This is a genomic window from Pseudoalteromonas sp. P1-11, from assembly GCF_001399995.1.
GTDB classification, from domain to species: Bacteria; Pseudomonadota; Gammaproteobacteria; order Enterobacterales; family Alteromonadaceae; genus Pseudoalteromonas; species Pseudoalteromonas atlantica.
This window is the reverse complement of sequence record NZ_LJSP01000004.1, coordinates 460,021-517,691: the sequence shown is the minus strand read 5'-3', so window position 1 is coordinate 517,691 and position 57,671 is coordinate 460,021. Positions and strand designations below refer to the sequence as shown.

Annotated in this window: 50 protein-coding genes (2 of these 50 only partly in view); 28 read left to right on the top strand and 22 right to left on the bottom strand. The window is 41.1% G+C overall.

Going from position 1 to position 57,671, the window contains the following annotated elements; all coding sequences use genetic code 11:
- The 5 genes from AN390_RS10525 to AN390_RS10505 all read left to right on the top strand — a co-directional run.
- On the top strand, positions 1-357 hold the end of the coding sequence (locus tag AN390_RS10525) for an ABC transporter substrate-binding protein (protein WP_055254364.1). 381 nt of this gene lie to the left of the window's left edge; only the last 357 of its 738 coding nucleotides appear in the window; its start codon lies beyond the left edge, outside the window; the stop codon is at positions 355-357.
- Positions 354-1,106, top strand: coding sequence for an ABC transporter substrate-binding protein (locus AN390_RS10520; protein WP_095206755.1), 753 nt, complete (start codon positions 354-356; stop codon positions 1,104-1,106). Before AN390_RS10525 ends, AN390_RS10520 begins: the two co-directional genes overlap by 4 nt.
- Positions 1,107-1,266: 160 nt before the next feature.
- Positions 1,267-2,001, top strand: coding sequence for an ABC transporter substrate-binding protein (locus AN390_RS10515; RefSeq protein WP_055254362.1), 735 nt, complete (start codon positions 1,267-1,269; stop codon positions 1,999-2,001).
- A 186-nt stretch (positions 2,002-2,187) separates the two neighbouring features.
- Entirely contained in the window at positions 2,188-3,789 is a 1,602-nt protein-coding gene (locus AN390_RS10510; RefSeq protein WP_095206754.1) for an ABC-F family ATPase, read from the top strand.
- Positions 3,790-4,330: 541 nt separating this feature from the next.
- Complete coding sequence (locus AN390_RS10505; protein ID WP_095206753.1) at positions 4,331-4,786, top strand: REP-associated tyrosine transposase; 456 nt, start codon at positions 4,331-4,333, stop codon at positions 4,784-4,786.
- A gap of 408 nt (positions 4,787-5,194) precedes the next feature.
- Here AN390_RS10505 and katG read toward each other — a convergent pair whose 3' ends face one another.
- A complete protein-coding gene (gene katG, locus AN390_RS10500) occupies positions 5,195-7,375 on the bottom strand; it encodes a catalase/peroxidase HPI (RefSeq protein WP_055254358.1) in 2,181 nt (726 codons plus the stop codon).
- Positions 7,376-8,033: 658 nt separating this feature from the next.
- On the opposite strand from katG, the gene AN390_RS10495 reads away from it, so the two are divergent.
- A complete protein-coding gene (locus AN390_RS10495; RefSeq protein ID WP_024032988.1) occupies positions 8,034-8,912 on the top strand; it encodes a TPR end-of-group domain-containing protein in 879 nt (292 codons plus the stop codon).
- Between the two features lie 538 nt (positions 8,913-9,450).
- Here the strand turns inward: AN390_RS10495 and AN390_RS10490 are convergent.
- The 5 genes from AN390_RS10490 to AN390_RS10470 all read right to left on the bottom strand — a co-directional run bounded on the left by AN390_RS10490 (position 9,451) and on the right by AN390_RS10470 (position 13,686).
- On the bottom strand, positions 9,451-9,771 hold the full coding sequence (locus AN390_RS10490) for a hypothetical protein (protein ID WP_004589283.1): 321 nt from the start codon (positions 9,769-9,771) through the stop codon (positions 9,451-9,453).
- A gap of 16 nt (positions 9,772-9,787) precedes the next feature.
- Positions 9,788-10,519: a nuclear transport factor 2 family protein gene (locus tag AN390_RS10485; protein WP_029773547.1), complete on the bottom strand. Its 732-nt coding sequence runs from the start codon at positions 10,517-10,519 to the stop codon at positions 9,788-9,790.
- A 92-nt stretch (positions 10,520-10,611) separates the two neighbouring features.
- Positions 10,612-11,355 (bottom strand): ferredoxin--NADP reductase, encoded by a 744-nt coding sequence (locus AN390_RS10480; protein ID WP_055254356.1) that lies wholly within the window; start codon positions 11,353-11,355, stop codon positions 10,612-10,614.
- 396 nt (positions 11,356-11,751) lie between these two features.
- Positions 11,752-12,453 (bottom strand): purine-nucleoside phosphorylase, encoded by a 702-nt coding sequence (gene deoD, locus AN390_RS10475; RefSeq protein ID WP_055254354.1) that lies wholly within the window; start codon positions 12,451-12,453, stop codon positions 11,752-11,754.
- 15 nt (positions 12,454-12,468) lie between these two features.
- On the bottom strand, positions 12,469-13,686 hold the full coding sequence (locus AN390_RS10470; RefSeq protein WP_055254353.1) for a phosphopentomutase: 1,218 nt from the start codon (positions 13,684-13,686) through the stop codon (positions 12,469-12,471).
- A 194-nt stretch (positions 13,687-13,880) separates the two neighbouring features.
- Here AN390_RS10470 and udk point away from each other — a divergent pair, with 194 nt between their 5' ends.
- From udk to AN390_RS10455, 3 genes are all read left to right on the top strand, one after another.
- Entirely contained in the window at positions 13,881-14,510 is a 630-nt protein-coding gene (gene udk, locus AN390_RS10465; RefSeq protein WP_004587190.1) for a uridine kinase, read from the top strand.
- A 17-nt stretch (positions 14,511-14,527) separates the two neighbouring features.
- On the top strand, positions 14,528-15,751 hold the full coding sequence (locus AN390_RS10460) for a NupC/NupG family nucleoside CNT transporter (RefSeq protein ID WP_004587189.1): 1,224 nt from the start codon (positions 14,528-14,530) through the stop codon (positions 15,749-15,751).
- A gap of 354 nt (positions 15,752-16,105) precedes the next feature.
- Positions 16,106-16,807 carry an ABC transporter substrate-binding protein gene (locus AN390_RS10455; RefSeq protein WP_055254351.1) on the top strand — a complete coding sequence of 234 codons (702 nt, stop codon included), beginning with the start codon at positions 16,106-16,108 and terminating at the stop codon, positions 16,805-16,807.
- Between the two features lie 96 nt (positions 16,808-16,903).
- Here the strand turns inward: AN390_RS10455 and AN390_RS19635 are convergent, their stop codons facing one another.
- A complete protein-coding gene (locus AN390_RS19635; protein ID WP_095206752.1) occupies positions 16,904-17,584 on the bottom strand; it encodes an ABC transporter substrate-binding protein in 681 nt (226 codons plus the stop codon).
- 196 nt (positions 17,585-17,780) lie between these two features.
- A complete protein-coding gene (locus AN390_RS10445; protein WP_004587186.1) occupies positions 17,781-17,990 on the bottom strand; it encodes a cold-shock protein in 210 nt (69 codons plus the stop codon).
- Positions 17,991-18,547: 557 nt separating this feature from the next.
- Between AN390_RS10445 and AN390_RS10440 the strand changes: the two genes are divergently transcribed.
- The 3 genes from AN390_RS10440 to AN390_RS10430 all read left to right on the top strand — a co-directional run bounded on the left by AN390_RS10440 (position 18,548) and on the right by AN390_RS10430 (position 23,492).
- The gene (locus AN390_RS10440) at positions 18,548-20,344 is read left to right on the top strand and encodes a glycoside hydrolase family 3 protein (RefSeq protein ID WP_055254349.1); all 1,797 of its coding nucleotides are present in this window, start codon (positions 18,548-18,550) and stop codon (positions 20,342-20,344) included.
- A 19-nt stretch (positions 20,345-20,363) separates the two neighbouring features.
- Positions 20,364-21,098: a 5-oxoprolinase subunit PxpA gene (locus AN390_RS10435; RefSeq protein WP_055254347.1), complete on the top strand. Its 735-nt coding sequence runs from the start codon at positions 20,364-20,366 to the stop codon at positions 21,096-21,098.
- A 357-nt stretch (positions 21,099-21,455) separates the two neighbouring features.
- Positions 21,456-23,492 (top strand): S9 family peptidase, encoded by a 2,037-nt coding sequence (locus AN390_RS10430; RefSeq protein ID WP_055254346.1) that lies wholly within the window; start codon positions 21,456-21,458, stop codon positions 23,490-23,492.
- 487 nt (positions 23,493-23,979) lie between these two features.
- Here AN390_RS10430 and AN390_RS10425 read toward each other — a convergent pair whose 3' ends face one another.
- The gene (locus tag AN390_RS10425; RefSeq protein WP_004587182.1) at positions 23,980-25,581 is read right to left on the bottom strand and encodes an isocitrate lyase; all 1,602 of its coding nucleotides are present in this window, start codon (positions 25,579-25,581) and stop codon (positions 23,980-23,982) included.
- A 236-nt stretch (positions 25,582-25,817) separates the two neighbouring features.
- On the opposite strand from AN390_RS10425, the gene AN390_RS10420 reads away from it, so the two are divergent.
- Positions 25,818-28,010, top strand: coding sequence for a malate synthase G (locus AN390_RS10420; protein ID WP_055254344.1), 2,193 nt, complete (start codon positions 25,818-25,820; stop codon positions 28,008-28,010).
- A 266-nt stretch (positions 28,011-28,276) separates the two neighbouring features.
- On the opposite strand, the gene AN390_RS10415 is transcribed toward AN390_RS10420, so the two are convergent.
- The 4 genes from AN390_RS10415 to AN390_RS10400 all read right to left on the bottom strand — a co-directional run bounded on the left by AN390_RS10415 (position 28,277) and on the right by AN390_RS10400 (position 32,982).
- Positions 28,277-29,002, bottom strand: a complete 726-nt coding sequence (locus tag AN390_RS10415; RefSeq protein WP_024032996.1) for a YebC/PmpR family DNA-binding transcriptional regulator — start codon at positions 29,000-29,002, stop codon at positions 28,277-28,279.
- Positions 29,003-29,180: 178 nt separating this feature from the next.
- Positions 29,181-29,798 (bottom strand): HAD family hydrolase, encoded by a 618-nt coding sequence (locus AN390_RS10410; protein ID WP_004588262.1) that lies wholly within the window; start codon positions 29,796-29,798, stop codon positions 29,181-29,183.
- Between the two features lie 257 nt (positions 29,799-30,055).
- Positions 30,056-30,547: a DUF6702 family protein gene (locus AN390_RS10405; protein ID WP_004588263.1), complete on the bottom strand. Its 492-nt coding sequence runs from the start codon at positions 30,545-30,547 to the stop codon at positions 30,056-30,058.
- Entirely contained in the window at positions 30,547-32,982 is a 2,436-nt protein-coding gene (locus AN390_RS10400; RefSeq protein WP_024032997.1) for a M1 family metallopeptidase, read from the bottom strand. Before AN390_RS10400 ends, AN390_RS10405 begins: the two co-directional genes overlap by 1 nt.
- A gap of 382 nt (positions 32,983-33,364) precedes the next feature.
- On the opposite strand from AN390_RS10400, the gene AN390_RS10395 reads away from it, so the two are divergent.
- The 5 genes from AN390_RS10395 to AN390_RS10375 all read left to right on the top strand — a co-directional run bounded on the left by AN390_RS10395 (position 33,365) and on the right by AN390_RS10375 (position 39,614).
- On the top strand, positions 33,365-33,601 hold the full coding sequence (locus AN390_RS10395) for a hypothetical protein (RefSeq protein WP_004588265.1): 237 nt from the start codon (positions 33,365-33,367) through the stop codon (positions 33,599-33,601).
- Between the two features lie 135 nt (positions 33,602-33,736).
- On the top strand, positions 33,737-33,973 hold the full coding sequence (locus tag AN390_RS10390; protein ID WP_004588266.1) for a hypothetical protein: 237 nt from the start codon (positions 33,737-33,739) through the stop codon (positions 33,971-33,973).
- A 77-nt stretch (positions 33,974-34,050) separates the two neighbouring features.
- Entirely contained in the window at positions 34,051-35,298 is a 1,248-nt protein-coding gene (locus AN390_RS10385; RefSeq protein WP_055254342.1) for an exonuclease SbcCD subunit D C-terminal domain-containing protein, read from the top strand.
- Positions 35,295-38,945, top strand: coding sequence for an AAA family ATPase (locus AN390_RS10380; RefSeq protein ID WP_055254340.1), 3,651 nt, complete (start codon positions 35,295-35,297; stop codon positions 38,943-38,945). Before AN390_RS10385 ends, AN390_RS10380 begins: the two co-directional genes overlap by 4 nt.
- Before the next feature lie 12 nt (positions 38,946-38,957).
- Positions 38,958-39,614 carry a class I SAM-dependent methyltransferase gene (locus AN390_RS10375; RefSeq protein ID WP_055254338.1) on the top strand — a complete coding sequence of 219 codons (657 nt, stop codon included), beginning with the start codon at positions 38,958-38,960 and terminating at the stop codon, positions 39,612-39,614.
- A 181-nt stretch (positions 39,615-39,795) separates the two neighbouring features.
- Here AN390_RS10375 and AN390_RS10370 read toward each other — a convergent pair whose 3' ends face one another.
- From AN390_RS10370 to AN390_RS10355, 4 genes are read right to left on the bottom strand one after another with little or no spacing between them, the layout of a single operon-like run.
- Positions 39,796-41,262 carry a P-loop NTPase fold protein gene (locus tag AN390_RS10370; protein WP_055254336.1) on the bottom strand — a complete coding sequence of 489 codons (1,467 nt, stop codon included), beginning with the start codon at positions 41,260-41,262 and terminating at the stop codon, positions 39,796-39,798.
- Positions 41,263-41,298: 36 nt separating this feature from the next.
- Entirely contained in the window at positions 41,299-41,691 is a 393-nt protein-coding gene (locus AN390_RS10365) for an ACT domain-containing protein (protein ID WP_055254334.1), read from the bottom strand.
- 17 nt (positions 41,692-41,708) lie between these two features.
- Positions 41,709-42,251 carry a DUF6942 family protein gene (locus AN390_RS10360; RefSeq protein WP_055254332.1) on the bottom strand — a complete coding sequence of 181 codons (543 nt, stop codon included), beginning with the start codon at positions 42,249-42,251 and terminating at the stop codon, positions 41,709-41,711.
- A 1-nt stretch (position 42,252) separates the two neighbouring features.
- On the bottom strand, positions 42,253-42,708 hold the full coding sequence (locus AN390_RS10355) for a YaiI/YqxD family protein (RefSeq protein WP_004588273.1): 456 nt from the start codon (positions 42,706-42,708) through the stop codon (positions 42,253-42,255).
- Between the two features lie 120 nt (positions 42,709-42,828).
- On the opposite strand from AN390_RS10355, the gene AN390_RS10350 reads away from it, so the two are divergent.
- Positions 42,829-43,350, top strand: a complete 522-nt coding sequence (locus AN390_RS10350) for a lipocalin family protein (protein WP_055254330.1) — start codon at positions 42,829-42,831, stop codon at positions 43,348-43,350.
- Between the two features lie 237 nt (positions 43,351-43,587).
- Here the strand turns inward: AN390_RS10350 and AN390_RS10345 are convergent, their stop codons facing one another.
- The 3 genes from AN390_RS10345 to AN390_RS10335 are packed head-to-tail and all read right to left on the bottom strand — an operon-like array spanning position 43,588 to position 45,856.
- Complete coding sequence (locus tag AN390_RS10345; protein ID WP_055254328.1) at positions 43,588-43,929, bottom strand: DUF3325 domain-containing protein; 342 nt, start codon at positions 43,927-43,929, stop codon at positions 43,588-43,590.
- Positions 43,926-45,521 (bottom strand): PepSY domain-containing protein, encoded by a 1,596-nt coding sequence (locus tag AN390_RS10340; protein WP_055254326.1) that lies wholly within the window; start codon positions 45,519-45,521, stop codon positions 43,926-43,928. Before AN390_RS10340 ends, AN390_RS10345 begins: the two co-directional genes overlap by 4 nt.
- Entirely contained in the window at positions 45,518-45,856 is a 339-nt protein-coding gene (locus AN390_RS10335) for a hypothetical protein (protein ID WP_055254324.1), read from the bottom strand. The genes AN390_RS10340 and AN390_RS10335 overlap by 4 nt, the downstream gene beginning before the upstream one ends.
- Positions 45,857-46,078: 222 nt before the next feature.
- On the opposite strand from AN390_RS10335, the gene AN390_RS10330 reads away from it, so the two are divergent.
- The 4 genes from AN390_RS10330 to AN390_RS10315 all read left to right on the top strand — a co-directional run bounded on the left by AN390_RS10330 (position 46,079) and on the right by AN390_RS10315 (position 50,458).
- Positions 46,079-46,435, top strand: a complete 357-nt coding sequence (locus AN390_RS10330) for a VOC family protein (protein ID WP_055254322.1) — start codon at positions 46,079-46,081, stop codon at positions 46,433-46,435.
- A gap of 150 nt (positions 46,436-46,585) precedes the next feature.
- The gene (locus AN390_RS10325; protein WP_024033006.1) at positions 46,586-47,176 is read left to right on the top strand and encodes a uracil-DNA glycosylase family protein; all 591 of its coding nucleotides are present in this window, start codon (positions 46,586-46,588) and stop codon (positions 47,174-47,176) included.
- Entirely contained in the window at positions 47,173-47,910 is a 738-nt protein-coding gene (locus AN390_RS10320; RefSeq protein ID WP_055254320.1) for a phytanoyl-CoA dioxygenase family protein, read from the top strand. Before AN390_RS10325 ends, AN390_RS10320 begins: the two co-directional genes overlap by 4 nt.
- Before the next feature lie 163 nt (positions 47,911-48,073).
- Positions 48,074-50,458 (top strand): TonB-dependent receptor, encoded by a 2,385-nt coding sequence (locus tag AN390_RS10315; RefSeq protein ID WP_055254318.1) that lies wholly within the window; start codon positions 48,074-48,076, stop codon positions 50,456-50,458.
- Here the strand turns inward: AN390_RS10315 and AN390_RS10310 are convergent.
- On the bottom strand, positions 50,442-51,371 hold the full coding sequence (locus AN390_RS10310) for a LysR family transcriptional regulator (protein ID WP_055254316.1): 930 nt from the start codon (positions 51,369-51,371) through the stop codon (positions 50,442-50,444). The genes AN390_RS10315 and AN390_RS10310 overlap by 17 nt on opposite strands.
- Before the next feature lie 90 nt (positions 51,372-51,461).
- Between AN390_RS10310 and AN390_RS10305 the strand changes: the two genes are divergently transcribed.
- From AN390_RS10305 to AN390_RS10295, 3 genes are all read left to right on the top strand, one after another.
- Complete coding sequence (locus AN390_RS10305; protein ID WP_055254313.1) at positions 51,462-52,268, top strand: class II aldolase/adducin family protein; 807 nt, start codon at positions 51,462-51,464, stop codon at positions 52,266-52,268.
- A 129-nt stretch (positions 52,269-52,397) separates the two neighbouring features.
- The gene (locus AN390_RS10300; RefSeq protein WP_055254311.1) at positions 52,398-54,383 is read left to right on the top strand and encodes an AMP-binding protein; all 1,986 of its coding nucleotides are present in this window, start codon (positions 52,398-52,400) and stop codon (positions 54,381-54,383) included.
- Position 54,384: 1 nt separating this feature from the next.
- A complete protein-coding gene (locus AN390_RS10295) occupies positions 54,385-55,257 on the top strand; it encodes a bile acid:sodium symporter family protein (RefSeq protein WP_055254309.1) in 873 nt (290 codons plus the stop codon).
- Positions 55,258-55,312: 55 nt separating this feature from the next.
- Here AN390_RS10295 and AN390_RS10290 read toward each other — a convergent pair whose 3' ends face one another.
- Entirely contained in the window at positions 55,313-56,221 is a 909-nt protein-coding gene (locus tag AN390_RS10290) for a LysR family transcriptional regulator (RefSeq protein WP_024033013.1), read from the bottom strand.
- A gap of 115 nt (positions 56,222-56,336) precedes the next feature.
- On the opposite strand from AN390_RS10290, the gene AN390_RS10285 reads away from it, so the two are divergent.
- Positions 56,337-57,557, top strand: coding sequence for an acyl-CoA dehydrogenase family protein (locus AN390_RS10285; RefSeq protein ID WP_029772866.1), 1,221 nt, complete (start codon positions 56,337-56,339; stop codon positions 57,555-57,557).
- A 9-nt stretch (positions 57,558-57,566) separates the two neighbouring features.
- Positions 57,567-57,671 carry the 5' portion of an SDR family oxidoreductase gene (locus tag AN390_RS10280; RefSeq protein ID WP_055254307.1) on the top strand. 717 nt of this gene lie beyond the right edge of the window, so the window shows 105 of its 822 coding nt (coding positions 1-105); the start codon lies at positions 57,567-57,569; its stop codon lies off the right edge, out of view.

The following is a 57,671-nucleotide window of genomic DNA, read 5'->3' as shown; positions in this document are numbered from 1 at the left end:
GCTGATATTTTTAACCAAGGTTTAACCATAGGCGCTAACTTTGGTAGTTATTATGGCGAAGAGTTTGAGCAGTATAAAAAAAGCCATAAAAAACAAATAGAATACACCAGCGCAACCAGTAAGCGCTTTGAAATGCTTAATAAACAGCGTATAGATTACGCAATAGAAGACGAGCTAGTAGGCAATTATTTAAGTAAGCGTGGTAACAGCTTAATGAAAGCGCCAACTATACCCGCTATTAATAAAGACCAAATACACTTAATGCTGAGCAAAAGAACAGTTACGCCTGATGAGGTTAAAATTATTAACGCGCATATAGCTAAAAATAAAGCGGCCCTTAAGGCGCTGTTTGAATGAATTTTTTAAGCTGTACGCGTGTGTTTTTATTGATGTGGGTAACGTGTTTGGGGTTATTTAGCGCTAAAACCCAAGCATGCGATAAAACCATTAATGTAGGCACCAACGAGCGCTACTGGCCGCCGTATGTGGTACTAAAAAACAATACGTTAACGGGTGTTGAAATAGATATAATTAAAACCATTTTTAAAGACTCCCCTTTTTGTATAAATTTTACGTTATTACCTAACTCCTTACGCGCCTTAGAAGAGCTAAAACACGGCCGTGTAGATTTAATGTTTGCAGCAAGTAAAACCCCTGAGCGCCAAGCTTATGCCCATTTTAGTTTGCCTTATCGCGAAGAAGTAATGTTGTTGTATAAACATGCTGGCTCAGCAAGTATTAGTTCGTTAGAGCAGTTATTTAAAAAGGGCTTAACAGCCGGCGTTAATCGCGGCAGCTTTTTAGGGCACACGTTTAAAGCGTTAAGCGATAAATATAACAAGCAAATAGTACTTACCAGCGATGCCGATAAACGCTTTGCTTTATTAAATAAAAAGCGGGTAGATTTTGTAGTAGACGATTCGTTAGTGGCGCACCATTTTGCTAAAAAATACACGGCTATTTTACCCGTTGAGCAAGTAGCGCCTATTAACGTAAATAATGTGCATTTTATGATGAGCAAAAAAACGATTACTTTAGAAGAAGTTAACACTATTAATGCGCATATTGTAAAAAATAAAGCGGCGCTTAAGGCGTTATTTAAGTAATAATACCAACCCACATTAATACTTAATCATTTTCAGGGGCTAAATGTGTCGCTATCTGCGTTAAAAAATTCTCATTTAGAACAACTAAGTAGCGAATTTACGTTTATCCATCCTCAAAATAGATCACTTAATTATGCGGATTGGTATAAAAGGACGTTTTATGAAGATGTTTCTGTTAGCGTTTATATTTTTGGTGGCGCAATTTAATGTACTGGCATGCACTAAAACGCTAAAAATGGGCACCAACGAAACCAACTGGGCGCCCTATTTAATTAAACAAGGCAATGCCTTTGTAGGCGCAGAGGTAGATACGGTTAACGCTGTTTTTAAAAATTCGCCTTTTTGTATTGAATGGGTTTATTTTCCGAGCTTATCGCGGGTTCAGCAAGAGCTAAAAACAGGCCATATTGATATTACCTTTGCGGCAAGTTATACAAAAGAGCGCGCCGAGTACTCTTATTTTACTGATGTATATCGCGATGAAGTTATGCTGCTTTATAAGCATGAAAACGCTAAAGATGTAATTAATTTGGCGGCGCTTTTTGAACGTGGCTTTATTGTTGGCGTTAACAGAGGCAGCTTTTTTGGCGCTGAGTTTGAAAAAATAAGAAAACATTACCCCAACCAAATAGTACTTACCGCAGATGCAAATACGCGCTTTGGTATGCTTAACAAAAAGCGAGTTGACTACGTGATTGACGACTCTGTTGTCGCAAAATATTTTGCTCAGCGCTACAGCACAATTTTGCCGGTAAAAACGGCGCCAGCTATTAATGTTAATGGCGTACATTTTATGATGAGTAAACAGTCGGTCACGCTTGATGAAGTAGCTGTAATTAATCGCCTTATTAAAAATAATAAAGCGGCCATAGAGCGCATTTATAAACCCTATTAACCCGCGGCTTTACACTTATATAGATTCATAACCCAACGTGCTGCCATTTTAGGTATGTATCTTTTACCTTTCATTACCATAGGGGGATCTGTATAATTCGCCAGCTAATTTACCCTATTGCTTGGTCTTGTTTGTGGCGTTTTGCTGCAGTTGGCCCCTGTCAGTACTCATTCTAGGACTAACTTTTTGATCTCCACCGCAAATATTACGATGCAGTTTGGCGCAGAGCCGTTGTTTGAAAACATTTCAGCTAAATTTGGTAACGGTAACCGTTACGGTTTAATTGGTGCTAACGGCTGTGGTAAGTCGACCTTCATGAAAATTTTAAGCGGTGCGCTTGTGCCAAGTGCGGGTAATGTGTCGATTACGCCAGGGCTTAAAGTAGGTAACCTAAGCCAAGACCAGTTTGCGTTTGAACAATACAGCGTTGTAGATGCCGTAATTATGGGCGACGTAGAGCTTTGGAAAGTAAAGCAAGAGCGCGACCGTATTTACTCATTACCCGAAATGAGCGAAGAAGACGGCATGAAAGTAGCCAACCTTGAAAGCGTTTTTGCCGAAATGGACGGTTACACAGCCGAAAGCCGCGCTGAAGAAATACTATTAGAAGCGGGTATAGATAAAGAGTTTCATTATGGGTTAATGGCAAACGTTGCCCCAGGTTGGAAATTACGTGTGCTTTTAGCGCAGGCGCTGTTTGCAAATCCAGACATACTGCTACTTGATGAGCCAACCAATAACTTGGATATTCATACCATTACGTGGCTTGCTAATGAGCTTAATAAACGTAAATGCACCATGATTATTATTTCGCATGACCGTCACTTTTTAAACTCGGTATGTACTCACATGGCCGACATTGATTACGGCGAGCTGCGTATTTACCCAGGTAACTACGAAAAGTTTTTAGAAGCGGCAGGCTTACAGCGCGAGCAATTATTAGCCGAAAACGCTAAAAAAAGCGCTGAGATTGACGAGCTTCAAGACTTTGTTAACCGTTTTGGTGCTAACGCCTCTAAAGCTAAACAAGCCAGTTCGCGTGCTAAAAAAATGGATAAAATTAAGCTTGATGAAGTAAAAGCGTCAAGCCGTATGAGCCCATCATTAAGTTTTGACGAAGGCAAAAAAATGTACCGCCAAGCGCTTGAAGTTAATAAACTTGGCCACGGTTTTGATGGCGAAACATTATTTAGCGGCGGCGACTTTTTACTAGAAGCAGGCGCTAAGCTTGCGGTTATTGGCGAAAACGGTGTGGGTAAAACCACCTTTTTACGCTGTTTAGTAGACGAGCTTAAAAGTAATGAAGGCGAAATTAAGTGGTCAGAAAACGCAAGCTTTGGCTACTGCCCGCAAGACAGCACAAAAGATTTTGATAACGATTTAACGTTATTTGATTGGATGTCGCAATGGCGTACAGCCAAGCATAACGATTTAATGGTACGCGGCATGTTAGGGCGTTTGTTGTTTACCGCTGACGATTCAAACAAAAAAGCGCGTAACTGTTCAGGTGGTGAAAAAAACCGTTTGTTGTTTGGTAAGTTAATGATGCAAGACGTAAACGTACTTGTAATGGACGAGCCAACCAACCACATGGATATGGAAGCCATTGAAGCGCTAAACAATGCACTTAAAGACTTTGCGGGTACGCTTATTTTTGTAAGCCACGACCGCGAGTTTGTATCGTCTTTAGCAACACGTATTATTGATATTAAAGACAAGCAGGTCATTGATTTTCAAGGTACGTTTGACGAATACCTAGCAAGCATAGAAGAGAAAAAAATCGCTTAAGTTGTAGCAGCGATTTTATATCGCGTCTGTTTTAGGTATAAGTTTTTAGGTTTAAGCTTTTAGGTTTCAAAAACTAAAAATAAAGCCTAAATCATTTTAAAAAGGTGCTGTTTAGCGCCTTTTTTTGTGGGTGTATGAATATGCGGGCGCGCATTGTTTTAGCCATAATAAGCTAACCCCTGCTCTGTAGACGCACAGCTTGCTGGCGTTTTAAAAGCAACGCTTTTACCTAAGTGTAACCACCTTTTCCAAAGCCATGAGAAGCTACGTTTCTAACGTGAGCAAGCTCAACGTCTACAAGTCAAACTAACGCCGGAGCTAACCTCTACCTTGTAGACGCACAGCTTGCTGGCGTTTAAAAGCAACGCTTTTACCCTGATGTTAAACCCCTTCGCTAAAGCCATGAGAAGATGAGAAGCTACGCTTCTAACGTGAGCAAGCTCAACGTCTACAAGTCAGATTAACTACTGTTTTAAAAACTTGCCTTGTGTAATAAACAGGTTTTCCTATATTTATTAAAATATATTAAGAAATGGCTCTCATGGTTTCTTCAACAAAACTATTAAAAGGTCGCTGCTCGTCTGCAAATAAATATTATTCAGTCACCATATGCTGCGTGCAAAGAGCCGATTTATTTGAAAACTTTGAGAATGCCTGTATAGCCGCTCGCGCGATCTTTTATATGCAAAAAAATGTTAATACTATTTGCTATACCGTAATGCCAGATCACCTTCATTGGCTTTTTCAGGTTAAGGCGCTCTCACTATCTGAGGTAGTTAGGCAGTTTAAAAGCTTAACAACCGTGAAGATTAATGCGCTTAGTGGTGATAAAGGTCCAATTTGGCAACAAAATTATTTTGATCATCAAATCCGCAATGAAAGAGATTTAATAATTCAGGCTCGTTATATTGTTGCAAACCCATTAAGAGCTGGGATTGTGCAAAAGATTGAACAATACCCTTTTTGGGATTGTATATATTTGAACGGCGGGGGTTGAGGGTATTATTTTTATTTTTCGTGAACAAGCATCGTGTACCAACGCCGGAGCTTAGCCCTAGTCTGTAGACGCGCAGCTTGCTGGCGTTTTAAAAGCAGCGCTTTTACCTAAGTATGAGAAGCTACGCTTCTAACGTGAGCAAGCTCAACGTCTACAAGTCAAATTAACGCCGGAGCTAAACCTTACTCTGTAGACGCACAGCTTGCTGGCGTTTAAAAGCAGCGCTTTTACCTAAGTGTAAGCCCCTTTGCTAAAACCATGAGAAGCTACGCTTCTAACGTGAGCAAGCTCTACGTCTACAAGACAACTAACGCCGAAGCTAAGCTCTGTGCCTACAGGCCACGAACTAAAATTTAGACAATAAAAAAGGGGAGCTATGTTGCTCCCCTTTGTGCCTATAATTTTGATTTATTTAAGATCAAATCTGTCGGCGTTCATTACTTTTACCCATGCATTTACGAAGTCATGTACAAAACGTTCATTGTTGTCGTCTTGTGCGTAAAATTCGCTTAGTGCACGTAATATAGAGTTTGAACCAAACACTAAATCTATACGTGTTGCGGTCCATTTTATGGTGCCTGTTTTACGTTCAACAATGTTGTAAACACCTGGCTCAGACGGTTTCCAGTTATTGGCCATGTCGGTTAAGTTTACAAAAAAGTCGGTAGAAAGCGCACCTACGTTGTCGGTGAATACGCCGTGTTTGCTGCCTGCGTAGTTTGTGCCTAACACGCGCATTCCGCCAAACAGTACGGTCATTTCTGGTGCTGTTAGGCCCATTAACTGGCTACGCTCTAAAAGTAGCTCTTCTGGCGATACGCTAAAGTCGCCTTTAAGGTAGTTTCTAAAGCCGTCGTGTACTGGCTCTAACGGTTCGAACGACTCGGCATCGGTCATTTCGTCGGTTGCATCGCCGCGCCCTGGCGCAAACGGTACTGTTACATCAACACCAGCTTGTTTTGCAGCTTGCTCTACAGCTGCTGTGCCACCTAGTACTATTAAATCGGCAATACTGATAGGCTTAGCTAAACCTGCTTTAAATTTTTCAAGGGCACTAAGTACGCTTGCTAGGCGCTCTGGCTCATTACCTTGCCAATCTTTTTGCGGAGCTAAGCGAATACGCGCGCCATTTGCACCACCACGGCGGTCTGAGCCACGGTACGTACGTGCGCTATCCCATGCTGTAGTAATTAAATCAGTTGCGCTTACGCCACAATCAAGAATTTGGGCTTTTAGCTCGCTAATTTCGTCATCAGACAGGGTGTAGTCAACCGCTGGAATTGGGTCTTGCCAAATTAGGTCTTCGCTTGGTACATCTTTACCTAAGTAACACGCTTTAGGACCTAAGTCGCGGTGCGTAAGTTTAAACCACGCGCGGGCAAACACATCAGAAAAATACTCAAAGTCGTTGTTAAAACGTTCAATAATTTTACGGTAGATTGGGTCTACCTTCATGGCCATATCGGCGTCGGTCATCATTGGGTTTAAACGAATTGATGGGTCTTCTACATCTACCGGCTTGTCTTCTTCTTTAATATTTACAGGCTCCCATTGGTGCGCGCCTGCTGGGCTTTTAGTTAGTTCCCACTCGTAGTTTAATAGTAAGTGGCAGTAGCCGTTATCCCATTTTGTTGGGTGGGTAGTCCACGCGCCTTCTAGGCCCGACGTTACGGTATTGCGACCAAAGCCGCCTTCTTTAGTGCTGTTCCAGCCTAGGCCTTGCTCGTGTACGTCGGCCGCTTCTGGCTCTGGGCCTAAGTGCTCAGCTTTACCGTTACCGTGGGTTTTACCTACCGTGTGACCGCCTACAGTAAGCGCTGCGGTTTCTTCGTCGTTCATTGCCATGCGAGCAAATGTTTCACGTACGTGCTGCGCGGTTTTTTGCGGATCGGGTATACCATTCACGCCTTCTGGGTTTACGTAAATTAAGCCCATTTGTACCGCAGCCAATGGGTTTTCCATGGTGTCGGGTTTTTCTACGTTGTCGTAACGCTCATCACTCGGTGCTAGCCATTCTTTTTCTGCGCCCCAGTAAATGTCTTTTTCTGGATGCCAAATGTCTTCACGGCCGCCCGCAAAGCCATAAATTTTTAGGCCCATTGATTCGTATGCCATGTTACCGGCTAAAATAAATAGGTCGGCCCACGATAGTTTGTTACCGTATTTTTTCTTGATTGGCCACAATAGGCGGCGTGCTTTATCTAGGCTTGCGTTGTCTGGCCACGAATTTAGCGGCGAAAAACGCTGATTGCCGGTGCTTGCGCCACCACGACCGTCTGATAATCGGTACGTACCCGCAGAGTGCCATGCCATGCGGATCATTAAGCCGCCGTAATGGCCCCAATCGGCAGGCCACCAATCTTGGCTATCGGTCATAAAGGATTTTAGGTCTGCTTTTACTGCGTCTAAATCGAGAGATTTGAATGCTTCGGCGTAGTCAAAGTCTGTGCCGTAGGGGCTTGATTTTGTGTCGTGCTGATGAAGAATGTCTAAATTTAGAGTATTTGGCCACCAATCTGTGTTTACTTTAGAAATAACTGAGTTACTACCGTGCATTACGGGACATTGACCCGATTTAGTGCTGCTCATTTTCAGCTCCTTACTTTAAATGAAGAGTTTAACTATTTTACTCAAGCCCCAGCGCTTACATTTAAAGTAACACGCTAAGGTGTATTAATTTTGTGCATAATTTTTATTTACTGCTCAAACAATATAGACACCTAATATTACATTCGCCAGCGTATTAACTTGAATTAAATCGATTGAAACCATTGGTTTAATGAATACAGTTTAAACACCACAATTAGTGTGATCGGATTAAATAGATAACGCGTAATGGTATGTGAAGGGTTTGAAAGTGGCTTTTAATTAAGCGCACATTGGAATACCCCCCTTCACCATGAAATTAAAGTTGTTTATAAAGGTGCATTACTAAGCCCAATGCACCTTTACTTTATAACTTATTGAAATCTATTTTGAATAATTAAGTAAATGTTCAGATTAACTTGATTATTATGACCACTCACTCCTGTTATTTCCCTGCGACAATTTATTGTTGTTTTAAGCAGTTTTGCCAGCCCACATTGGGCTGGCTTTTTTTTGCCTAAAATTTAGAATCCTTTGAGGCTATGTGAACAGTTGTATGATTTTGTTAACTTGTTTAATGTTCAAAGCCAACACGCCCTAGTGCCAATAAGCCTTGCATGTTAAAGTGCGATTAGTCACTAATAATTAACTAGGCGTACCCATGCGTTTTTATATAACTATTCTATTTGTTTGTTTTGTTTCGCTTTTAAATACTGTTAATGCCCAAGAATCTGCTGCACCAACAGAAGAGCAACAGCAACAAGCGTTAGCGCAATTAAATGAGCCCATGTATAAACCGCTTTTAGAACGCTATATTCTTGATGAGTTAAAAGCCGTTCGCCAAGACCAACAACAATTACGCGAAGATGTAACAAAACAAGTTACACACGCCCAGTTAGATACCGCCGACAGAGCGCTTATTTACACCACCGACACTATTAATAACGTGTTTTTTATTATTACTGCTACGGCCTCTATTTTGGTTTTAGTAGGCTGGAACTCGCTGCGCGATGTTAAAAATAAAGTAGAAGACATAGTAAATACGCGTGTCAGTGTGATCACTGACGAGTACGAAGATCGCTTAAAAATTCTTGAAGAAAAACTGCGTGTACGCTCAGAAGAAATACTCAGTAACCAAGAGCGTATATCGGTCACTAACGAGGTGCACTCGTTATGGATGCGCGCAAACCTAGAAAGCGACTTTGCAAACAAAATAGAAATATTTGACGAAATTTTAAAACGTAAGCCAGAAGATGTAGAAGCCATTGCCTACAAAGCCGATGCATTATTAGAGTTAAACGAAACCGCCAAAGCTATTGAGTTATGTAACCAAGCCATTGATATAGATAGCGACTACGGCTATGCCTACTGGCAGCGTGCGTGTGCGTATGCACTTACACACAAACATGCCGATGCATTAGCCGATATAAAAATGGCCCTTGAATACTCGCCAAACTTACGTAATGAGCTACTACACGAAAGTGCATTTGCTAGCCTACACGACAACGACAGCTTTAATACCATAGTAGCGGGTAGCTAGAGTTTTGTAGGCGCGTTTTTGGCGTAAAGTGCGAAGCCCACAATAGAGTAGCAGCGGCTTTATGCCGCGAAAAAATTCAATATAAAACGCGAGGTAAACTCGCTGCTACACGATAAACCCTATTCTGTAGACACGTCTTAAAAGTGATTATCTCACCACCGAGAAGTGAAGGAGTAGAGCAGGAGAAAAACTGAAGAAATAAATCACCACCAATACCTGTGTTTTCTCTGTGTAGCGCGAAGCGCCTCTGTGCCCTCTGTGGTGAAATTAATGAGTAGCAGCGGCTTTATGCCGCGAAAAAGTTTAATATAAAACGCGAGGTAAACTCGCTGCTACACGATAAACTCTATTCTGTAGACACGTCTTAAAAATGATTATCTCACCACAAAGAAGTAACTCACCAATGCCTGTTTTCTCTGTTTAGCGTGAAATGCCCTCTGTAGGGCAATTAATGAGAAAATACGCATCTCCCTGAGCAAACTAGGCGTCTAAAGGCAAAATTAGCTACAGGGTAAAACTTGTATTCAGGCATTTATAATTATCGTTTAAAGTATAAATCGATGGCTTTAGTGAGGAGTTCGTCGAGTTGCTCTTCGAAGGTATCTATATCAATTTCAAAATGGTTTAAATAGGCCTTGGCTTGCACTCGCGATAGGTTGCGGTTTTTTACGCTGTATTGACGCTCATCTTTTTGTTTGTCAAAACGTGGTAAAAACAAAAATTGCCCGTAATAAGGTGATTTAATATGCTTATTAGCATAACGACAAAAGTCTTCTATGTGATCTGCGCCCTGCGGCCCTAAACACCCTGGCTCAACGCGATACATTAAGCGAATTTTTTTGTCGTCTGCTAACTGCATAGTATGCCTTTTATAATTATCTAAAAAATAATACGCGGATTATTTTTCCGTCTTTTATTTGGTAGCTCGATACTAACTCAGAGCGTTTATCTACCACGTTTTCGTCTGTTGAACAGGTTTCTGATAGCTCGTGGTCTATTACTATGTCGCCGTGCACAATACGCTTTATTGGCGAGCTATTAATGCACTTTAATTTTTTAAACATTAAGCCATAACGGGCTATTAGTTTTTCTTTTCCTTTAAATAATAGCTCATTAGGAAAAATATAAAACTCTACATCTTCATCGTACATACGAATAAATTGTTCAATATTACGTGCGTTATAGGCTTCTACTAATTGCTCTACAACAGCAAGCGACTCGCGAGATTGTTTAGCTTTAGCTTGCTGCTTAGCGGTTAATGCCTCTTTGGCTTGCGTTACCGCTTTTTCTGCCTCGGCCACAGCTGCTGCTTTTTCTACTTTGTTTTTTGGTTTTTCTACCGGTTTTGGGGTTTCGCTACCCAGTACTTTTGAGTCGTCAGGTTTAGTAGTATCTACTGTTGGCGTTTTAAGCTCAGGGGCTTGGTACTCAAGCGTGTTTAACTTTTCATCTTTTGCTTTTGTTGGTGAATTACTGGCTTGAGTAGAGCTTGACGCTTGCTCGGTACTTTTTTGCTCTTCTTGAGTCTCTTCGGTTTGCTCTGCTGCATAACTGATCAGGGCAACAGTGGCTATAAGCGAGGCAAAAATAATAGATAACGATTTCATAACTTTCCTAATATGAACATATAACGCTGTTAATGCTGCAACATAACAAATTTGAGCGTTTTCGGGTAGCAATTAAATGATTGTTATACACTTTACCAATACTGCTCAACCGTTATGTGCCCTGGGTCTCTGCGACGATTTCGTTTAAAGTTTTTGTCTAAAAGTAACTGTGTGGTGTCTTTTACCATTTGTGGGTTACCGCAAATCATAAATTGCGAATTACTCGGGCTTGGGGTTCTAGAGGCTTTACTAAATAGCTCGCCGTTTTGAATTGCTGTAGTTATACGCCCTTTTATGCCTTGTTGTGGCTCCTCACGGCTTACAACCGGAATGTAGTTAAGTTGTGTAGGGTGTGCGTTTATTAGGGTGTGTATTAGATTTTGATAGCTTAAATCGGCATTAAAACGTACGCCGTGCACTAAATTAATCTGTGTGTATTTTTGCCATACCTCTTGTTGCTGCAAAATAGATAAAAACGGCCCTATTGCAGTGCCTGTACTTAGCATCCATAACTGCTCGCTTGGCGGTATTTCGTCTAAGGTAAAAAAGCCCGTGGCACGTTGCTCTATTAATACAGTGTCGCCTGGTTTTAATTGCGCCAACCTAGGCGATAATAAGCCGCCCTCTACATTGATAAGGTAAAATTCTAAATCGGGGTTATTAGGCGCGTTTACATAAGAGTATGCCCGAGCAATACGTTTATCGCCCTCCATAATCGAGAGCTTAGTAAACTGCCCTGCTTTAAATGGCTCTACGCTTGCGTTTACTACCAGGCTGAAAAGTGTATCGCTCCACCATGTTACTTTTTTTACGGTTGCATCTACCCAGTTAGACATAGTCAACTCCATAGCTTAACGGTTAAACAACAAAAACAATAAATGGTTGTAATTTATACACTAGCATTAACTTAGTAAGAGTGACACTGGGTGTAGCTACTTTTTAAACGTAGTACTTTTACTTTGGGTAACATTGGTTTGTTTAAAAAGATGAGTAGCAGCGGCTTTATGCCGCGAAAAAAATTAATACCAAACGCGAGGTTAACCCCAGCTACGCGGTTAGCTCGTGCTGCGCAGCTTGCTGGCGCTTTAAAAGCAGCGCTTTTATAGGTATTAAAAAAAGCCGCATAAAATGCGGCTTTGGGGGTTTAGTCTCACTTCACTTTGGGCGTGTCTCCAAAACTTAGTGAATACGTTACCAAGGAACTGTTTGCTAATTTAATAAAATTGCGTTTATTAAATAGACTCTAAAGCAATTTTAACCATTTCGTTAAATGTGCTTTGGCGCTCATCTGCAGGTGTTGCTTCACCGGTGATCACGTGATCACTTACGGTAAATAGTGCTATTGCGTTAGCACCATACTCTGCAGCTACACCATATAAACCTGCTGTTTCCATATCTACAGCTAGTACACCTAGTTTATCTAGGTCTTTGTAGAATGTGTCGTCAGCTTGGTAGAAGGTATCGGTAGTAAATACGTTACCTACTTTTGCTTTAATGCCTAGGTCTTTAGCGGCGTTAACACCGTTTAAAAGTAGGTCAAAGTTAGCAATTGCTGAAAAATCGTAACCACGAACGCGTGCACGGTTTACGTTTGAGTCGGTGCTTGCGCCTTGTGCAAAAATTACGTCGCGAATTTTAATATCTGTACCAATACCACCACAGGTACCAATACGAATAATATTTTTAACGCCAAAGCTTACAATTAACTCACGCGCATAAATAGACATAGATGGTATGCCCATGCCCGAACCCATAATACTTACAGGTTTACCTTTGTATGTGCCTGTAAAGCCGTACATGTTACGTACGCCTGTTACTTGTACTGCATCATCTAAAAAGTTTTCAGCAATGTATTGTGCACGAAGCGGATCGCCCGGCATTAATACTGTTTCAGCGAAGTCACCAACGTTTGCACTAATATGCGGAGTACTCATTAATTGTTTTCCTTTTTATTTAGGCGCGTTTAGCTTATTTAAAAAGCCGTCACCGTATTCAAGTGCAGGTAAGTTAAACCACTGTGCAAGGGTTTGGCCTATATCTGCAAAGCTATTGCGCTCGCCAAGCGGGGTATTTTGCATGCCCGGTTGATAAGCTATAACTGGTACATATTCGCGGGTGTGCTCTGAACCTGGAAAGGTTGGGTCACAGCCGTGATCTGCAGTGATCATTAACACGTCATCTGCATTTAATTGGTTTAGTATAGTTGGTAAGTAATCGTCAAATTCTTTTAACGCTTTTGCATAACCAACTGGGTTGCGACGGTGGCCAAACTTTTCGTCAAAATCAACTAAATTGGTAAAAATTAAGCTGTTATCTGGCGCACTTGCTAATACTTCGCTGCTTTTTTCAAGCAAATTCATCAGCCCTGGGGCTTTGTGTTTTTGGGTAATGCCTTGGTGTGCATATATATCTGCAATTTTACCAATGCTTATTACTTCACCGCCGTGTTTAGATAGTACATCTAATAGGGTCGGTGCTGGCGGCAATACTGAATAATCGCGACGATTACCAGTACGGGCAAAATCTGCGTTGCTTGTGCCTAAAAATGGCCTAGCAATAACACGGCCTATATTTAGTTTATCAAGTAATTCGCGGGCAATTTCACACACTTCGTAAAGGCGCTCAAGGCCAAAAGACTCTTCGTGTGCGGCAATTTGAAACACGCTATCTGCAGAGGTGTAACAAATTGGTTTGCCTGATTTTACATGCTCTTCGCCTAACTGCTCTAATATGGTAGTGCCTGATGCATGACAGTTGCCTAAAATGCCAGGTATACCGGTAGCGGCTATAAATTCGTCTACAAATTCTTGTGGAAAACTTGGCTGTGTTTTAGGGAAGTAGCCCCAATCAAATAACACAGGTACGCCGGCCATTTCCCAGTGCCCTGATGGCGTATCTTTACCGCTTGAAAGCTCTTTTGCATAACCCCATGCACCTTGCGATGCTTGACGATCAGAAACTAAACACGTTTCACCGCCCGCTGCCTCACAGGCATCGATTAAACCTAATTTAGATAAATTAGGTAACGATAACGCTTTACCCGTTTCGTCGTGGTATGCTTTTAATAAGTGGGCGAGTGTATTTGCTCCAACATCACCAAATTTGTCTGCATCGGGTGCTGCGCCTATACCTAGGCTGTCTGCCATTAAGATGATTGCTCTTGCCATGTTGACCTCACTTTGCTTCTAGGTGGTTACTTTATCCGCTGATCGAATTTTCCGTACAGGACATAAGTCCTGTTTCATAAAAGCTAAACATTATAAATTTGCGTTCTTAAGCAAAGCAAAAGAGATTATTCGTGTCTTTTTTGCTATTGTGATCAACCAAACAACTTTTCCTTTCTGTGTGGGTGAGAACTTTAGTGACACGAACTATTATAGCTATTGCTGGCGCATCAGCGTCGGGCAAATCTCTTTTTAGCCAAACTATTTACAATGAGTTGGTTAATGAGCTTGAACCAGGCGCTATCGCCATTATTGAAGAAGATGCTTATTACAAGGATCAGTCGCATTTGCCTATGGAACACCGTACGCAAACTAACTACGACCATCCTGATGCATTTGAACATGAGTTAATGCTTGAACATTTAACTCAACTTCGTAGTGGTAACTCTGTCGAAGTACCTACTTATGATTATGCACAACACACACGAAGCGATGAAACTCGTCGCGTTGCTGCAGCTAAAATTTTAATAGTAGAAGGTATTTTATTATTAAGTGATAAAGCACTTAATAAAGAATTTGATATTAAGGTATTTATAGATACGCCCCTTGATATTTGCTTAATGCGTCGTATGCAACGAGACATGGAAAAAAGAGGCAGAACATTACAATCTGTTGTTGAGCAATATCAAGCAACTGTTAGACCGATGTTTTATCAATTTATTGAGCCTTCAAAGCATAACGCTGATTTGGTTGTGACTCGAGGCGGAATGAACCGCGTTGCGATTGATATTATTAAAAGTAAAATTAAGTATTTACTACAAGAATAATAACGGGAAACATCTGTATGACAACATTTATGAGCTTAGTAGGCATGTTTGTACTACTAAGTATTGCTTTTGCGGCTTCGACTAATCGTAAAGCAATAAACTTACGCACCGTAGCGATAGCCTTTGCTATGCAAGTAGTTATTGGTGGGTTTGTACTGTTTTTTGAAGCAGGTAAAAATGTGTTAGCAAGTATGTCTAGTGCCGTCTCTTCGGTAATTAGCTTTGCAAACGACGGGATTGGGTTTTTATTTGGCCCACTTGCATCGCAAGATACACTCGGTTTTATTTTTGCTATTCAAGTTTTACCGGTCATTGTGTTTTTCTCAGCACTTGTTGCTGTGCTTTATCACATTGGCATTATGGATTGGATAATTAAAATTCTGGGCGGCGGTTTACAAAAACTATTGAAAACCTCGCGCACAGAATCGCTCTCAGCAACGGCTAATATATTTGTAGGCCAAACTGAAGCACCCTTAATTGTTAAGCCGTTTATAGCAACCATGACTAAGTCTGAGTTGTTTGCAGTAATGGTAGGTGGCTTAGCCACGGTAGCAGGCTCTGTAATGGCAGGTTACGTAATTATTGGTGTAGAGCTTAAGTATTTAATTGCCGCCAGCTTTATGGCTGCACCAGGTGGGTTTTTAATGGCCAAAATGATTGTGCCAGAGACCGAAACACCTAAAGATACGCTTGCTGATTTAGACACCGATGAAGACAAGCCAGTTAATGTTATTGATGCAGCAGCATCAGGCGCAGCCAACGGCATGCATTTAGCGCTAAATGTGGGCGCAATGCTATTAGCTTTCGTAGCATTAATAGCATTATTAAACGGTTTACTAGGCGGTATTGGTGGGTGGTTTGATTACCCTACTTTAACGCTACAAGAAATTTTAGGTTATGTATTTGCTCCTGTTGCATGGTTACTTGGCGTACCGTGGGATGAGGCAATCATAGCTGGTAGTTTTATTGGTCAAAAGTTAGTAGTAAATGAGTTTGTTGCTTACTTAGACTTTATAAATTATCGCGATACGTTAAGTGCGCACACTCAAGCAATTGTAACATTTGCGTTATGTGGGTTTGCTAATCTATCGTCGATAGCTATTTTACTAGGTGGATTAGGCGGTATGGCGCCTAGTCGGCGAAAGGATATCGCACGCTTAGGGCTCAGAGCAGTGTTAGCAGGATCTATGGCTAACCTTATGAGCGCAGCAATTGCTGGGTTTTTCCTCTCGCTAGCTTAGAAACTTAATGAGATGAACACCGGTGTTGCAAAACAAGAAGATAGTACTTTAAGGGGTTAAAGCACTATCTGACTTGAACGATACTTCACCAAGGGCCGCAAGGCCCTTTTATCGTTTTAAGGCCCTTATAAATATATTCTTCCTGTTAAAAACAACTTTCTCTTTCTTACCTTTAAGTACATATACGCGCATGGCTTTTTATATTTTTGCGATAAATTTGCATTATTGAAAAGTGGTAAATTATAAATTTTAGGCCACACTTAGGTTTATCCTAATGTAACCTACTGTTTTATTGATGTTCTACCTTTAAGCACACTCATAAAATAGCCGCTGTTGATAAGTCGATTTATATAAATGCGTAAACTTTTATTAGTATTGTTGTTTGTTTTTTTTAATAGCTACGCAAGCTCAGACCCTCTTTTAGTTGTCACGGAACTCTCGCCGCCCGATCAAATACTTGTTGATGGAAAAGTGACAGGCAAAGGCACTGAGTTTATAAGGGCTATTTTTGCAAAGGCGAACCTAACGCCCGATATACAAATGTACCCATGGGCGCGAGCATTTAGACTTGCCAGCACTATCCAAAACACCTTTATTTACACCATAGCGCGCACAAAAGGGCGAGAAAACAACTTTCATTGGATAGGCCCAGTTTCACATTTTGAGCTTGCTTTTGTTGCGCTTAAAGAGCGTGACGACATAATTATTAACAATACTGAGGAAGCAAAAAAATACAAAATAGCGATGCAACGTAACGACTTTTCTACTGATATATTAACCAACTTGGGTTTTGAAGTTGTGCTAACCACCGATATACAAAAATCGTATGCGTTACTGGTTGCCAAAAAAGTAGACTTAATTGTTGATGACCCCGAACTAATACATCAAATAAGTCAGTATTTGCCCACCCCTGACGCTGAATTTAAAGCCATATATAATGTAGAAGAACTCAAGGTAGATGCCTATTTGGCAGCAAATAAAAACACCGATATGCGCTATATAAACGCGCTACAAAAAGCCTTTTACACACTTAAAAATACCCAAGGGCTACCCTAGCACCGAAGCTAAACCTTGCTTATTTAAGCGCAATTTTAACGCTTAGTTACGTTAATTAGTGCCTAAGTAATAAAGTCTAAAATAGGGGCTTAGTGATTAATTATTGCTATATGGCGCTATGAACGAATCGAGACTGCGCTCTTGTTTTAGCACTTTAAAGGCACGTTGAAAGCGATCTACTATGTGCTGCGGCACCGCTTTATTAAACGCTAAATAATTATCTTTAAGGTCGTTACTTACAGGTAGCTCAGTAAGTTGCTCTACATCAAGTAAGCTCACGTTATAAGGCTTTAATTGGTTATAAATAACGTGTTCGGAGCCTAAAATAAGATCTATTTTATTGTTTATAAAAAGCTGAATATATTGTTGCTCTTCACCAAACGTCATTAAGTTTTGCCCATTTACAAACCCTATTTTTTTGACCAATGATTGATATATATCTCCCCTTACCATGCCTAACGAATAAAGAGTGGTGTCGTTAAGGGTATTTACAGTGACATCAGGACGGCTTTTTAACTTATAAAAATAAGTTCGTGCAGTAGTTAACGGGCCAAGCCAATTAAATAAAGGAATTCGGTTAGTATGTTGCGCCATTGAAAAAATGGCTGAATAAGGCTTTTTATGCACAAGCATTGCGGCACGCTTCCAAGGCATGACTTTAAAGTCGCACTCTACTTCTGCTTTAATACACAGTGCGTTGACTATATCGTAGTTAGCGCCAACAAGTTGGCCGTGCTCGTTTATAAAATTATAAGGTGCAAACTGATCTGTATAAATAACTAACTTAAAATGGTTTGCATAAGTAAACGTGCTAAAGAAGAAACAAGCAATAAAAGGAAAGAGTTTTAGAATAACCGCACCACTACATTAATTTATATTATTAAATGATAGATGGCGCTATTTTACAGTCAAATTTTAGACACAAAAAAAGCGCCTTAAGCGCTTTTTTTTATTTTTACTTTAAAAGTAAAAATTATAACGGAGTGATGTTATCCGCTTGAGGACCTTTTTGACCTTGTGAAAGAGTGAACTCTACACGTTGGCCTTCAGCTAAAGTTTTGAAACCTTCGCTTTTGATTGCTGAGAAATGTGCGAAAACGTCTGGGCCGTTTTCTTGCTCGATGAAACCAAAACCTTTAGACTCGTTGAACCACTTAACTGTACCTGATACGATGTTAGACATTGTAATATCCTGATATAAAAATAAAAAATATGCTCATAAGAGCGGGTGTAGCAAAAAATGAGATGGTACTTAAAAACTTCAGGACGGTACTACAAGTATTACTTATACAACAACGAAATGGAGATTTATAAATTACATGCTTTCTTTCTAGCTGCGGCCTACTATATAGAGTTAACTATTTATGTCAAGCCTTTATAGTAATGCAGGCAATAAATAGTGTTTGTGCTTAGCCTTTAATAACTCCCGTGGCTAGCCTATAGCTTAACCCCTGCGCGGCTTTAATAGTTAACTGGCCAATTAAAACAATGAACTATTTAATCTTTAGTTTTTAAAACGGCGGCAGTGAGTACAGCTAATTTAACACCTACTCACCATTTAGATAAAACGTATTCAGCCATGATACACGCCTTACAATTTACCCTGTGTATACAAACAGCTGCACTTTGCAGTTGTACACAAAAATAGATAAGCTACTGCCACTTATCTATTTAGCGTTGGAGTGTGTTTTGCTAAATAAATGCTTTATTTCGTCTGTTGTTTTTTTATCTGGGTGTTTAATGCCATTACAATCTTCTTTTGCTAAGCCTACACTGTCTCTTGAACAACAATTGGGGCAAAAACTAATACTCGATTTACGCTATTTTTGTCAGCAAGGGTCAAGCAAACAATGCAGAACACCGGTTACTACCCTACCTGATGAACTAGCAGCGGCCATTGCTAAGCATAATATTGGTGGTGTAATTTTATTTTCTGAAAACACCCAATCTATTGAGCAAACCATTACCCTTAATAGCCAATTACAAACTGCGGCGAGTAAATCAAGCTCAAAGCTGCCGTTATTTATTTCGATAGACCAAGAAGGCGGCCGAGTAGCGCGTTTACCTCGCGATGTTGCCACTTCATTTACTGGTAATATGTCTATTGGTGCAACCTATAAAAAGTATGACACTCAATACGCAACCCAAACTGCCACTGTTATAGCTAAAGAGCTAAATTCGTTAGGTATTAATGTTAACTATGCCCCTACGGTAGATGTAAACATGAACCCCGATAACCCGGTAATTAATGTTCGCTCGTTTGGCGAAAACCCAGCGCTTGTCAGTAAATTAGGCGCAGCACAAGTGGCAGGATTTGAGAGCAACGGCGTTATTACATCGTTAAAGCATTTCCCAGGGCACGGCGATACCAACGTAGACAGCCACACAGGGTTACCACAAGTAAATCACTCCAAAGAAGACATATACCAACAAGACTTAGCTCCCTTTAAACACATAATTGCCACGCAAAACCCAGGCATGATTATGACGGCGCATATTCAATACCCACAACTCGATAATAGTACGTTTGTAAGTGTTGATGGCAAAAGCATGATAAAACCCGCCACTATGTCGCGTACTATAATTACTGACATTTTAAGAGGGGAGTTAAATTATCAAGGTGTGGTGGTAACCGACGCTTTAGATATGGCTGGCATTAGTCATTTTTTCACCCCAACCCAAGCGGTAATCAATACCTTTGCAGCAGGCGTTGACCTAGCGCTTATGCCAATAGAGATCAGAACACCGGCTGATTTAAACGCACTCGACAAACTTATGGATGAATTAGTCGCATCGGTTAATAATAAACAACTCAGTAAAGACGAAGTGGCTCAATCGGCTGCGCGTATAACCGCTTTAAAAAATAAATTTAAATTAACCACACAGCTAGACCCATTAAGCACTTTGGCTAAAGCAAAAGATATTATTGGCTCTCAAGCACATCGCAAAATAGAAGCTGAGCTTGCCGTAAATGCTATTACTGAGGTTAAAAATAACAATAATGCATTGCCTCTTAATTTAAGCAAAGGGCAACACATCCATATTATTATGCCCGATACCCGAAAATGCATGGCCATGCAGCAAGCGCTTAGCGCTATAAGTAATGCGGCGCTTAAATATAGTTGCAGTAGTTTACAAGGGTTTGACCCTGTAAAGGCGCATAGCTTAATTAAAAATGCAGATGTGGTTATTGCAGGCAACGCTACGCCTAATCAAAGCGCTGTAGAGATTGGAGGAATGGATGATTTGAAAGACGACCCTCGCTTTGCACTCAATACCGCTGAGCAACCTAAAGCGCTGTCATCATTACTGGATATAGCTGCATCAGTGAATAAAAAAACAATATTTATAAGTTTACGTGCCCCCTACGACATAGCGCAGTTTGGCAGCAGAGCTAATGCAGTTCTTGCTTCTTATGCGTATAATATAGATTCAGATAAAAACAATGCTGTTGCGGGGCCTGCGTTTACAGCGCTTGCTAAGGTATTGTTAGGCAGTGCACACGCTCATGGCGTACTGCCAGTTACCATAAAATAATAATAACAAGGGATAAAAAATGAAACTTAATTGCGATTTAGGCGAAAGCTTTGGCGCATGGAAAATGGGATTAGATGATGAGGTAATGCCTCATATTGATATGGCAAATATTGCGTGTGGTTTTCATGGTGGAGACCCAGATGTAATAGCCGATACGTTGTATTTAGCAAAGCAGCACAATGTACAAATAGGTGCGCACCCAAGTTACCCCGACCAACAAGGTTTTGGCAGGCGCTCTATGGCCCTTAGCGCGCAAGAACTGACCAATTGCTTACATTACCAAATTGCTGCCCTTGATGGCATGGCTAAAGTACAAGGCTTAACACTTAGCTATGTTAAGCCACATGGTGCTTTATATAACGACATGATGAAAAACGATCATATTTTACAAACAGTTATTACTGCCATAGCGCACTACCCTGCACCATTAAAGCTTATGCTACTAGCCACAAAAGACTCTGCAAAACACACCTTTGCTGCCAATAGTTTAGGTGTAGATCTTATTTTAGAAGCCTTTGCTGATAGGCAATATACAGACGAAGGGCATTTAGTATCTCGCCACCTTGATGGCAGCGTTCACGACAAGCCAGCACTTTTAGCACAAGTAAAACAGCTATTAACCGACGGCTGTGTAACCACTCGCTCAGGAAACACCCTGAACTTAAATGCCAACAGTTTGTGCGTGCATGGCGATAACGCAGCCGGTATAGCTCTTATTAAAGAAATTCAATCACTGTGTGCATCAGCAACCTAACCTTGCTTTTAACTCGTTATTAAGCCTCAAGCTATAAAACGCATGTTTACTTTAAAAACTACTTAGCTGTAAAGGGGCTTTACAGCTTTAACCTCCATTTAGTCCAATCATGTACAACCTAATATCGCTTTAAAAGAGCGCAACAACACAGCACAGTAACAAAGCATAAGTAACACAGCGCTGAAATACATGGCGCTGCATATAAAAAATTTAACGCAGTAAGCCCGCTATTTATTACTCTAAAATAACCATGTTTTACTTAAACCGGTATTAAATTATAGTTTCACCGCATCGCGCTTTTCATCCCTTCCCTACTGACATATAACTACATATACAAAAACCAAACAGGGAATACAAATGAAAACGCTTTTAGCACTTAGTTTAAGTAGCAGTTTATTACTTGGTAGTAGCCAGTTAGCTTTTGCAAAGGACAACATATTACAGCTACAAGATGTGTTTAATCTTGAATACGCCAATCAAATTGATATAACAGACGATGGTAAAACGGTGTACTTTGTACGTAACCGTATGGATATAAAAACGGACCGCAAAGTCAGTAACATTTGGTCAGTTGATTATAAAACTAAACAACTGCAACCGCTTACCTCGGGCGTTCATATGGATCACTCCCCGGTACTATCGCCAGATGGACAACGCCTTGCGTTTATATCTAACCGCGATGGCAGCAGCCAAATTTATATGAAATGGCTTAAAACAGGTGCTGTAACAAAAATTAGTAACCTAACCAGCAGCCCACGCGCAATTACCTGGCATCCCGACTCTCAGCAGCTTATTTTTAGTATGTTTGTACCAAGTAGCAGTGCACCACCTATTAACTTACCTGGTAAGCCTAAAGGCGCTACATGGGCAGAGCCAGCAAAATTTATAGACGATGTATACTACCGCGCCGACGGAGGCGGTTATAGCCAAAAAGGATTTAGTCAATTATTTGCAATAGATGCAAATGGCGGCAATGCAAAGCAGCTCACACATGATGAGTTTAATAACGCCGGCGAAGTAAGCTTTAGTAAAAACGGCAATAGCCTTTATTTTTCGGCCAATCGGCATGAGCAAAATCAACTAAAGCCCACTAATAGTGAAATATACCAGCTTGATTTAAGCACCTTAAAAATTGCTGCCATTACCAATAGAAACGGCCCTGACCAACAACCTAAAGTATCTCCCGATGGGCGTTACTTGGCCTTTACAGGATATGATGATAAACGCACCAATTACGAAAACACGCAGCTTTATATTCGTGATTTAAAAACGGGCGATACAAAAAGCCTAACCCCTAATTTTGATAGAAGTGTGGGGCAAATTAAATGGAGTGCCAATTCAAAAGGGGTTTACTTTAGCTACGCAGACGAAGGCCAAACCGCCCTTGCCTACCAACCACGCAGTGGTAAGCGTAAAGTGCTCACCGAGCAAATAGGTAGCGTTGCGTTTGGTCGTCCTTATTCGGGCGGCGATTTTGATGTAAGCGAAGATGGCGAAATTGCTTTTACACTTGCCGATACTCAGCGCCCTGCAGATATAGCCACTATAAAACGAGGCAAAGCTCGTCGCCTCACTACACTCAATGCCGATGCGTTAGACGATAAAGAACTTGCCAACGTAGAAGAAATTTGGCTTAAATCGAGCCACGACCAGCTGCCAATTCAAGGTTGGATTGCATACCCACCTGGGTTTGATAAATCAAAAAAATACCCACTTGTATTAGAAATTCATGGCGGCCCTGTGGCCAATTATGGCCCTCACTTTAGTACCGAGGTGCAATTATTTGCAGCCCAAGGGAACGTGGTTTTATACATGAACCCTCGAGGCAGTGACTCATACGGTAAAACGTTTGCCCAAACAATTCATCATAATTACCCAAGTAACGATTTTGACGATTTAATGACCGGCGTTGATGCACTAATAGCGAAAGGCTTTATTGATGAGTCTAAACTATTTGTAACAGGTGGCTCTGGCGGTGGTGTATTAACCGCATGGATTGTAGGGCACACCGACAGGTTTGCAGCAGCGGTGGTGGCTAAACCCGTTATTAATTGGATCAGCTTTGTACTAACTGCCGACTTTTATCCATTTTTTGCCGCTTACTGGTTCCCAGGAAAACCTTGGGATCATATTGAGCACTATATGAAACGCTCACCTATTAGCTATGTAGGTAACGTAACAACGCCCACTATGCTTTTAACAGGGGAGGCAGATTACCGTACCCCTATTTCTGAAACCGAGCAGTTTTATCAAGCCCTTAAGTTGCAAGGTGTTGATACCGCCATGGTGCGTATTCCTAATGCATCACACGGTATTACAGCGCGCCCTTCTAATTTAATGACTAAGGTGGCTTACATTCAATGGTGGTTTGATAAACACTCAAACAAAAAATAAGCTCCGTGTTTAGGTTTAAAAATAGCCACACCTAAGTGGCTTTTTTTGTAATTACCCACGCTTAGGTTAATTAATGCCAAACTGTAAACCCCCTTTACAGTTTTGTTCTTATCCATATCGGACTTAGGCGTTTTTCAGTTAGTAAAATTTCGGTTTATTGTAAATTTAATCGCTTGAGTTGGTAAAAAATCGGTTTGAGCCACTGTTTATAAGCACTCAGTTAGTAAAAAATTGTTTTATAAAGGCACCAGGTTAGTAAAATTTCGGTTTATTATTTTACTTATACTTAGTAAAACAGCTAAAAACAGCCTTTTAATAGGGGGATTTTGCACTTTAAAGCGGCTTTACAGTAAAAAAGCAGCCATATAGCTGTACTTAATATCTACCTAGTTAAATTGTGATCCAAACTAAATTCAACCGAGTCCGATTTATATTAATACAATAAAAAAAGGGCCTTACGGCCCTTGAGTAACACTATCTAGAAAAGTTAAAACTGGTTCATGGTGTTGTCTTCACCACCGGCTTTAAGTGCGTTTTCACCAGAGAAGTACTCTTTGTGCGTATCGCCAATATTAGACCCGGCTAAATCTTGGTGCTTAACTGAGGCTTGTTCGCGGCGAATTTCTTGGCGTTGTACATCACGTACATAAGCAAGCATGCCCATATCACCAAAGTAACCTTCTGATAAAATATCGGTGCTTAGTGCAGCCGTATGGTATGTAGGCAGTGTAATTAAGTGATGGAAAATACCCGCTTCACGTGCACCATCGCGCTGGAAGTTTTGCACTAATACATCCGCTTCAGCAGCAAGCTCTGTATCGTCCATTTCTGGCGCCATTAGGCCTTTATTATCACCAAGGCTTGGGTAAGCGCTCAAATCGCGACCCGCTTCTTGCCACTCTTGGTACACTTGCTCGCGGAACTTAAGCGTCCAGTTGAATGACGGCGAATTGTTATAAACAAGCTTAGCATCAGGTACTTGCTCTTTAACGCGATTTACTAGCTCTGCAATTTGCTTAACATGCGGTTTTTCGGTTTCAATCCACAATAAATCAGCGCCCGATTGTAAGCTTGTTACACAATCTAGTACTACGCGGTCTTTTTCAGTGCCTTCGCGGAACTGGTATAATCCGTTTTCTAAACGCGTTGGCTTACATAATTGGCCATTAATTTTCATTGCCGTATCGCCTTCGTTTAAATCATCTACACCGTTAATAGGTGTGGTTTCTAAAAACGCGTTGTACTGGCTAGCTAAGTCTCCTGGCGTTTGAGACACAGGCACTTTTTGCGTAAGGCTTGCACCTAATGAGTCGGTACGCGCAACAATAATACCGTTATCAATACCGAGTTCTAAAAACGCGTAACGTACAGCGTTAATTTTTGCTAAAAAATCTTCGTGCGGTACAGTTACTTTACCTGCTTGGTGGCCACATTGTTTAGCGTCAGACACTTGGTTTTCTATTTGAATGGCACACGCACCTGCTTCAATCATCTTTTTAGCAAGTAGGTAGGTTGCTTCTTCGTTACCAAAACCAGCATCAATATCGGCAATAATAGGCACTACATGCGTCTCAAAATTATCAATTTTATCAAGCACCGCTTGCACATCGCCGCCATTGGCTTTCGCTTCGTCTAGATCATTAAATAAGTGGTCTAGTTCACGGGCATCGGCTTGTTTTAAAAATGTATAAATCTCTTCGATAAGCGCAGGCACTGAGGTTTTTTCGTGCATGCTTTGATCCGGTAACGGGCCAAATGCAGAGCGAAGTGCAGCAACCATCCAACCACTTAAGTAAACATAACTGCGCTTAGTTGTTTTTTGATGACGCTTTATTGCCATCATCATTTGTTGCGCAGTAAAACCATGCCAACAACCTAAAGACTGTGTGTATTGGCTGGTGTCTTTATCGTAAGCGGCCATATCTTCTCGCATTACATCTGCGGTGTATTGTGCAATTTCAATCCCTGTACGAAAACGGTTTTGTAAACGCATGCGGCTTGCATATTCAGGGTTAATGGCTTTCCATGCGCTACCTTGAGATTGGCAAAGTGTTGCTAGAGTATCGGTTTCACGTGTGTATGTTGTCATAATAAAATCCTTCGAACGGGTCTATAAATTATTTAAATTATTGTGAGAGTGGCAAGGAGTGTGTGCTCCGTATCGCTTAATTCAACATTAGGCTTATTTTTTAGATTTAGTAAATTTATAGTTGTTATTACCGCTATATTTTTTGTGAATGGCTAAAAAGCACGCACTGAGCCTTTTTTGCGTTATTGTTGCTTTAACGCACACAACAACACCGCGACCGTTTAAGGAAGGTAAATATGGCACACACTCTCACACACTCAGGGCTAAGCGTAGATACACAGCTCGCCAACTTTGTAAAAACACAGCTACTCCCAGGCACTCATTTATCTGAGCAGCAATTTTGGCAAAGCTTTGCAAACATAGTACAAACGCTTACCCCGAAAAATAACGCTCTTTTAGCTAAGCGCGAGCAGCTACAACAACAAATAGATGACTACCATAAAACAAATAAAACGTGGGATAGCGCGCAGTACCAAGCGTTTTTAACAGACATTGGCTACCTAGTACCAGAGCCTGCAGACTTTGCCATTGAAACGCAAAATGTAGAGCCCGAAATAGCACTCAGCGCAGGCCCTCAGCTTGTTGTGCCTGTTAGCAACGCACGTTTTGCGCTTAATGCGGCTAACGCGCGCTGGGGTTCGTTATACGATGCGCTGTACGGCACCGACGTATTAAGTGAAGACGACGGCGCTGAAAAAGGCACTACGTATAATCCAGTTCGTGGTTTTAAAGTAATGGCGTATGCGCGCCAATTTTTAGATAAAGCCCTGCCCCTTAAAAATGGCTCACACATAGAAAGCACCAACTACTCAATTGTTGAAGGCGTCTTGTCTATCACCCTAAGAGACAGCTCGCATACTCAATTAAAAAACCCTGAGCAACTTATTGGCTACCAAGGCGAAGCGCAAAACCCAAGTGCTATTTTATTAAAAAACAATGGCCTGCATGTCGAGCTGCAAATAGACCATCACCACCCTATCGGCCAAGCCGACAAAGCAGGATTAAAAGATGTTTTGCTTGAAGCTGCACTAACAACCATTATGGATTGCGAAGACTCTGTTGCCGCAGTAGATGCCGAGGATAAAGTACAAGTTTACAAAAACTGGCTGGGGTTAATGCAAGGTAACTTGGTTGAATCGTTTAAAAAAGGCGATAAAACCATAGAGCGTACTTTACAAAGCGATAGACAATATACAGCCCTTGATGGCAGTAGCCTTACGCTTAAAGGCCGAAGCATGATGTTTGTCCGTAATGTAGGCCACTTAATGACAAACCCTGCTATTACTGACATTTACGGCCAACCCGTATTTGAGGGCATTATGGATGCGATGTTTAGCGCAACCGCAGCCCTGCACGATTTAAATAAAAAAACAGGCATTAAAAACACCAGTGCGCAAAGCATCAATATTGTAAAACCCAAAATGCATGGCCCTGAAGAAGTTGCTTTTACAAATACGCTTTTTAGCATGGTAGAAGAAGCGCTTAGCTTGCCAAAAAACACCCTAAAAATGGGGATTATGGATGAAGAGCGCCGTACTTCAGTCAATTTAAAAGCCTGTATACACGCAGCCAAAGCGCGCGCGGTGTTTATAAATACTGGCTTTTTAGACCGCACGGGCGATGAAATTCATACCTCTATGCACGCAGGGGTCGCTTTGCCAAAAGCCGCTATTAAAGCTCAGCCGTGGATCAAAGCGTACGAAGACCGTAACGTTGATACAGGCCTTGCCTGCGGCCTAAGCGGTAAAGCACAAATAGGTAAAGGTATGTGGCCTATGCCAGATAAAATGGCACTTATGATGGAGCAAAAGCTTGCTCATGTGCAATCTGGCGCTAATACCGCGTGGGTGCCCTCGCCTACCGCAGCCACTTTGCACGCTATGCATTATCACGATGTAGATGTATTTACCGAGCAAAAAGAAATAGCCAAACGAGGTATGGCAAGCCTTACTGATTTACTTACACCGCCTTTAATGGCACAGCCGCAAACGCTCAGTAAAGAAGATATTCAAAGTGAGCTTGAGAACAATGCACAAGGCATTTTAGGCTACGTAGTACGCTGGATAGACCAAGGTATTGGCTGCTCAAAAGTGCCTGATATTAACCACATAGGCTTAATGGAAGACAGAGCAACCTTGCGTATTTCAAGTCAACATATGGCAAACTGGCTACAGCATGGGGTGTGTACTCAACAACAAATAGAGTCGATTATGGCTAAAATGGCTAAAGTGGTTGATGGCCAAAATGAGCACGACAGCGCGTACAAGCCAATGGCACAAAGCGACGAGTCACTTAAAAATAGTATTGCTTATCAAGCCGCTTTAGCGCTTGTATTAGAAGGTGCTAAGCAGCCAAGTGGCTACACCGAGCCCCTATTACACAGTTACCGCTTAAAATATAAAGCAAAATACCATAACCTAGCTGAATAGTTAACATTAGTTTAACAGCAAAAAAGCGCGTTTTGCCTACACAAAACGCGCTTTTTGTTTATTAGGGCGTGTTGATCTTTGCAGATTGAAATTTGTTCAACCTAGGCAGAACCCAAAAGGGCAGCGTATGTTTGGCATTTATGCTACGTTATCGCATAGGCTCTGCCTTGCCTAAAAACCAAACATACTGCTGCAAATTCAAGCGCCAAAGGTCAACACGCCCTAGTACCGTTATTTATTTAGTGCTCACTGTACCTAGCGCTAAATTAATTTTTAATTATTGCATTGTGATACACGTTTTGAACGTCATCACAGTCTTCAAGCATGTTGATGAACTTGTCAAAATTAGCAATAACTTCTTCATCTTCAATTTCTACATGCACTTGCGGAACAAACGTAATTTCATCTACTTCAAAGTTAATCCCTTCAAAGTTTTCCTCAAGCGCTGTTTTCGCTTTATAGTACTCAGTATGGGGTGCAAATACCGACACTTTACCATTTTCAACTTCAACGTCGGTTACATCAACGTCAGCCATCATTAGTGCTTCAAGTACCACTTCGTCATCGTCACCGGCAAAACCAAGTACAGCAAGGTGATCAAACATATGTGCAACACAGCCCGGTGTACCAATTTTTGAATCTGTTTTGGTAAACGGTAAACGTACATCTTTAATTGTACGATTTGGGTTGTCGGTTAAGCAATCAACAATAACCATGCAGTTACCTGGGCCATAGCCTTCGTAACGCGCGGGCGAATAATCTTCCCCTGCCCCACCGGCTGCTTTTTCAATTGCTTTTTCTATTACGTGAGCAGGAACCTGGTCTTTTTTTGCTTTTTCTATTAGACGACGCAGTGATTGATTGACATCGGGGTCTGGTTCGCCATTTTTAGCGGCAACATAAATTTCTTTACCGTACTTTGAGTTAACTTTAGTTTTTGCGTTGGCTGTTTTAGCCATCGAGCTCTTACGGACTTCAAATGCTCTGCCCATCTTGTGCCTCTAATCAATACGTTAATTTTGCCATATTTTACCAACTCAAACCCTATTGGGCTAGGGTCTGTTGAACTTTACAAACTGAATTTAAAACAACCTATATGCTAAATAAATAAGGCCGAGCCTATGCAAATAATACAGAAGTAATTACACAAAAATAAAAGTTAATTGCAATTTAACATAACTCTACTTTTTGTGAGTAACTTTCGACTAAAGTAACTAACTCGGTAAATTCACGTAAAACGTAATCAGCTTGGTCGGCATAAATAGGCACCGCGTTTGGCGCGTACAAACAAGCGCGCATATTTGCATTATGTGCTGCTTGAATGTCGTATAAAAAATCCCCTACGTATAACAAGTTGCTGGCGTTTATATTCCAAAGCGTGGCAATTGCATTTAAGGCACTGGGATCGGGTTTGGCTGGGGCATCGCTACGGGTTAATACCGTTTCGATAGGTAGCGGGTTATTTTGTAGCTTTATTGCTGCCGCTTTATCAAAATTGCGGGTAACAATAGCCATAGGAATATTTTTAACTTTAAGGGCGTTAACGGCTTCGGTTACGCCTGGCAATATAGTGGCAAACTGAGCGTCTTGCAGCTCGTGCTGATGCACTATATTCATCGCTTCTTCACGCATGTAGGGCGATGGAAGCTGGGCAATATAATCAAGTAGGTCTTGCTCGCATGGGCAACCTATTTGTGCTTTTATAAGAGAGAAATCTAACTCAGACGATACTAAAGTGCCATCTAAATCAAATATAACTCCTTGAATAGCCTCTACTTGAGCTTTCATATCATTCCTTGAATGGGGTAAAAATCAATACAACATGTGTACACATAATGACTCTACTTCATGAGAATAATTTAGCAAATGTTTATCAAACAAATTATTAGAAAAGTATTCACTTATCTATTACTTAGCCTTATAAACACCAATTAATTACTAAAATTCTACGAACAGCTAGTAATAACAGATCAAAAATGAACACAGCATAAACAAATGGAGAATACGCGCACATAAACTGCAGTGCGCGTAGGTTGGGGAAGTACTTATTGCTCGAACTTAGCCTCGAGCCAGGTATCGTTTTGGGTAAAGTGAAGGGTTTTAATCTTGCCTTTACCTTCTACGTTTACCATATTTACTTGAGAAGGCCATAAGTCACGCAGTGCGCCGTTACTCATTTTTATGCCTTCAATCCCTTTTGGGATAGGAGCTTCTTGATATACCCAAAAAAACTTTCCATCAATTTGCGCACCGACTTGGCTAAGCGTTAATGGCTTACCCTTTAAGGTTTGCAGCGCAACATGCGACTCAACATACTCTACAAAACGTTGTTGGTCGGCCTTGTTGCTGATGATATCGGCTTTTCCATTAAATAAATGCGCTACAGCATGCTCAGTATCATGTAAATAAAAGCGATGCATAAGCTCAATATTGTTAGTACGTTTATTAAAAAGCACCGTAGTAACCGATGACTTTAGTTGATGCGCCATACTTGGCGCAGCAACTAAAAGGCAAACAATAATAAGCAAAAAGCGCATTATTGTTGCTCCTCACCATCTTTTTTCTCGTCTTTTTTAAGCTCAGTTTTAATGTCTTGCATAATATCTCGACTTACTTTCGCTTTACTCTTTTTCTTTTTATACACTTCAATACGTGAAGGAATAATACGACGAGGGTAGTTGTTGTTCTCAACATCTACATCAGCTGTTTCCCAGCGAGGGTCAACGCTCACCGATACCAATGGCTTATTTTTATCTGTAACAATAAGCTTTTGTACATTTTTGTGATTACGGCGCCAAATTTCAGCCGGAATGTAACGCTCTTCGGTTGTGCCATCTTCATAAGTTAGCTCTAATAAAATAGGCATTACCAAGCCACCTAGATTTGAAAACTCCATAACATAGTAGTTTTTATCTTCTTCAAGCGCGCGATCTAGCGTTTTACGCTCCCACGGCTCTAAGCCTTTTAAAAACTTGTTGTACGCGTTACGTTCTTTATTGGTAACAGTAAAGCGGTCGTTTTCGTCGTAAAAGTCGGTAATATCTGGATTTTTTTCAACCCAAGTTTGCTTACCTTCTTCACGGTTGCGCTTAACAAATAGTGATGTTGGTTTGTCTGCTTCTATATCGCGTAAGCGTTTAAAGTCAATATCAGGGTTTTTAGTATCTAAACGTAATTGATACACTTTATCTAACGAGATATCTACATGGTCGGTGCTGTAAAACCAGCCGCGCCAAAACCAATCTAAATCAACACCCGAGGCTTCTTCCATGGTACGGAAAAAATCTGCTGGAGTAGGGCGCTTGTATTTCCAGCGCTGTGCGTACTCTTTAAAAGCAAAGTCGAATAAGTCACGGCCTAAAATAACTTCACGTAATATATTAAGTGCCGCAGCTGGTTTAGTATAAGCATTAGGGCCTAAACGAAGTACGCTGTCTGACTGCGTCATAATAGGTACTTGGTTTTGCGATTTCATGTAGCTTACAATATCGCGCGGCTCAACACCCCACGGTATAGTTGGGTCCCATTCACGCCCTGCAACGCCATCTAAAAAGCTATTTAAACCTTCATCCATCCAGGTCCATTGGCGCTCATCAGAGTTTACAATCATAGGGAAGTAAATATGGCCAACTTCATGAATAACCACACCAATTAAAAAGCGTTTTTCAGCTTGAGAATAAGTACGCGAACCATCATCTTGCAGCTCTGTACGTGGGCCATTAAAAGTGATCATTGGGTATTCCATACCACCTACAGGGCCATTTACCGATTGCGCTACAGGGTATGGGTAGTCAAATGAATAGCGAGAGTACACTTCCATCGTATGTACTACAGATTCAGTTGAATACTTTTTCCATAAATCGCCACCCTCTTTAGGGTAAAACGACATAGCCATCACTAAAGGTTGTTCATCGCCACCTTGCTGATAGCCCTTTGCATCCCACATAAATTTACGCGACGACGCCCACGCAAAGTCACGCACATTTTCTGCTTTAAAGTGCCACGTCTTTGTTTTATCGGTACCTTGTTTTTCGTTTTCTAACGCTTCTTCTTCAGTAACAATAAATACAGGGCGTTTTGCTGTTTCAGCTTTTTCTAAGCGGTTACGCTGCGTGCGAGTAAGCACTTTGCTTGCGTTATCTAACTTACCTGTTGCCGATACAATATGATCAGCAGGTACAGTAATTTCTACATCGTAATCACCAAACTCAAGCGTAAACTCACCACGGCCTAAAAACGGCTTGTTTGTCCATGCTTCGTAATCGGTGTACGCAGCTAAACGCGGAAACCACTGCGCAAGTAAAAATATATCGTTGCCATCTTCTTCAAAGTGCTCGTAACCAGAACGTGCACCTACGGCATCTTCTTCAACAATGTTAAAAGCAAAGTTCATACTAAACTCAGCTTCTTTGCCAGGTTTTAGCGGCTCGTTTAAATCTATACGCATTAGCGTATCAACAACAGTAACGCGCAGTTCATCGCCATTGTCATCTTTTACATTGCTAATTGTATAGCCTAGCTCGTTGTCGCTCATAAATTGTTGACGACGTAGCTCACCTAAACTTAATTTAGCCGGCTTTTGTGCAGGTAAACTATTTAGCGTGCTTTTAAACGTTTTTGTGGTTTCGGCAATTGAGTCGCTTTTAAAAATATTTTGATCTAACTGTAACCACAAATATTTAAGTGTATGCGGCGAGTTATTTTTATACTCAATGCTTTGGCTTGCTGTTAAGCGGCGCTTTTTTTCATCAAGCTTTACATCTATGTCGTAATTAACACGTTGCTGCCAGTATTTTTCGCCTGGCTCACCTGCGGCACTACGATAAACATTTGGGGTAGGAAGCGCTTCGTCTAACTGGCGAAACTTATCAACGAATGAGCCTTTAGTTTGCTCAACGGATGACGCTAACACAGCGCTCGACATTGCCAAAGGCAACACAAACGCGCTTAGCGTAAGAACTGTTTTTTTCATTATGAGTCCTAGTGGAATTTTGTGAGCGTACTTTGACAAAGTTACTATTTTTGTTCAATTAATTAGCGACCAACCGCCCATTAAACACGGTAATATTCACGTTGTTTTAACATGGTTTTTGAATCAGTAAATTAAGCCGCTTTTAAAACTGTAAAGGGGGTTTACACTTTACAGCTAGTTGATGTGTATTAATTAAGGTACAAACACAGTATTCATAAGGGTTCAGGCCTAATTCATGCCATTAGCTTAGGATTAAATTAAGGTGCAAAAATATGTTGGTTTAATTGAGCTTAAATTTATAGCGTTAGCAGTGTTTACACGGTTTAAATGCGCTCAGGTTCAATACAAATTAAGCCGCATATTTAAACTAAAGGAGCCCGATATGAAATTTTACATTGTAAAAAAAGATCATCAGCTCGAAGCTATCCCTGCTGATAAAGACTTACTAGAGCGCTACGAATCTAACCAATATTCGTATGTTAATGTGGTGTCGGCATGCAATAAGCAAGATGCACTAAAACGCCTATCTACTGAACAAAAACACAGTAAAAAGTGGCTAATAATTGGCGCAAATATTGCCGTGATCTCACTAATATTAACTATTTATACGATAAATTAAAAATAGTGAAATTTTAGGTTGATATTTAGTGCATTTTATATTTAAAATCGCCCACTTTTTTTATTTGAGCATAATAAAATCGTTACAATTATTCTCAAATATGTACTTATTACCAGTAAGCAATGTGGTGGGTGTATGGATTTTTATATCCTAAAAAAACAACAAGAGCTAATAGCCATTCCAGCAAATCAGCAAAGTTGTAAGCAGTATCTAGACTCAGGTTATTTTTATATTGATAAAGTAGCCGCCTGTAACGAAACGAATGCCATAAAAGCATTGCAAGCAAAGCAAACTAAAAGTTTAAAAATGCCGCTAGGTATGGCTTTGTTAGCGCTTCCTGTCATTATTATTGCTATATATAGTTTTACCTAAACTAAAGCCCTCCCGAGGCTTGCATCTTTACTTGCCTTGGGTATATTGGCGCTCTTATGGTTTTTTAAGAGCGCGATATGAAAGTTCTCCACACCTCAGATTGGCACCTAGGCCAACAATTTTATGAACATGACCGCCGTGATGAGCACGCTGCATTTTTTACTTGGCTACTTAGCACCCTTGTAGAGCAACACATAGATATACTTTTAGTTGCAGGCGACATTTATCATACAGCCACACCCAGTGCCAGCGCCGAAAACCAACTTTACCAATTTATAAAAGATGCTAAAAAGCGTTGCCCGCAATTGCATGTAGTTATTATTGCCGGCAACCACGACTCAGCAAATCGTATATTAGCGGCGCAGCCATTACTTGCTCAGTTTGACACCCATGTAGTGGGGCGCTTTGAAGTAACCGACCCAGCCAATACCGTGATTGAAATAAATACGCAAAATAAACGCGCTGTAATCGTCGCTATGCCTTTTTTACGTACCAGCGATATAAGTTCACTTAGTCATACTAAAAACGGCCCTAGTTACGCACAAGGCGTTGAAAAAGCCTATCAGCTTGCTCTTGATCACGCCTATAGCATTAACACGCAAAATTCGCCGTTAATTGTAATGGGGCACTTACATGCCAAAGGCGGTGATATTTCAAGTGACTCAGAACGTAATTTAGTGATTGGTGGGGAGGAGTCTATTTCGGCCAATGTATTTGGTAACAAGGCAGACTACGTAGCACTGGGGCATTTACACAAAGCGCAGCAAGTCGCTAAAAAAGACGTTATTCGGTACAGCGGTACGCCTATTCCTATGTCGTTTTCAGAGCGTAACTACACGCACCAAGTTAATATAGTAGAATTTAAAAGTGATGAAAAACAAACTATTAGCACATCTGTAAACCCCCTTTACATTCCACGCTCTGCTGAAGTGATTATTTTACCAAAAGGGGAGTGCGTGCCATTAAGCGACTTATGCGAGCAAATTAAAGCGCTCGGTACATCACAACATACTATTGCCCCTTATTTACGCGTAAAACTTAAATCAAGTGATACCGACACCACCTTTAGAGAACAAATAGAGCAAGCACTTGAGGGTAAACACGTAAAATTTTGTGGCATTGAGCGGGTACGAGAACAAACCACAACAAGCGATAACAGCGCCGTATTTGAAGATTTAAGCGAAATTGAAATGCTCAACCCATTAAACTTATTAGAACAAGCCTTTGCAAACGACAAAGATATGGCCGGCCAAGCTGTACCTGATGAGCTAAAAACACTGTTAAGCGATGTAATTAGTGAGCTGACGGAGCAAGAGCAACTATGAAAATAACCGCAGTTCGTATTCATAACTTAGCCTCAATAGTCGATGCTGAAATCGACTTTACTCAAGCTCCACTAAAAGATGCGGGCTTGTTTGCTATAACCGGCGACACAGGCGCAGGTAAAAGCACTTTTTTAGATGCTATTTGTTTAGCGCTTTATACTAAAACAGCACGCTTAAAAGGCGATAAAGGCAATTTAATTGATTTTAACGGCGACAGTATAAAGCTAAACGATGCGCGTAACTTACTGCGCAGAGGCAAATGGGAAGGCTTTGCTGAAGTTGATTTTGTTGGCCAAGACAAACAATTATACCGCGCACGCTACGTTATTACCCGTACCCACAAAAAGGCAACAGGCAAGTTAAAAGTAGCTGAGCATACGTTATTAACCCTGCCCGATGAAACCCTAATAGCCGATAAAAGCCAAACCATAAAAGAAGTAGAGAACAAAATAGGGCTAAGCTTTGATCAGTTTTCGCGTGCGGTATTATTAGCACAGCACGAGTTTGCAGCCTTTTTAAAAGCCACAGGCGATGAACGCGCACAACTTTTAGAATGTTTAACCGGCACCGATAAATTTAGCTTAATAGGTAAACGTATTTTTGAGCGTAATAAAGCGCTAAAAGATCAATATGAATTACTTAATGCAAGCCTTGCAAGCTATACCTTGTTAAGCGATGACGAATTAAGTGCTAAACAAACCCTGCGCGATGAGTTACTTAAAAAAATTGAGCAAACTAAAAAAACGCATGCAGCAACAGAGCAAAACTTAAATTGGTATAAGCAAGCAGCTAGCTTATCGCAGGCACTAGAACACGCAATAAAGCAGCAACAACACGCGCAACAACAGCTTGATGCAATAGCAAAGCAAAGTGAGCAAGCTAAACAAGCACAAAGCGCCCTTGAAATAAAAGACAACCGCAAACGTCATGAGTACTTAACGGCGCAAAACAAAGCACTTAGTACGCAAATAAGCGATTTAAAAGCGATTGACCATGCTGCGCTTATAAAAGAGCAGGCCGCAACACTTACAACAAAGCAAAGCGAGTTAAAAACAGCGCAAGAGAAAAAGCAAACGGCAGAGCCAATTATTGCAAAAGCCCGCGAGCTCGACAGCCAACTTGCTATACACGCACAAACAATTACAAGCCTGACTCAGCAAAGCGAAAAAGAGCAGCAGCAACTTAGCGAATTACAAACGCAGTGCACGCAAAGCCAACATGCACTTGATGAGGCAAACAAACTCAGCACTGGGCATCAAACGTGGTTAAACGAGCACACGCAGCTTAAACCATTGGCTAATGATTGGAATTATTACCAACATAGCTTTAATACGTATTTAAGTGCCAATGAGCAAATAAAGGCAACCGCTTCGCAAAACCAACTGCTGTTAGAAGAGCAAACTAAACAAGCGGCACTATTAGCAGAGCAAACTAAAAAAGTAGAGTTGCAAGAGCAACAACTTGCGCATCAACAAAAAGATCTTAACCAGCTAAGTGAGCAACAACGCCAATTTAATATTGAACAATGCGATAGCAAACTTAAAAATATTGAATATTTAAAAGATCAGCGCTTGCGCTACCAGCAGTTTAATCAAGAAATAAAACACAGCACACAACAACAAGCGGCGGTTGCGGCCAAGCTTGTACACAGTGAGCAAACGCAAACAACATTGCAACAAAGCTTAGCCTCTTGCGAGCAAGCACTTAAACACAGGGAATACGCATTAAACCAAGCTCGCCTGCGTGCCAGCGAAAACGTAGAGCATTTACGCTCGCAGCTTACCCCTAACGAGCCATGTGTAGTGTGCGGGGCAAAAGAGCACCCGTATGCAAGCAGCCAAAACCCGCAATTAACTAACCTAATAGCCGATTTTGAAACAAGTTATAACCAAGCTAAGCAGCAACACGATAGCGCCCAAGCTAAGCTGCATCAGCACCAAACTCAACATGCTGTACTTGTCACTGAGCACGCTCAATACAGCCAAGCTATACAGAGCGCACAGGCAAAGCAGCTAGAAATTAAAACAACAATGCAAGGGGCACGTACAGAGCTTAACGACTTAACAGCACAGCAGCTTGATGAAACATACGCCCAACTCAGCAGTCAAAAATCGCACTATTTTGAATCGCAAAAACAGCAAACAGCTCTGCAAGAAAAAGTAAATCAGCTAATAAGTAACTTAAAAACCGAGCAACATACACAGCAGCAATTGCATAATCAGCATGTTGAATTAACCAATAAGCTTGGCCAAATAAACACTAAACATGCAGAGCTAAATACGCAAGTTAACGAGCTTACCAGCACCCTTAACGCACAGTTTGAGCACAGTGACTTCTGGAAGCAATTGCAAAACAACACGCTTAATATGAGCGATTTAAGCCAGCAAGTTGAGCAGTACCAGCAAACACAGGTTCAGCTTGAGCAAAGTCAAAAACAAATAGACAGCGCTAATCAGCAATTACAGCAACTCACACCGTTAATTGCTAAAAGTGAGCAAGCGCTTAAAGTTTTAAAAGACGATTTAGCCAAAGCGCAACAACTGCAAAACACCACACGCACAGAGCGCCTTGCTTTATTTAACAACGAGCCACTAAGTGCCGATGATTATCAAGCAAAACTTAATGCGCAGCTTGAGCTGTGCCAAAAGGCATTACATACAAGCCAACAAGCCCACGACAGCGCAATTAAAAAACGCGATGAGCACGCTATAACACTCAAAAATATTGAGCAGCGCTTGGCAGAGCAAATTCAAGAGCAAAGTACACTTGAAGAGCGCTACAATGCCTGGTTTAACGACTTTAAAGCGCAGTATAGCGAGGCAAATCACGAACAGATCGCTATTTTACTAACTCTCACTAGCGAGCAAATAAAAGAGCAATTAATGCAGTTTGAGCAGCGTTTAGCAGCACTTACAGACGCAAATGCAGCGCTTAAGCAACAGCAAAAGGCGCAAACAGATCACCAAAATACTAACAAGCCCGAAAAAAGCGAAAGCCAATTAGCAGAGCAAGAAACGTCCTTAGCCAATGAACAAACTGAGCTACAAAATAGTTTGCTTGGCACTAATACCGCGCTTGAGCAACACAATCAAAACGCCAAAGCACTTAAAGGCAAACACGCTGAACTTGCTACCCTTAAAAAGCAGGTAGAGCAGTGGCACGTACTTAATAAAGTATTAGGGGATGCAACCGGTAAAACCATGCGTAACTTAGCGCAAACACAAACCCTTAAAATATTGCTGCATTATGCTAACAGCCATTTAAAAACCCTCAATAAACGCTACGAGCTCACTGCCATTGCGCAATCGCTCGATATAGCCATTATTGACCGCGATATGGCCGACGAACAACGCTCTGTTAATACGCTCTCTGGTGGTGAATCATTTTTAGTATCACTAGCACTGGCTTTAGGGCTTGCATCGCTTTCTTCAAACAAAGTGCAAATCAACTCTTTGTTTATTGACGAAGGGTTTGGTACGTTAGATAGCGAAACACTCAGCGTTGCTATGGACGCACTCGACTCATTACAAGCACAAGGCCGTAAAGTAGGGGTTATATCGCATGTGAGTGAAATGAGTGAACGCGTAGCCACGCAAGTACATGTAAGTAAAAAAAGTGGTGGATACTCCACTGTTGAAGTCTTATGAAGGAGTTAAAAAATGCCAACATTCACAGGCGAGCAAGCAACGCATTACAACGACCGCATTACCCGTTTAGTCCCTGGTTATGAGCTATTGCACCAACTTACTAATGCTCAACTTAAAGCAACCCTTAAAGATAACGCACATATTTTAGTCGTGGGCGCAGGCACAGGCAAAGAGATACTCGCCCTTGCCGCGCTTAACCCTACTTGGCAATTTACCGCGCAAGATACCTCAAGTGATATGCTCGCAATTGCTAAACAAGCGTTTGAAGAGCACGGCATAGCAAAGCGCGTTAATGTTATTGAAGGCGAGCTTGATAAGCTATCTACCAAGGCCGATGCGGCGCTATGCCTACTCGTAATGCACTTTTTAAAAGACGACGGCAGCAAAAAGCAGCTTCTAAAAAATATTAAAGCTAATTTAAATAAAGGCGCAAACTTATTTATTAGCGATTTAATGAAACCCGAAACCGACTTTGAGCGCGAAGCACAAATTACTGTGTGTGCCGATTTAGGCTTAAGTGATGCAGGGCAAGCCTACACAGCTCAAAACTTAGACAGTGAATTTTACCCACTTGATAGAATGCGCTTTAGCGAGTTACTTAACGAGTGCAAATACGGTATTCCTAAGCTTTATTTTAAAGCGCTCGGTTTTAGCGGATACGCTGTTTAATTTTGTACAAAACTAAAAAAGTACCCGCTATTTAGCACCAATAAAAACACCGAGTGAACAAACTCGGTGTTTTTATATAGCCCCTTTTCTTAAAGCGTAGGACGGTTAAGCGAAGCGCCACCCGATGGGCTAATATCAACATCACTCAAATTATTGTTATACTTACCTGATGATATTATTGTTATTCTATATGTCCAGATAGATCAATTATTTTTTGGTAATCTTCCCACATCCAATAGTTACAACTTTCAGAATCTTTGTGATTTATCATTTCTGAAATTAGCTTCCCTATATTAGTTCCATTATCTAACTTTACCTCTGAATAGCTTCTTGATTGAATTCTAAGCATGACTCTCTGCTCAGGGTATGTAGTGAGAACACCTCCCGCAAAGCATTTTTTTCCATTAGTAATAGTTACACACTCAAACATAGAATCAACAAAAGCCTTTAAAGGACTGCCAATAATAGATGCACCTTGAATTTTAATCGAAAAGCTAGCATGACTTATATTTTTTCTATTTTCTTGCTTATCTAAATGCTGCTCTATTAGGCCGATTATTAAAACAACCGTATTAATTAAAGGGCAAACTGCTGTTCGTGCTGATACATAGTCTAAACTTGTAAAAAAGCGATTTAGTATTTGTTCTATCCCTCTTAGCTCAATTTCATTACTTTCAAACAAATTGGCAAAGAAGTTAATATTACCTCTTTGATTATCAGTAAATGGGTATAAAAGTAAATTTTTATACTTGCTGAAATCTAAATCTTTAGCTAATAAATAATCAACCAAAGGTATAGGTGGTAAAGTAATTTTTCTATCAAAGAAACGGCGTAAATAAAGCTTTGCATCAAAACCAGACCCATATATTGACTTAACTGAATGCTCTAAGACTTCTGTATTTGTAGCAACTAAAAAAGTACATCCCTTAGTTTCAAAAAAGTGCTTAATAACCTCTAAAACTTCAACGGCATAATTTGGACGGCACCTATCTAGTTCATCGATCAAAATAACTATTGGTATATTCAACTCATAAATGATCTCAATTAGTTCAGATAAATAGGTAATGTGGTTCTTTATATCTTTAACTGCTGAAATAGAAGCTATATGGTTTTTTTGAATTTCTTCCGTAAATTTTTGCAGTTGTGTTTTAGAAGTTAAATTAGGGGTTGCTTCAACGATTTTTGTTACAGCCTTAGTTCCAGCTAAAACCAAAGGTTCATCTGTAAAAGCAGCCGCCGCATCAAAGTACTTCAAGCAAATACCTAACTTGCTTTTTAAATCGTTAAATTTGGCTACAGCCCCTTTTCTATCCTTAGCTTTTCCATTCGGAGCCTTTTCTTTAAAAACATACTCAACCTGCTCTAATAACTCGCTGCATATGACTGCAAGGGGGTTATTTGAAAAGTCACTTTCCCATACATCAATATAAACAACTGGATGATTGCGTTTTGCTAACTCTGTATATAAGCGACGAATGAACTCTGTTTTACCAGAGCCATAAATACCATTTAGGTTAATTACGCGACTCTCTGACGTAAGAAACTGAGCAATAAATTGTCCAAATTCTTTTCTATTTGTTTTACATGTATCCCAATTATACGTGTCTTTCCATTGATTAAATTTGCTAGCGTGATTTGAAATATCCATATATTTTTCCGTATATTTTAAATAGTATTTTTAAATCTAACCAATCTCACCAAGTGCTTTCATAGCGGCCTGCGCTTTATCGGTTTGTACAAAAATATGATCGTGATAAAACGCAGCTACTACGTTAGCGCTTATATTATGCTCGGTTAATTTGGCCGATACCGCAGCGGTTAACCCAACAGCCTCAAGGCTTGAATGCACATTAAGAGTGATTAAATTATATTTAGCTTCATAAGTAATACCGGCTTTATCGGCGGTATCTGCATTTAAAATAAGGGTTAGGCCTTCTTCTTCAACGTAACTGGCAAGCGGGTTTAAATGAACGTAGTCAGCAAGGCTGCCTGCTAAACAACAAAATATGTATTCACCTTGCTTAAGCTCAGGGTTCATTGATTTTAATAACGTATTTAGCTCTAAAATTCCCGCCATGTTGAGTCCTTACATTTTCAATTAGATGTTTTAAGCTTGGCAACTAGCTCGCTTAATCGGGCTATTTTAATATTACTTAACTGCCGGTAATCAAAGTACGGGCACACGATAATGTTATTCGTTGTATCAATTGCAAACTCATCGTCTAACCAATTAAATTGCGCATTAAGCTTACCATGCTGTAATAAGTTTTTAGCATGGGTTCGCCCAGCAATAATATGCAGTTGATTTTTATTTGCGCCGTTAATAATGGGCGCACTAAATAACAGCGCTGTTTTACTGTTTTTTTGCAGTAAAAATGTATCGCGATACGCTTGCCAGCTAGCGGCTTGTTTAGCAAAGCTGTAATGCTCACTCGGTAGCGCAAACAACACTTTAGCGTATACGTTAAACACTTTACGCCAGCCATTCCCGCAGTGCTGGTTTATTGTATTTATTTGCTCGTTTATTACAGGCTCAACACTGTGTAGGGTTGCAAAGTAGGGCATAGGCGGCGCTTTTGCCACATAAACGGCTACGCTAAAGGCTTGCTCACCTAAGCCAATTAGTTGCTCACTCACACTAGCTCGCCTTTTTTTGCGCTAAAATACGATCGAGGTTATTGGCAAAGTTTTGGCGGTCGGTTTGGCTAAGCGGTGGTGGCCCGCCACTCATTTCTACGCCGCTTGAGCGCATGGTATCCATAAAGTCGCGCACGTTTAATAACGAGCGAATATTCTCTGGCGTGTAAAGCTCACCACGCGGGTTAAGTGCTTGGCCGCCGTTATCTATAACTTCACTGGCTAGCGGTATGTCGCCAGTAATAACTAAATCGCCTTTTTCTACGCGTTTTACTATTTCGTCATCGGCCACATCAAACCCGCTCGAAACCTGTACGCGGCTTATAAATTTTGAAGGCGGAATGCGCATTGCATGGTTAGCTACTAAAATGGTTGGTGTTTGCGTGCGCTCAGCGGCTCTAAAAAGTATTTCTTTTATTACCACAGGGCATGCGTCGGCATCTACCCATATTTTCATGCTTAAATCTTTTAATTGCTCTAGTATTTAGCTGATCCTATAGCAATTTATTTTAATCGGCTAGCAAACTTTATTGGCTTAGAGCCGTACAAACAACATCACTTTTAAAAAGGAGCTTTCATGAAGGCCATTACGACTATTTTACTCATTACAGGGTTATTTTTACTCACCGCCTGCACAAGCGCACCTGAGGGCATTACCCCGGTTAAGAACTTTGACCTGGAGCAGTACAAAGGTAAGTGGTACGAAATTGCCCGCCTTGATCACTCATTTGAAGAGGGTATGGAGCAAGTAACCGCGACTTACACCGTAAACGACGATGGCACTGTAAAAGTGCTCAACAAAGGTTTCATAACTAAAGAGCAAAAGTGGGATGAAGCACAGGGCTTAGCTAAATTTGTAGAAGGGACTGACACAGGCCATTTTAAAGTCTCGTTTTTTGGTCCATTTTATGGTGCTTACGTTATTTTTGAACTAGACCAAGACGACTACCAATATGCGTTTATTACAAGTTATAACCGCGACTTTTTATGGTTTTTATCGCGTACACCTACTGTTAGTGACAAACTTAAACAACATTTTATAGATAAAGCAAACAAACTAGGCTTTGCTACAGAGCAAATTATTTGGGTTAAACAGTAGGTTATTTAGCTGCGTAAAGGGGCTTTACAGTTGTTGAGCAAATAATTGTTACAGCTGTAATAAAACGATCATCTCACTGTAAGGTAAGTTAAATATGTTCGGGCTATATTAGCTGCACTTGCAACGAGACATGCAAGTGTTGGACATACTGAATATCCCCCTATTGTTGGCAAGCTTTATAGCTTGCCATTTTTTTGTCTAAAATTAATGGCTTTCTTTGGATCAGGTTTTTACTAACTAAAGTGAATTTACTGCCAGTAATAGCCCCGATAAGCCAATCAGTAACATATTTAAAAAGCTAAATGGCTTAATCAACTTTTCTATAAAATTATAAAAAATCGTTATAATTAATACACTTAGACCCATAAAGCCACAAAACAGTAAAGCACCGTATCCCTGCTGCGTAACCACGCAGAACAATAAACTTAGTAAAATACTGATCCAAGCAACTATTAGTAGCAAATTACTTTGCAGCTTAGAGGGACGCGTTGTAAACACCGTTTTAAAATGCGCTGGTTTTGCCAAAGCAAAACCATTAAAAGCAAACAAACAGAGGCTAAAGCTAAGTAAATCAATCATGCTTTTTGCCCCTTTTTATTATCGGCTAGCTTATTAGCTGCTTTTTTAGATGCACTAGAAGCAGTACGTAATTTTTCGGTTTGTACTAAAAACAGTATGCTAAACAGTAAAAATACCGCATCGAAAATAAACAAGGCCCATTGTTTATTAAGTAAGTAGCTCACTATATTACCCTGTGTGGTAAGCGCATTTATTGCCGGTACACTCAAACACGCGAGGGCATTTATGGCAGCCATTACACGCCATTGCAGCCTATCGCGCTTTAAAAGTGCCATAACGGCAACCACTAACCATGCTAAAAAGAACGCTGTAACTTCTTTTTCACCACGCCCTGCTACGGTTGGACTAAGTAATCTATTGGCAATAAAAAAGGCGCAAGTAGCCAGTGGTAAACCCATAATGGTGGCAAGGTTTAAAGCTTCGACTAATTGTAAGCCAAATGAGGCTTTACCCTTATTACGCTCGCGTATGCGTTTAGCCCACATTATGCAGCCAGAGCCAATCATTACGCAGCCTGCAATTCCGCCAAGTACGTATAACCAGCGCAGTAAAGGCGTAGCAAAGCGCCCTGTATGCATAGAGTTAAGTGATTCATAAAGTGCTTTACTACTGCTAAGTTCGTCATCAGTTTGTGCAACTAACTCGCCCGTAGCACCACTAAACAAAAGCCGCGGAGATTGATCGCGAAGCGCCTTTGCAGGGCTTACCAATACCGTTACTGTTGAAGCGGCCATATTCGGTTTACTAACCTGAACACGCGTAATATCTGCACTAGGCCACTTGGTATAAACTTGATCCAAAATAGTGTTTATAGGGAGCAATTCTGCACTGCCTTGGGCGTTATTAGTCACGTTATTGCTAGGTGTTACATCGTTAAAAAAGCCACGCATACCCTTGTCGTACGTCGTTAACGCAGGGTAGGGGAACAACATAAATATAAGCGTAATAATGCCTGTGTAGGTAATCATTAAATGAAACGGTAGGGCAAGTACCGAGCTTAAATTATGTGCATCTAACCAGCTACGAGTCCCTTTATTGCGCCTAAAGGTAAACATATCTTTAAATATGCGCTTATGAATAACCACGCCCGAAATTATTGCCAGCAGCATAAAAAAGCTGGCAAAACACACTACCCAGCGACCTGTTATGGCATCTAAATAATAAAGCTGATAATGCAACCGGTAAAAAAAGTTACCACCTTTACTTTCAACAAAAGGAGGCAGCGCTTGCATGGTGTTTGGGTTTAATTGGGTATTTACAAACTGGCTGCGGCGCTGCCCCGGCTCTTTAGGTTTTGCATAGCCATATACCAAATACGGTATTCGCTCTTCGGGCAAGGTAATACGCCAACTAGGGGAATTTGCAGCGTGCTGATTTAAATAATCAAAGCCCTTAATAATTTGCTGCCTTTGCGCGGCCACTCTGTCTGTTTGGGCTTGCACATTGTGTATAGCCGGTTGATTCCACAAGTTTATTTCATCTCTAAAAAAGCTCGCTGTGCCTGCAAAAAATATTACGTAAATAATCCAACAGGTAAGTAAGCCCACCCAGGTATGTAGCCAGGTCATCGACCTAAAAAAACTGTCTTTCATAGCCAACCCTTCAGTAATGCCAATACAGCAACAAAAAAACCTGTGCTTAGTAAAATACTGATCCAAACAGTTTTTAACGACTTAACCGAAAACGCATAAATAAACACTGCGGCGTAAATTAAAATACTGATAGACACACACAGTAATACGGCATCTTGCTTAGGAATGGGCAGCAGTACACTTAATACTGAAATACACGCTGAGGTAAACGCATAGCCACCCAATATGGCAATAATAAAACGCAAAAATACTAACAATCTATAGCTTTGGGCCACATTTAAAAGCGCAGCTAGGTTAGTTTTTGTAAAAGGTGCTATGTGCAGAGGTGCCTGCATAGTTAACAAATCCCTTATTCAAATACGAGAATAAAAATAAGGCGTTATTATAAAGCTTACAAATACAAAAGATAGCGATTCTCATTTGTATATTCTAGTTAATTTAACATTAGTGCCTAGCATGTTAGTAAAATACTGATCTCTGCTGTTTTAGGGTTATTGCTTAGCTAATTACGAAGGTTTACAGTGGTCAATACTGGCAAGCCAAAGAGTAAATTTAAAATGAGCAACCACGAAAAACTAAATTATGTAGAGTTTCCCGCGTGCGATTTAACAGCTACAAAAAGCTTTTTTACTAACGTGTTTAACTGGCAATTTACCGACTATGGCCCAGAGTATACGGCATTTAGCGGCCAAGGGCTTGATGGTGGCTTTTTTAATGCACCGCTTAAATCACTTACTCAACATGGGGCCGCACTGCTGGTGTTTTACAGTAACGACATTCACGCAACCTATAAAAAAGTAGCGCAATATGGCGGCAAAATAGTAAAACCTATTTTTGAGTTCCCCGGTGGTTGCCGCTTTCATTTTACCGAGCCTAGTGGTAACGAATTTGCCGTATGGTCAGAAAAACAATAAATATATCAAATAATTAGTTGTTATTTTCAAGTGAGATCACGATTTTACCAACTAATAACTAATTTGAGTAAAATAAACCGATTTTTTACCAACTCATTAGGTCTAAATGGCCATTCAGAACGTAATTTAAGCATTTAAGGCCAGATTTATATGGATCCGATCAATTTAATTGAGCAAGTTAGTAAATGCGTGATCTGTGAACCTCATTTACCGTTAGGTGCTCGCCCCGTTATACAATTTAATGCCAATGCGCGTATTTTAATTGCCGGCCAAGCACCGGGCATAAAAGTACACGAAACTGGCAAGCCCTTTAACGATGCCAGCGGAAACCGCCTACGCGAATGGCTTGGGCTAAGTGTTGATGAGTTTTATGATCCGCAAAAAATAGCTATTTTACCTATGGGCTTTTGTTACCCTGGTAAAGGTAAGTCGGGCGACTTACCTCCGCGTAAAGAATGTGCACCTGCATGGAGAGCGCAATTACTGGCCGCTCTACCAAATTTAGAGCTTACAATAGTGCTTGGTAAATACGCGCAGGCTTATCATTTACCGCATACTAAAAACAGGCCCTTAACCGAGTTAGTAAAATCGTGGCGTGAGTATTGGCCGGAGCATTTGGTGCTACCACACCCAAGCCCTCGCAATAATATTTGGCTTAAAAAAAATCCATGGTTTGCACAAGATGTACTGCCAGAACTTGCTGAACGGGTTGCTGCAATATTAAATAAAGAACCACAATGAACAGCTATAAATCAAACGGTTATATGCTTGTAAAGGGGCTTTACAGCACCAAAGAGCTAAATAAAATTAAGCTCCTAGTTAATGCCTTTCATACACAGTGGAAAACTAATAACCGTGAGTTTTATCAATCCCGTGCCATTAATAGTTCAGGCATAACAAATAGTGCGTATTTAACGGCGCAGCAAAACGAAGCCTTATTTAGTTTAATAGCTGATAACAAATTAATTAACCGTGTAAAAAAGGCGATTAGTGAGCCACTGTTTTTAAATACTCAGTTATTTTTTAATCCCGTTAATGTTACACAAAAAAATTATTGGCATCGCGATATGCAATACCATTTAAATGTGCAAGAGCAACAAGCTGCGTTAAACGGGCCCGACGTAGTGCACTGCCGGTTAGCCCTTGAAGACGAGCCAGGTATAGAGCTTGTACCCCACTCGCATAAAAATTGGGATACACCAGAGGAGCTAAATGTACGTTTTGCAAAAAATAATAAACTGCCAAGCGATAACTTAACTACAGGCAAAGTTATTAAACTTAATGCGGGTGACTTACTGTTGTTTTCAGCCAATATGATTCACCGAGGCTTATACGGCAAAAACCGCCTAGCACTGGATATTATTTTTTGCGAAAATGCACCACAGCTTACTGCCTTTATCAATGCAGCAAACACCCCAAGCTCGGCAGTAGCAAATAAAACCGCTAATCCACAAGTATTTTTTAACCCACTTTAAACCCGCTATAACCCCATTTAGCACAACACTTTTTCGCTTAACTATAAATATTACTAATAGTGTTGAATAAATAAACATCACTGTTATTTATTTTAAGACTCGTCAGTATGAAATAGACGCAAAATTATCCAATAAAAATAACCTCTATAATGGAGTTGCAGCTATGACAACTGAACACACACAATCACACACACGTTTAAAACCTGCTTTTTTAAAACAAAAAACACTGACTTTATTTACGCTCAGCGCATTAAGCGTGGGTATGGCACAAGCTGGCGAGCAAAAAGTAAATAACAGCGAGCTTGAAACCATTACCGTCACCTCGCAAAAGCGGGTGCAATCACTACAAGATATTCCTACCTCTATTCAAGCGCTTTCTGGCGACTACCTCGAGCAAAACAGTGTTGACGATTTACTCGCCCTAAGCGAAAACCTACCTAACGTGCATATAACCGAAACCTCAAGCAGCAAACGTATTTTTGTACGCGGCATAGGCTCGGGTACTAACTCAGGCTTTGAGCAATCGGTTGCTATGTATAAAGATGGCGTGTATTTAGGGCGCGGGCATCAGGCTAAATTTCCATTTTTAGATATGCAGCGCCTTGAGCTTATAAAAGGCCCGCAGTCGGTTATGTTTGGTAAAAACGCCACAGCAGGAGCCTTTAGTATGATCTCAAATTCGCCAACCGATGTACTTGAAGGCAACGTATCGGCAGAGTTTGGCTCTGACAACGAAAAGCGCTTTACAGGCGTTATAAATATTCCTATTAACGATGATTTAGCCATACGTATTGCCGCATTTGATCATTCTGTTGATGGCTTTTTATATAACCAAGCGCGCCAAAGTGATGAGCAATCTAACGACTCATCAGGTGCACGTTTATCAATAGATTGGCAAATAAACGATGATATAAACGCATTGTTTAAATGGGAACACGGTGAGTTTGAATCGCATGGCTCGCGCTACCAATACATTATTGATACTCCAAACCGAGATTTACAAATAGCAAATGACCCTACTAACCCAGGCAATGTAGGGTATCGTTCACTTTTATTAAGCGACAACTCGGGCCTTGATTACACAAGTTCGGTATCGGGCGATGGTCACCCAGGTGGGCTTAATGAGCAAAGTAAAACCACGCTTGATAACGCATCACTTAAATTAACCTATAACCATGGCGAATACGAATTTACCTCTTTAACCACGTATAGCGAGTACGATTGGGACTCAACCTTTGACGCCGACTTTTCAGAAATCCCGCTTATAAAACAAGACTACTTAGAAACCTATAACCAGTTTACGCAAGAGTTTAGAGTAAGCTCGCCAACAGGGCGCACGCTTGAATACGTAGCGGGCATTTTTTACATGAGCAGCGAGCTTGAACACCCAAACGATATTTTATTTGGTGCATCGTTACTTATTCCTGATTTAGTGGGTACATCATTGGGCGTAAATGCGCTGTTTGATCAAGACCAACAAAGCTACTCAGCATTTACCGCCCTTACTTGGAATGTAAACGCGCAATGGCGCGCTAATTTTGGCCTGCGTTATCAAAAAGAAGAAAAAGAAGTAAGCAGCGTACAAAGTGTGTATAGCGTATTTGAGCCAAACACACCGCAAGCCGTACAACAATCTGCTAATGCCGCTGCGCCCACTATTTCAGGGCAGCTTTCGGGCGCGGGGGTACATAACCTTAACGCTAAGCGTGATGAATCGCACTTATCACCCAATATTAGTGTGCAATATTTAGGGTTTAACAACACCATGTTATTTGCAAGCGCTGGCATAGGCTACAAAGCCGGTGGTTTTGATGGCTCTGGCTTAAATGGCTCACAAGGTAACACGGTTGATGCAAACTCAGGCTTTGAGTTTGACGACGAAAAAGCCACAAAATTTGAATTTGGCATAAAAGCCGAGCCAATTAAAAATACTCTACAAGTAAATGCTACACTGTTTTACACCCTGTACGATGACCTACAAGTATCTGAATTTAATGGTAATGCATTTGTAGTTAAAAATGCTGCCGAAACCAAAGTAAAAGGGATTGAGCTCGATTCGCGCTGGGCAATAAATCAAAGTTGGCAGCTATCGGCAAACCTTGCGGTGCTTGATTTTGAATACGAACAATACGCCAGTGCATCGCCAACGGTTATGCAAAGCGAGCTACTTGGCCAAGCATTTCAAGATTTAACCGGGCAAACTGGCGCGTTTGCTCCCGATTACTCAGGCAATATAGCGATTGATTACAATACCGAGATGTTTTCAAACCTTACTTTAAGTAGCAATTTAGCGCTTAACTTTAGTGACGATTACTTTTTAGAGCAAGATCTTGACCCAATAGCCAAGCAAAGCGCTTTTGAAAAGCTAAATTTACGCATAGAGCTAGGTAGCAGTGAAGGAGATTGGTCGGTGGCGTTATTGGCTAAAAATTTAACCGATAAACACACTTTTTCGCAGGCCAACGATGTGCCAGTAATTAGCTACGCACACCGTTTTTTATCAGAGCGTGGGCGCAGTTATCACGCACAATTTAATTACCGCTTTTAAGTTTGTCAGCAGGGATAAGTTGCTGGGCTAAACCTAGCAGCTTTTCTCGCATCCAACTATTTACTAAATCGTCATCAGCTTGTTCGTGCCAATACATGTGCACGGGCATTAACGGCACATCAAACGGCAAGCTAGTTACATGCACAGGCATTTGCTCTTTTAATACCTGCGCGTACGCGTTTGGCATGGTCATTATCATGTCGCTTTGGCTAATCACTTTAGTCGCCGCAAAATAATGTTCACATTTAAGCACTACATTACGGGCAAGTGCATGCTTTGCCAGCGCCATATCAATAATATCTACCTGCGCACCTTTTAACGACACCAACGCGTGCGATGCCTTTGCGTAATTTTGTACGGTTAAGTCATTTAATATTGGGTGATCGTGCCTACAAATTAGCGAAAAATGCTCATTACAAATAAAGGTGTTTTTTATGTGGTTACTGGTAGGGGTAAGCACATCAATAACTATATCGAGCTCTTGGTTTTCGAGTGATTTTTCCATATCAACATGCGACACCTGTCGGCTGTTAATCGTGATATTGGGGGTGTTTGTGAGTAGGTCGCTCATTAGCGGCGGAAAAAATATCGATTCTAAAATATCTCTAAAGCCAAATTTAATTTCGCGCTTAAAGGCGGCTATATCAAAAAGCCGTTCGTTATTTAAGGTTGACTCTAATACCTGCACCGACTCAATAACTTGCGCTATTATTTTTTGGCAAAAAGGTGAGGGCACCATACGCCGACCGTGGCGAATAAATAATGGGTCGCCAAACTTTTCTCTAAGGCGAGAAAGCGCATGACTAACAGCAGGTTGCGTTAAATGCAGTTTATCCGCTGCAGTGGTAATACTGCCCTCTTGATATACCGTTTTAAGTATTACAAACAGGTTTAAATCTATCTTTCCATGCATAGTATTTATGTTTAACCATTAATTAACATCACTTCTATTTATCTTAAGCGAGACTAAACTAAAGTCAACAGAGTTTAATTTAGGATTATTATGAGCAATACACTAGAGCAGCAAGCCGCAAAAATGACCATAGGCAGCGACAAATTTAAACTTATTATGCCGCCAAAATTTAACACCCTAGAGGAGCAACGCAGCTACGAAAAACAACGCCTAGCCGCTGGGTTTAGAGTATTTGCCATGTACGGTTTTGATGAGGGACTTGCTGGGCACATAACACTTCGCGACTGCATAGAGCCCGATACCTTTTGGGTAAACCCTGTGGGTATGCATTTTTCGCATATTAAAGCGTCAGATCTTATTCGGGTTGATCATAAAGGTAATATTATTGAAGGCAGCACACCGATTAATAACGCCGCGTTTGCTATTCATTCACGCATACACATGGCACGACCCGACGTAAACGCAGTAGCCCATGCCCATACACGTTATGGCCGTGCGTTTTCGGCATTAGGAGAGTTACTTAAACCAATTTCGCAAGATGCCTGCGTATTTTACGAAAACCACAGTGTATTTGATGTATTTAGCGGCGTAGTAGCCGACAGCGAAGAGGGCGACATGATAGCTAAATCACTGGCTGATCACTGCGCTGTTATTTTGCAAAACCATGGTTTACTTACCGTTGGTTCGTCGGTTGATGCCGCAGTTGCCAATTTTGTATTGCTAGATAGCTGCTGCCAAAGCCAATTATTAGCGCAAGCCGCAGGCGAGCCCAAGCTTATTTCTCACGATGTTGCGCTACACACTAAACAAGCCAATGGCTCAGAGCTAGTTACATGGGGGAACTTTCAGCCCATGTATCAGGTTGTTGCCGCAAAAGATAACAGCTTTTTAGATTAAAACACTGGCAATAGCTTAATTTTGATAGACTAAAATTTGCGCGGTAATGGCCCACACACCCAAAGCCGCGTTTAAATACTATGCACTCACACGCAAACACACACATTATAAAGATACGTTGAGGGTTTTATGAATATAACAACAATTAAAAACCACGCCGATGTTGGCAATTTAAACCTTGCTGAAATATCACCAGAGCAACTTCCTCGCTCTACTTATCATGCCATTTTACAATCGGCAAAAAACTTTGGTGATGCAACCGCTATTGAATACATTTTAGATGGCGACTGCATTAGCGAAGCGCAAATTCCGTTTGCAAAAAAGCTAATTCACCGCATTTTAATGACCTTTAAAGGTAAAAGCTTTGCTAATCCGCACCGTAAAATGAGCTACAAAGCGCTCGCAAAAAACGTAACAGGGCTTGGCAATGCATTGCACTCGTTGGGTATTACAAAAACCGAGGTTACCTCGCTGGTGCTACCTAACTTCCCTGAAACCTATGTATCGCTTTGGGCAGCAGAGGCCGCAGGCATTGCAAACCCCATAAACCCCTTGCTTGATGAGTCCATAATGAAAGAAATTATGATCTCAGCCAATACCAAAGTAATCATTGCCCTAGGCCCAGTCCCTGGTAGCGATATTTGGCAAAAAGTAATGGCAATTAAAGAGCATATACCCGGCCTAAAAGCGGTTATTAGCTTATTTGGTGACGACATAGCGTGCTCGCAAAATAATAAAGTACCCGTGTATGGGTTTAAAAAGTTACTCGCGGCGCAAAATACGCAAGCAGCTAATTTTATTTTGCCTGAGCAAAGCGATGTGTGCGCGTATTTTCATACGGGTGGTACCACCGGCCTACCAAAACTTGCCAAGCACTTGCACTTAAACCAGCTCACCAATGCAGGGCAGGTTAATTTACTTTCGCCAGTAAACGCAGGCGATACCATGCTAGTAGGTTTGCCCATATTTCATGTAAATGCGGCGGTAGCCACAGGCATAGCCTCGGTAATGAAAGGCTGTAAAATTTTACTCGCAAGCCCTTCTGGCTTTAGAGGTAAAAACATCATTCAAAACTTACTCACCCTAATTAATAATTACGATGTAGCCGTTATGACCGCCGTACCTACGGTTTACGCTGCTATGGTTGAGCAAATTACCTCGCAAAAAATATCGGTGCCACCGCTTAAAATGAAGTTTGCTATTTGTGGGGCCGCGCCGCTTTCATCAGATTTACAAGCCCTGTTTACTAAACTCACAAACACCCCACTGGTAGAGGGTTATGGCTCAACTGAGGGCAGCTCAGTAAGTACGTTAATGCCTGTAAACCCGATTAATAAAGAGGCTTCTGTAGGGCTGCCAATACCCGGTATTACACTTAAAATTGCCGATATAAACGAGCAAGGCACGCTTGTTAAAATTTGCGATACACTCGATGTTGGCGAAATAATAATAACCGGTAATAACGTATTTCCGGGTTATGTAGAAGATGCCCATAACCAAGGCGCATGGGTAGTTGATGAAAACGGCCAACAGTATTTTAGAACCGGCGATTTAGGAAAAATAGATGAGAGCGGGTATGTATCTTTATGTGGTAGACAAAAAGAGCTAATAATACGTGGCGGGCACAATATAGACCCCAAAATGATAGAAGATGCCGCAACCAGCCACCCCGATGTAACACTTGCAGCCGCCGTGCCACGCCCCGACAGCTACGCAGGAGAAGTGCCGGTACTTTACGTAACGCTTAGCCCACATAGCACGCTTAAGCTTGATGATCTCACCGCGTATGTTAGCGCCAACATACCTGAGCAGGCAGCAATACCAAAAGCTATTTATATAATTGATGAAATACCGCTTACTGCCGTAGGTAAAATTTATAAGCCCGAACTGGTTTGCCTAGAAATAAAACAAACCATTACAGAGGCTCTTAGCGAGCAATTAATCAACAAAACCGTGCAAATAAATGTGTTTGCTGATAAAAAGTTAGGCATAAAAGCCACAATTTTAGTTAATGAAGATGAGTTAAACGCGCTGCAACAACAGATAAAAACGCTGCTAACCCCGTACTCATTTAACTACGAAGTGCTGGCATTAAAAACAACAGAGGCCGCCTAATTTGAACGCATCATTTTTAACAGAAATCATACTCCCACTCGCCCTTGCCCTTATTATGTTTGGCATGGGGCTTGGGCTTACAGTTGGCGACTTTACGCGGCTTTTTAAAAAGCCCTTAGCAATTGCTATGGGCTTACTAGGCCAAATTATTGCCATGCCGCTACTGGCTTTAGGTTTGTGTTATTTACTTAATTTACCCACGCCTATAGCAATAGGGTTAATGATTTTAGCCGCGTGCCCGGGTGGTACTATGTCAAACGTAGTGAGCCAGCTGGCAAAGGCTAATTTAGCGCTTTCGGTAAGCTTAACCGCTGCCTCAACTGCTATTAGCATTATTACCACACCGTTTATTATTGGCTTTGCCATGCACCAATTTGCGCCGCAAGACGATGCTAATTTTTCTATATTAACCACATCGCTTGGGCTGTTTGTCATTACATTAGTACCTGTAGCCATAGGGATAAGCCTGCGCCATTTTAAAAGCGAATTTGCGATTAAAAGCGAGCCGTTTTTTAGGCGTTTTTCGTTATTTTTTATGCTCGCCATGATAGCCGCGCTAGTAATAAAAGAACGCGCCTTACTGGCAAGCTCGTTTGATGCTGTATTTTGGGCCTGCCTTGCATTAAATATTGGCTCAATGGTCATTGGCTTGCTCATAGCTAAGCTTTCAAACCTTAACCTGACCGATTCACTAACACTTGGGATTGAGGTAGGGATTCAAAACGCATCACTGGCTATTTTAATTGCTATAAGCTTTTTAAATAAGCCCGAATACGCAGTAACGGGCGGTGTATATGGCCTTGCCATGTTTATTGGGCCGCTATTATTAATTGCTGGGCTTAAGTTTAAAAACAAACGCTTTGTAAACGCTTAAAAAAACGCGAAGCGCCAAATTTAGTTCACTAAGTTTGGCGCTTTTATTATAACTATTAACGTTTAAAAATAGGCTGCACTTGCCCGCGTAACCATACTAAAGCGTCGTCTTTATCAGTACTTTGATGCCAATATAAATGCTGATAAATAGCTGGCATAGTGGTGGGAACTGGCCGTGCTATTAGCGTGTCGTCAAGCAGTTGGCTTGCCACCATAGAGGGCAGGGTGAGTAAAAATGGCGCGTCTTTTATTACCTCTTTCGCGGCAAAATAATTTTGACAACGTATAGCCACCTGCCTATTAAAACTCAATTGCAATAACGCAATATCTTCAATAACAGTACCGGTTGCCCGGTTAGATACCGCAACATGCTTAGCCGCTAAATAATTGTCTATATTGAGTTGGTTTTTAAGCGGGTGGTTTTTTTTCATGAGTACACAAAAGTGATCACTTGAAAGAACAGCATGGCTAATGGGCGCTTTTATTGGCCGCGCTACATCAATTGCCATATCTATTTGATGATTAGCTAATTGCTTATGCATATCTTCACGGCTTAATTTTACGCTCGCTAAGCTTGCATTGGGAGCATGTTTTGCCAGTGCAAGTTGCAATTTAGGCAAAACAATAGGCTCTATTGCATCGTGCAGAGCTATTTTAAAGGTTTGCGCAGTGGTCGCTAAATTAAAGTCACCGCAGGCTTGTAGCACTTGGCGTAATTTTTCGAGTAAATCTATTAGCTCGGGTGCCATACGTTGGCACGCAGGGGTGGGGAGCATTAATTGCCCTTGGCGCTCAAATAACGGATCGTTTAATACACTGCGCAAACGTTTTATAGCATGGCTAACTGCTGAGGGCGTTATGTACAGCACCTTTGCGGTTTCGCTCATGTTTTTTTCACGGTATAGGCATTCAAATATTTTAAGTAAATTTAAATCTAACTGCTGAATATTTTTAGCTTCAATCATTATTACCTGCTCATACTATGAATACAATTCACACTTAACTGGTAATATATTTCATTTAATTCATTGGGGCGAATGTTTTATGCTGGGTTAACTAAAAAATAAACAGGCAACCCTAATGAACTTTGAGCCAAGCCAAAAAAGCCAAGACTACCTAAAGCGTGTAACCGCCTTTATGGATGAGCACGTATTGCCTATTGAGCAAGCAGTAGTTGCGCATAACCATGCTAAAAATAATTCAAACGATTGGACCACTTGGCAACTAAGTGAGCACATTGAGCCATTAAAAGCGAAAGCAAAAGCCGCTGGCCTGTGGAACTTATTTTTACCCGATGCAGAACTAGCACAAGGTTTAACCTGCTTAGAGTACGCCCCTATTGCAGAGCAAATGGGTAAATGTTTATTTGCATCAGAAATATTTAATTGTAATGCCCCCGACACCGGCAATATGGAAGTGCTTTATCATTTTGCAAACGATGAGCAAAAACAGCAGTGGTTAACCCCATTATTAAATGGCGATATTCGCTCAGTATTTGCCATGACCGAACCCGATGTCGCTTCATCAGATGCGACAAACATGCAAGCAACCATAGATGTTGATGGCGACGAGCTTATTTTAAATGGCACAAAGTGGTGGACCACCGGCCTTGGTCATCCTAATGCCCAGGTGGCTATTTTTATGGGGCTTTCTAATCCCGAAAACGATAAACACAGCCAGCATTCAATGGTACTTGTGCCGCTAAACACACCCGGTGTAAACATTAAGCGTATGCTAAGTGCCTGTGGCGATTTTGATGCCCCCTACGGCCACGGCGAAATGGAATTTAATAACGTACGCGTACCAAAACAAAATCTTATTTTAGGGTTAGGCAAAGGTTTTGCCATCGCACAAGGGCGCCTGGGGCCTGGGCGAATTCATCATTGTATGCGCGCAATTGGCGCAGCAGAGCGCTGTTTAGAGCTCATGATTAAACGCGGGCTGTCGCGCAGTGCTTTTGGTAAACCCTTACTTAAATTAGGCGGTAATTTAGAACGTGTAGCGCAAGCGCGTATGGCGATAGATCAAGCTCGTTTATTAACCCTGCACGCGGCATGGAAAATAGACACTCAAGGCGTTAAACACGCCATGACCGAAATATCGAGCATAAAAGTAGTCGTGCCTAATATGCTGCAAATGGTCTCAGATATGGCAATACAAGTGTTTGGTGGCGCTGGGGTGTCGAGCGACTTTCCTATTGCCTCGTTTAATGCAATGGGCCGTATTTTGCGCCTTGCAGATGGCCCAGACGAAGTACATATGGGCATGGTTTCGCGCCTCGAACTTAACAAATACCGCTAAGGCAACACCATGAAAACACGACTAATAATAACAGGTGGAGCCACAGGGCTAGGTAAAGCGTTAGCCCTGAGTTACGCAAGTAATTTGGGCGCTAACTTACAAATTTGTATTGCC

What these genes read in the sequence shown, in the direction of transcription:
- AN390_RS10520 (WP_095206755.1), top strand. Translation starts at nt 354, where the DNA reads ATGAATTTTTTAAGCTGTACGCGTGTGTTTTTATTGATGTGGGTAACG.
- AN390_RS10515 (WP_055254362.1), top strand. Translation starts at nt 1,267, where the DNA reads ATGAAGATGTTTCTGTTAGCGTTTATATTTTTGGTGGCGCAATTTAAT.
- AN390_RS10505 (WP_095206753.1), top strand. Translation starts at nt 4,331, where the DNA reads ATGGTTTCTTCAACAAAACTATTAAAAGGTCGCTGCTCGTCTGCAAAT.
- katG (WP_055254358.1), bottom strand. Translation starts at nt 7,375, where the DNA reads ATGAGCAGCACTAAATCGGGTCAATGTCCCGTAATGCACGGTAGTAAC.
- AN390_RS10495 (WP_024032988.1), top strand. Translation starts at nt 8,034, where the DNA reads ATGCGTTTTTATATAACTATTCTATTTGTTTGTTTTGTTTCGCTTTTA.
- AN390_RS10490 (WP_004589283.1), bottom strand. Translation starts at nt 9,771, where the DNA reads ATGCAGTTAGCAGACGACAAAAAAATTCGCTTAATGTATCGCGTTGAG.
- AN390_RS10485 (WP_029773547.1), bottom strand. Translation starts at nt 10,519, where the DNA reads ATGAAATCGTTATCTATTATTTTTGCCTCGCTTATAGCCACTGTTGCC.
- AN390_RS10480 (WP_055254356.1), bottom strand. Translation starts at nt 11,355, where the DNA reads ATGTCTAACTGGGTAGATGCAACCGTAAAAAAAGTAACATGGTGGAGC.
- deoD (WP_055254354.1), bottom strand. Translation starts at nt 12,453, where the DNA reads ATGAGTACTCCGCATATTAGTGCAAACGTTGGTGACTTCGCTGAAACA.
- AN390_RS10470 (WP_055254353.1), bottom strand. Translation starts at nt 13,686, where the DNA reads ATGGCAAGAGCAATCATCTTAATGGCAGACAGCCTAGGTATAGGCGCA.
- AN390_RS10460 (WP_004587189.1), top strand. Translation starts at nt 14,528, where the DNA reads ATGACAACATTTATGAGCTTAGTAGGCATGTTTGTACTACTAAGTATT.
- AN390_RS10455 (WP_055254351.1), top strand. Translation starts at nt 16,106, where the DNA reads ATGCGTAAACTTTTATTAGTATTGTTGTTTGTTTTTTTTAATAGCTAC.
- AN390_RS10445 (WP_004587186.1), bottom strand. Translation starts at nt 17,990, where the DNA reads ATGTCTAACATCGTATCAGGTACAGTTAAGTGGTTCAACGAGTCTAAA.
- AN390_RS10440 (WP_055254349.1), top strand. Translation starts at nt 18,548, where the DNA reads ATGCCATTACAATCTTCTTTTGCTAAGCCTACACTGTCTCTTGAACAA.
- AN390_RS10435 (WP_055254347.1), top strand. Translation starts at nt 20,364, where the DNA reads ATGAAACTTAATTGCGATTTAGGCGAAAGCTTTGGCGCATGGAAAATG.
- AN390_RS10430 (WP_055254346.1), top strand. Translation starts at nt 21,456, where the DNA reads ATGAAAACGCTTTTAGCACTTAGTTTAAGTAGCAGTTTATTACTTGGT.
- AN390_RS10425 (WP_004587182.1), bottom strand. Translation starts at nt 25,581, where the DNA reads ATGACAACATACACACGTGAAACCGATACTCTAGCAACACTTTGCCAA.
- AN390_RS10420 (WP_055254344.1), top strand. Translation starts at nt 25,818, where the DNA reads ATGGCACACACTCTCACACACTCAGGGCTAAGCGTAGATACACAGCTC.
- AN390_RS10415 (WP_024032996.1), bottom strand. Translation starts at nt 29,002, where the DNA reads ATGGGCAGAGCATTTGAAGTCCGTAAGAGCTCGATGGCTAAAACAGCC.
- AN390_RS10410 (WP_004588262.1), bottom strand. Translation starts at nt 29,798, where the DNA reads ATGAAAGCTCAAGTAGAGGCTATTCAAGGAGTTATATTTGATTTAGAT.
- AN390_RS10405 (WP_004588263.1), bottom strand. Translation starts at nt 30,547, where the DNA reads ATGCGCTTTTTGCTTATTATTGTTTGCCTTTTAGTTGCTGCGCCAAGT.
- AN390_RS10400 (WP_024032997.1), bottom strand. Translation starts at nt 32,982, where the DNA reads ATGAAAAAAACAGTTCTTACGCTAAGCGCGTTTGTGTTGCCTTTGGCA.
- AN390_RS10395 (WP_004588265.1), top strand. Translation starts at nt 33,365, where the DNA reads ATGAAATTTTACATTGTAAAAAAAGATCATCAGCTCGAAGCTATCCCT.
- AN390_RS10390 (WP_004588266.1), top strand. Translation starts at nt 33,737, where the DNA reads ATGGATTTTTATATCCTAAAAAAACAACAAGAGCTAATAGCCATTCCA.
- AN390_RS10385 (WP_055254342.1), top strand. Translation starts at nt 34,051, where the DNA reads ATGAAAGTTCTCCACACCTCAGATTGGCACCTAGGCCAACAATTTTAT.
- AN390_RS10380 (WP_055254340.1), top strand. Translation starts at nt 35,295, where the DNA reads ATGAAAATAACCGCAGTTCGTATTCATAACTTAGCCTCAATAGTCGAT.
- AN390_RS10375 (WP_055254338.1), top strand. Translation starts at nt 38,958, where the DNA reads ATGCCAACATTCACAGGCGAGCAAGCAACGCATTACAACGACCGCATT.
- AN390_RS10370 (WP_055254336.1), bottom strand. Translation starts at nt 41,262, where the DNA reads ATGGATATTTCAAATCACGCTAGCAAATTTAATCAATGGAAAGACACG.
- AN390_RS10365 (WP_055254334.1), bottom strand. Translation starts at nt 41,691, where the DNA reads ATGGCGGGAATTTTAGAGCTAAATACGTTATTAAAATCAATGAACCCT.
- AN390_RS10355 (WP_004588273.1), bottom strand. Translation starts at nt 42,708, where the DNA reads ATGAAAATATGGGTAGATGCCGACGCATGCCCTGTGGTAATAAAAGAA.
- AN390_RS10350 (WP_055254330.1), top strand. Translation starts at nt 42,829, where the DNA reads ATGAAGGCCATTACGACTATTTTACTCATTACAGGGTTATTTTTACTC.
- AN390_RS10345 (WP_055254328.1), bottom strand. Translation starts at nt 43,929, where the DNA reads ATGATTGATTTACTTAGCTTTAGCCTCTGTTTGTTTGCTTTTAATGGT.
- AN390_RS10340 (WP_055254326.1), bottom strand. Translation starts at nt 45,521, where the DNA reads ATGAAAGACAGTTTTTTTAGGTCGATGACCTGGCTACATACCTGGGTG.
- AN390_RS10335 (WP_055254324.1), bottom strand. Translation starts at nt 45,856, where the DNA reads ATGCAGGCACCTCTGCACATAGCACCTTTTACAAAAACTAACCTAGCT.
- AN390_RS10330 (WP_055254322.1), top strand. Translation starts at nt 46,079, where the DNA reads ATGAGCAACCACGAAAAACTAAATTATGTAGAGTTTCCCGCGTGCGAT.
- AN390_RS10325 (WP_024033006.1), top strand. Translation starts at nt 46,586, where the DNA reads ATGGATCCGATCAATTTAATTGAGCAAGTTAGTAAATGCGTGATCTGT.
- AN390_RS10320 (WP_055254320.1), top strand. Translation starts at nt 47,173, where the DNA reads ATGAACAGCTATAAATCAAACGGTTATATGCTTGTAAAGGGGCTTTAC.
- AN390_RS10315 (WP_055254318.1), top strand. Translation starts at nt 48,074, where the DNA reads ATGACAACTGAACACACACAATCACACACACGTTTAAAACCTGCTTTT.
- AN390_RS10310 (WP_055254316.1), bottom strand. Translation starts at nt 51,371, where the DNA reads ATGCATGGAAAGATAGATTTAAACCTGTTTGTAATACTTAAAACGGTA.
- AN390_RS10305 (WP_055254313.1), top strand. Translation starts at nt 51,462, where the DNA reads ATGAGCAATACACTAGAGCAGCAAGCCGCAAAAATGACCATAGGCAGC.
- AN390_RS10300 (WP_055254311.1), top strand. Translation starts at nt 52,398, where the DNA reads ATGAATATAACAACAATTAAAAACCACGCCGATGTTGGCAATTTAAAC.
- AN390_RS10290 (WP_024033013.1), bottom strand. Translation starts at nt 56,221, where the DNA reads ATGATTGAAGCTAAAAATATTCAGCAGTTAGATTTAAATTTACTTAAA.
- AN390_RS10285 (WP_029772866.1), top strand. Translation starts at nt 56,337, where the DNA reads ATGAACTTTGAGCCAAGCCAAAAAAGCCAAGACTACCTAAAGCGTGTA.